This is a genomic window from uncultured Pseudoxanthomonas sp., from assembly GCF_947498795.1.
GTDB lineage: Bacteria > Pseudomonadota > Gammaproteobacteria > Xanthomonadales > Xanthomonadaceae > Pseudoxanthomonas_A.
The window spans coordinates 631072-687218 of the sequence record NZ_CANMLQ010000002.1; the positions used below are offsets into that span (position 1 = coordinate 631072).

Below are 56147 nucleotides of genomic sequence, written 5' to 3' on the forward strand. Positions count from 1 at the left end.
AGGGTGGAAAGCAGGTACTTCATGCGTATACCGTCAGAGTAAGGGCGTGCGTCGGCGAGCACCGTCCGGGTGGGACGGTGCGGACACCCGCGCAACGCGGGAAGAGGAGAATCAGGCGGCCTGCTGCATCCGGCGCGCTCGGACCAGGCCACCGACGTCGACGATGAGGGCTACGCGGCCATCGCCGAGGATGGTGGCGCCGGAAATGCCTTCGATGCGGCGATAGTTGTTTTCGAGGTTCTTCACCACGACCTGCTGCTGGCCGATCAGCTCGTCGACTTCCAGTGCGAGCTTCTGGCCGTCGGCCTCCACCACGACGACCAGCGGGTCGGCGTTGCGGTCGTCGCCGTAGCGGTAGTACGCGTTCAGCGCGACGATCGGCAGGTATTCGCCGCGGACGCGCAGCACGCGGCCGTCGCCGCCGACGGTGCGGATGTCCTCGCTCTGCGGCTGCAGCGCTTCCAGCACGTAGGTCAGCGGCAGGATCAGGGTTTCGTCGCCCACCGACACCGCCATGCCGTCGAGGATGGCCAGCGTCAGCGGCAGGCGGATCACCACGCGGGTGCCTTGGCCGGCCGCGCTTTCCAGCTGCACCTCGCCGCCGAGCGCCTGGATGTTGCGGCGGACCACGTCCATCCCGACGCCGCGTCCCGACAGATCGGTGACGGCCTCGGCAGTGGAGAAGCCGGGCTGGAAGATGAGGTCCCAGACCTGCGAATCGGTCGGGTTTTCCGGCACCGCCAGGCCGCGCTCCGCGGCCTTGGCCAGGATGCGGTCGCGATTGAGGCCGCGGCCATCGTCGCTGACTTCGATGACGATGTGGCCGCCCTGGTGTGAGGCCGCCAGCGTGATGGTGCCGGTCTCGTCCTTGCCGGCCTGCGTGCGCACGTCGGGCATTTCAAGGCCATGGTCGATCGAGTTGCGGACCAGGTGCACGAGCGGATCGGCGATGCGTTCGATCAGGCCCTTGTCCAGTTCGGTGCCTTCGCCGATGGTGCGCAGGCGCACCTGCTTGCCGAGGCGCGCGGACAGGTCGCGGACCAGGCGCGGGAAGCGGCGGAACACGGCGTCCACCGGCAGCATGCGCACGCCGATGACGGCCTCCTGCAGGTCGCGGGTGTTGCGCTCCAGCAGGTCGAGGCCGGCGAACAGGCGTTCGCACTGGGCCTGGTCGAGCAGGCCGGAGACCTGCTTCAGCATGGCCTGGGTGATGACGAGTTCGCCCACCAGGTTGATCAGGCCGTCGATCTTGTCGACGCTGACGCGGATGGAGGTTTCGGCCGCGTCGTTGGCGGCCGGCGTGGCGGTGGCCGGCGGCTGCGCGCCGCTGGCGACGACGGCGGCGACCGGCTGCGCGGCCACGGCAGCGGCCTCGACCGGCACGGCGGTGCGCTGCAGGGGCTGGATGTCGAGTTCGCAGTCGTCGACGACCCACGCGAATACGTCGTCCACCGCGCTGCGCGGCACCTTGCCGATCAGGCCAAGGTCCCAGGCGAGATAGGCTTCCAGCGGATCGATCTGCTCGAAGCCGGGCAGGCGCTCCATGCGGCACGCGATTTCCAGCGGGCCCAGGTGTTCCAGTTCGCGCAGGATGCGCAGCGGATCGTTGCCGCTCATGAACAGCGACGGCGCCGGCGTGAAGCCGATCTTCCAGCCATCCGGTTCGGCGTCCTTCGCCGCGGCGGCGGCCGGCGCCGCGGCCGGGACGGGCGCGTCCTGGCCGGACAGCACCGCGTTGAGGCGATCCTTCATGGCCTGCACGGCGGCGGGATCGGCCGGCGTGCCGTGTTCGGCCTCGGCCAGCAGCGCGCGCAGCACGTCGACGGAGGCGAGCATCGCGTCGACCGCAGGCGGGCTGACGGCGCGCTGTCCGGCGCGCAGTTCGTCCAGCAGCGTTTCCAGCACGTGGGTCATGCCGGCGATGGCGTCGAAGCCGAAGGTCGCCGAGCCGCCCTTGATGGAATGCGCGGCGCGGAAGATGGAGTTGATCAGGTCGCCGTCGCGGCTGCCCTGTTCCAGCGACAGCAGGCCCGCTTCCATGGCTTCCAGCCCTTCGCGGCTTTCCTCGAAGAACGTGGCGTGGAAACGCTGCATGTCCATGTTCATGGCGACGGTGCCCTGGTGCGGTCGGAAGGGAAGCGGAGGAAGGGAGGGATCAGCCCAGGACTTTCTGGACGGTGGCGACCAGCTGTTCCGGGTTGAACGGTTTGACCAGCCAGCCGGTGGCGCCGGCGGCCTTGCCTTCGGCCTTCTTGTCGGCGGCCGATTCGGTGGTCAGCATCAGCATCGGCGTGAACTTGTAGTCCGGCAGGCCGCGCAGCGCGCGGATCAGCGAGATGCCATCCATGTTGGGCATGTTGACGTCGGTGACGACGGCATTGAACTTCTGTCCCTGCGCGCGTCCCAGCGCCACCTGGCCGTCTTCAGCCTCATCGACCGAGAAGCCCGCCGAGCTCAGGGCGAAGGCGACCATCTGTCGCATCGAGGCCGAATCGTCCACTACCAGAATGCGTGCGCTCATGCGGCGTTCTCCACTTGTTGCGTGTTGTGTTCGTTGTCGTCGGCCAGGCCGAACTGCGGGGAGAGGCCGAGCAGGCGCGCGGCATCGCGGAAATTCTGGCTGACCGCACTGAAGTCGGTGGCCAGCCCGGCCTGCTCGCGCTGCCGCACGAAGCTGCAGAGCACCTGCAGGCTGGCGGTATGCACGCGCTGCACGGCGCCGGCGTCGAGCGCCAACGTTCCCGGCTGCGCGACATGCGGGGCCAGGTGCTGCTTGAGGTCGGTGGCGGCCTCGATACCGAGGTCGTCACCCAGGGGCACAGCGCTCATCGTGTCTCCGGAAAGGCGGCTCTGGTGATGTATCGGCGCGGCATGGCGGGTCTTGAGGGGCGCGAGTGAATGTGTGATGGATTTCTGGAAAGCCAGGCGTAACGGCGAGGCGTGCGTGGAGATGCGCGAGGGGTGCGCGAAAGGAGGCCCGCCGCTTGCTCACGCCTCTCCACCAACTCCGCCTTTCACTGCAGGATCCGCGAGGCATCCAGCAGGATGACCGCGCACGCGTTGAGGCGTGCCACGCCGCGGAACAGCGGGTTCGCCATGCGGCCCACGCGGGCGTTGTCGGGCGATTCGATCTGCTGGTCGGCGAGGTTCGCGACATCCTCGACCGCGGTCACGCGCAGCCCCAGCGTTTCGCCGTGCTCCTCGAGCACCACGATGCGGGTGACCGCATCGACCTCGATGCTGCGCCGGCCCAGGTAGAGCCCCAGGTCGATCACGGGCACCACCTGGCCACGCAGGTTCATCACGCCGAGCATGTGCGGCGCGGCGCCCCGTAGCGGCAACAGGGTGGCCGGACGCACCACCTCCTGCACCTTCAGCAGCTCGAGGGCGTAATGCTGCTGGTCGCAGCGCAGCCGCAGCCAGCGGGTCTTGCGTTCGGTGGCGCGACGCCGCTCTCCGGTGTCGGGCTGGGACAGCAGGAAGGGCTTCGCCGGCAACGGCGCGACTGCGCGCGGCGGGGCGGGGGTCGTCGCCGGCGGCAGGGCTGCCGGCGGTGACGGCGCGACGATGCGCGACGTCGGTGCACCGTCACCGTGCAGGGTGTCGAGCAGGGCCTCGAACTCGTCGTCATCGATCATGTCGGCGGCGTGGCCGGGACGCGTCGGTGCGACGGCGAGCGCGGGCATGGCGGACTCCGCTGCGGTGGGGGCGGGGACGACGGCCGTCGGCACGCTGTCGCCATGCAACTGGTCGAGCAGTGCTTCGAATTCGTCATCGCTGATCAGGTCCGCCTCGCTGCCCGGACGCGTCGGCGCCACGGCGAGCGCGCCCGCCGAGGCCGGGACCGCGGCAGGTGCTGTGGCATGGATCGGGTCGGCGGCGGGCGCTGCGGGGTCGCTGGCGTCCGCGAGGGCCGCCTGTGCGGGTACCGGCGTGGCGGCGTCGCCCAGCAGGTCCAGGAGGTAGTCGTCGAGGACGGCGGGGGTCGTCATGCCGCCTGCTCCGTATCGCGCGCTTCGGTGAGCAGCAGCCAGTCGAGCGCGCGGCGGTACGCCGACAGCCCGCGGCCGGGATATTGTGCGACCGGGCTGGAACGCGTCAGCGCATCGACACTGCAGATGCGGGTGTCGTTGGGGATGGCGTCGTTCCAGACGCGTTCGCCGTATTCGTCCTGCATCGCCTTGAGCGTCTCGGCCCCGGTGCGCGTGCGCTTGTCGTGCAGCGTGGGCAGGATCGACACCGGCAGCGGGCGATGGCGCGAGCGCTGGATCATCTCCGCGGTCCGGCACATGCCCTTCAGGCCGTGCAGCGCCAGCGGTTCGGTCTGCGTCGGGATGATGACGTGGTCGGCCGCGGCCAGCGCGTTGACCATCAGCAGGCCGAGCGTCGGGGGACAGTCGAACAGCACGTGGTCCCATGCGTGCCCGCCGCGCGCCAGCGCATTGGACAGCGCAAGGCCCAGGCCGGGCTGGGTGGCGCTGCGGCGCTCCAGCGTGGCCAGCGGCGTCTGCGCGGCGACGAAGGCGAGATTCTCGATTTCGGTCGGGCGCGCCACGCTCGCGAGCGTCGGCGGTTGTTCGTCGAACAGGTCCAGCACCCCGTTCGGCTGAGGGTCGGTTGCGACGCCGAAGGCGCGCGTCAGCGACGCATGCGGGTCCAGGTCGACCAGCAGCACGCGATGGCCGCGCATGGCCAGGCCGCGCCCGAGGGCGAGGGTGGTGGTGGTCTTGCCGACGCCGCCTTTCTGGTTGGCGATTGCCCACACGCGCATCACTGGACTCCTTCATGGACCTGGGGCGCCGGCGGCGCTCCGGGCATGGACGTCGCGGCGTGGGTCGGCACCGGCGGCAGCGAGATCACCGACGGCGGCGCGACGGCCTGGTCCTGTGCCTGCAAGTTCGGTGCCGGTCCGCTGGGACTGGCCAGGATGATCAGCAGCACGCGGCGGTTGCTGTTGCGGCCCTCCAGCGTGGCGTTGTCGCCGATAGGGCGGAATTCGCCATAGCCGATCATCGCCAGCCGTTCCGGCGGAATTCCGTCGCGGACGAACAGGTGGACGACGCTGGCCGCGCGTGCCGACGACAGTTCCCAGTTGGAGGGGAACTGCGAGGTGCGGATCGGGCGGTCGTCGGTGTAGCCCTCCACGCGTACCGAATTGGGCACGTTGCCCAGCACCTCGGCCAGCTTGCCGACCGTTTCCTGGGCCTGCGGGTCCAGGGCCGCCGAACCGGTCGCGAACAGGATGTCGCTGTTGATCTGTACCTCCAGCCACAGCGCCGACCGCTTGATGGTGACCAGCTTCTCGTCGATCAGCGGGGCCAGTGCGCGTTCCAGGTCGTCGGCGATGCGTTTCAGTTCGCCCTGCGCCGCCTGCAGCGCATTCGCGTCGAGCGACATGTTCATCTGCGAGGCCATCGCCGCCAGCAGGGTGACGTTCGGCGAAGGCGAGGGGGCCGAGGGACCTTTCTTGGCGCCGGACTTGATGGGGGACGGGCGGTCGAAGTCCGCGCCCTGCAGCTGGTGGTTGCCCACCTGCACGGGATTGATCGTGCGCGGCGCGCCGCCGAAGGCGGCAGTCAGCGAGTCGGCCACCACCCGGTACTTGCCTTCATTGACGGTCGAGATGGCGTACATCACCACGAAGAAGGCCAGCAGCAGCGTCATCAGGTCGGCATACGGGATCGCCCAGGCCTCGTGGTTGGCGTGCTCTTCATGCTTCTTGCCGCGTGCCATCGGTATCGTCCCGCGCGCTCAGTGCAGGAAGCCGGCCAGCTTGGCCTCGATGTTGCGCGGGTTCTCGCCCTGCGCGATGGCGATCAGGCCTTCGATGATCATTTCCTGTTCGCGGCTGCGCCCGCCGATGACGCTTTTCAGCTTGCTGGCGATGGGCAGGAAGAACAGGTTGGCCGAGGCGATGCCATAGATGGTGGCGGTGAACGCAGCGGCGATGCCGTGGCCGAGCTTGCTGGGGTCGGCCAGGTTCTTCATCACCGCGATCAGGCCGAACACGGCGCCGATGATGCCCAGTGTGGGCGCGTAGATACCCATCGCTTCGAATACCTTGGCGGCGGCGAGGTCCTGGTGCTCCTGGCCGTTGAGGTCGATCTCCATCATGTGGCGGATGGCCTCGGGCTCGACACCGTCGACCAGCATCTGCAGGCCCTTCTTCAGGAAGGGATCGTCCTGCTGGCCGACCACCGGCTCCAGGCCCAGAAGCCCCTGCTTGCGCGCGATGTTGCTCCACTCGACGATCTGCGCGACCAGCGCATCGCCATCGTTGCCCGGCGGCCGGATCACCCAGCGCGCGATCGACAGCGCGCGCTTGAACACCGGGGGAGGCGTATGCACCAGGATCGCGGCGATCGTGCCCAGGATGACGATGACGAACGCCGCCGACGACCACAGCGACGACAGGCCCGCGCCCTTGAGGATGCTGCCGCCCACCAGGGCGACCAGCGCCAGCAGGAGTCCGATGAGGCTGAAGATGTCCATGTGCTGATCTATCGGCCCGAGCGAAGGGGACTTGAGGTGAGCTTCTTGTAGGAGCGACGTGAGTCGCGACCGCGATCACATCGATCCCGTTGTGGGAGCGACGTGAGTCGCGATGGCCGCGAAACGGATGGGGGGAGGGTCTCGATGTTCGAGAGCAAAGCTCGCGACTTACGTCGCTCCCACAACAGCCCGGCCCCTACACCCGCCCACTGCCTCACGCCGTCGCGCGCAGACCATCGACGTCGAGGATCAGCGCCATGCGGCCGTCGCCGATCAGGGTGGCGCCGGCATAGCCGGGCAGGCCGCGCACGGCGCGCGGCAGGGGCTTGATGACGACTTCCTCGCGACCGCGGACCTGGTCGACGATCAGGCCGAAGCGTTGTTCGCCCATCTGCAGCACCACGATGGTGAGCAATGGAGCCATCACCGGGTCCACGCGCAACCACTGTCGCAGATCGACCAGCGGCAAGGTGTGGCTCTGGCGGTCGAGCACGGCCTGTCCGTCGAACCAGCGCAGGCTTTCGGACGGCGCATGCAGCACCTCCATCACGCGCGCCAGGGGCAGGGCGTAGACCGGCTCGCCGGCCTGCACGAGCAAGGTGGGCAGGATCGCCAGGGTCAGGGGCACGCGGATGACGAAGCGGCTGCCGCGCCCGACATCGGAATGGATGGTGATCTGGCCGCTGAGTTCGCGGATGCGCGACTGCACGACGTCCATGCCGACGCCGCGGCCGGAGATGTCGGTGACCTCGGCCTTGGTGGAGAAGCCGGGCAGGAAGATCAACTGCAGGCACTCGTCGTGGCTGAGGCGGGCGGCGGCCTCGGGATCGATCAGGCCCTTCTCCAGCGCCTTCGCGCGCAGGCGTTCCGGATCGATGCCGGCACCGTCGTCGCGGATCTCGATGGTGACGAAGTCGCCTTCCTGCTGCGCCGACAAGCGCACATGGCCGGCGCGCGGCTTGCTGCAGGCCTCGCGCAGCGACGGCACTTCGATGCCATGGTCGATGGCGTTGCGCACCAGGTGCACGAGCGGATCGGCCAGGGCCTCCACCAGGTTGCGGTCGAGCTCGGTGTCGGCGCCGACCAGTTCCAGGTCGACTTCCTTCTGCAGCTGGCGGGCGACGTCGCGCGCCACCTTGGGGAAGCGCGAGAACACCTTGCCGACCGGCTGCATGCGCGTGCGCATGACGGCGGTCTGCAGGCGGGCCGTGGCGATGTCCAGGCTGCTCACGGCGCGGTCCAGTTCCTCGTCGCGGATGCGTGCGCGGAGCGTCTTCAGGCGGTTGCGCGACAGCACCAGCTCGCCGACCAGGTTGACGATGGCGTCCAGCCGCTTGGTGTCCACGCGGATGGTCTGTTCCGCTTCGCCCCCGGCCTTGGCGGCCGGCTTGGGTGCGGCGGATCTCGCCGGGGTGGGCGCGGGCGCAGCAGGCGCCGGCGAGGGCGGCACCACGCTCGTGGGCGCACCGCCGCCATGCAACTGGTCCAGCAGGGCTTCGAACTCGTCGTCGCCGATCAGGTCGCCTGCAGGCGCGGCGGCGGCGGGCACCGCGCTTGCCTTCCGTGCCGGCGCGGGCGTGCCGCCGTGGGCATCGAACTGGTCGATCAGCGCCTGCGGTGCATGGGGCGGATCTTCGCTGGCGCCGATGGCGTCCAGCATCTGCTGCAACCAGTCCAGCGACTGCTGGGCGGCGTCGAAATGCTGGGGTTCCAGCGTGGCCTGTCCTGCGCGTACCAGGCCGAGCGTCTCTTCGGCCGCATGGCACAGGTTGACCATCGGCTGGATGCCGAGGAAGCCGGCGCCGCCCTTCAGCGTGTGGAAGCCGCGGAAGACCGCGTTGAGCTGTTCGCTGTCCGAGGGATCCTGCTCCAGCGTGACCAGCTGTTCGCCGAGCCGGTCGAGGATTTCCTGCGCTTCGATCAGGAAGTCGGCGGCGATTTCGGGGGTGACGGCGGACATGGGCGGGACGGTTACCGGGTCGGGCGATCAGCGGGAGGAGTCGAGCAGGCGCATCGCATGCGCGTGGCGCCGGCGGAGCATGCGACCGACCAGCACGTCGCAGACCAGCAGCAGGCCCACGAGCACGAGGACGACGGGATGGCGGTAGCGGGGGACGGACGCGACGGGCATGGCAGGTCTCCGGTTCCGCAGTGCGCGTCCCCCGGGGCTACAACCCCAGGCCGGACAGCAGGTCGTCGGCGTCGTCCTGCGAAAATGCATTGCGGTCCAGACCAGCAACGGCCGGACCGGCGAGTTCTGAAGGCTTGTCGCGGTTTTTTTCCGGCGGCGGAAGGCCGAGGGCGCCGAAACCTTCGTGCACGCGGCGCACGATGCCTGCCACCCGGCGGATGATCTGGCCCGTCAGGTCCTGGTAGCTCTGTGCCAGCGCCATCTCCGACAGCCCCTTGCCGATGCTGTCCACCAGCGCGGCCTGCTCGGCGGACAGCGGGGTGGTCTTCAGCTGGGTGGCGTAGCCCCGGCACTGCTCGGCCAGGTCCAGGGTCTTGTGGCTGGCCTGTTCGGTCATTTCGACCACGTGGTCCAGCCGCGCGCAGGCATCGTCGAGATCGCCGGCGTCGGTCGGCGGCAGTTCGCCCAGCGTCTGCGCCAGTTCGCGGGCAAGCCGGCCCAGGCCCTGCATCATGGGCTGCGTGCGCCAGGCGGCGATGGCATCCAGTTCGCGCCGCCAGCCGGCTTCGTCGCCCTGTTCGAGGGCGTCGAGTGCGGTCTGCAGTTTCTCCACGAGTGCCGCGCGGGCGCTGGTGGCATCGGCGACGGCGCTCATCAGGCGGCCGCTCCGAGACGTTCGAAAATCTTGCCGAGCTTCTCTTCCAGCGTCTGCGCGGTGAACGGCTTGATGATGTAGCCGTTCACACCGTTCTGCGCCGCTTCGATGATCTGCTCGCGCTTGGCTTCGGCCGTCACCATCAGCACCGGCAGGGTCTTGTAGCGATCGTCGGCGCGGATGGCTTTCAGCAGCTCGATGCCGGTCATGCCGGGCATGTTCCAGTCGGTGACCACGAAGTCGAAACTGCCCTGGCCCAGCGCGGTCAGCGCGCTGTTGCCGTCCTCGGCCTCGGCGGTATTGGTGTAGCCGAGGTCGTTGAGCAGGTTCTTGATGATGCGGCGCATGGTGGAGAAGTCGTCCACGATCAGGATGCGCATGTTCTTGTTGGTCACGGATGCTCCGGTATTGCGTGGACGGTGGGTCTGGTGGGGATATCGGCCGGGGGCGGGAAAGGTTTAGCGGAGGCGACACCGCTCCTGCGGGGTCGCGCGATTGCCAAGGTCACTCGTCGTCTTCCAGCCCCGCGTCCGCCTTCTCGAACACCTGCAGGCGGCCGCGCAGGCGCACCATCGCCTGGCCGTGGATCTGGCAGACGCGGGATTCGCTCACGCCGAGTACGGCGCCGATTTCCTTCAGGTTGAGCTCCTGCTCGTAATACATCGACAGCACCAGCTGCTCGCGCTCGGGCAGGTGGCCGATCGCCTTGACCAGTTGCTGGCGGAACTCGCTGCGCTCCAGGTTCTGCTGCGGCGACGGACCGCCGGTGCGGGAGGTGTTGGGTTCGCCGTGGTCGTCGATGTGCGATTCCAGGCTGAGAACCTGGCCGCGCGCAGCGTCTTCCATCAGGCGCAGGTACTCCGGCAACGGCATCTCCATCGCGGACGCGACTTCCGTGGCGATGGCGGCGCGGCCGGTGCGCTGCTCGATCTCGCGCACGGTCGCCGCGGCCTGGCGGGCACGACGGTGCACCGAGCGCGGGACCCAGTCGCCGCGACGGATCTCGTCGATCATCGAACCGCGGATGCGGATCGAGGCATAGGTTTCGAAGGACGCGCCCTGTTCGGCGTCGTAGCTGCGCGAGGCTTCCAGCAGGCCGATCATGCCGGCCTGCACCAGGTCGTCGATCTCCACGCTGGCCGGCAGTCGCGCCGCAAGGTGGTGCGCGATGCGGCGGACCAGGTCGGCGTGCTGGGTGACGAAGTCGTTGGCGTTGCCGCGCTGCACGGCGCGGTACTGGGCGGCGGCGGTGTTCATGCGGCCACCCCGCGCTGGATCAGGCGTTCGACGAAGAACTCCACGTTGCCGCGGGCGCCGACCGGCGGCTGCCAGCGCGCCGTCGTGCGTGCGATCTCGGCGATGGCACGCGCCGAGGGGCTGCCCGGGTATGCCTTCACGACGGCCTGCTGGCGCTGCACCGCACGGCGCAGCCAGTCGTCCTGAGGCACGGCGCCCAGGTAGTGCAGGGCGACGTCGCCGAGGAAGCGCTCGCACACGCGGGCCAGCTTCTCGTACAGCTTCCGGCCTTCATTGGGGTCGCGGACCATGTTGGCGATGACGTGCACGCGGTCCAGGCCGCGTTCGCGCGCCAGCACCTTGATCAGCGCGTAGGCGTCGGTGATCGAGGCCGGCTCGTCGCAGACCACCACCACGGTGTCCTGCGCGGCCTGGCAGAAGGTCAGCACGCTGTCGGTGATGCCGGCGGCGGTGTCCACCACCATGAAGTCGAGGGCGCGCTGCAGTTCGGAGAACACGTTGACCAGGCCGACGTGTTCGGCCGGCGTCAGTTCGGCCATGTGGCGGAAACCGGACGAGGCGGGCACCACCAGCACGCCTTCGGGCCCTTCCAGCAGCACGTCCTCCAGGCCGCAACGGCCGGCGACGAGATCGGCGAGGGTGAACTTCGGCGACAGGCCGAGCAGCACGTCCACGTTGGCCAGGCCCAGGTCGGCGTCCATCAGCAGCGTGCGCTTGCCCATTTCGGCGAGCGACACGGCCAGGTTGACCGACACGTTGGTCTTGCCCACGCCGCCCTTGCCGCCGGTGATGGCGACGACGCGCACGGGATGGAAGGCGCCGGGCAACGGCGGGGTGCTGCGGGGATTGGTCTGCAGCGGGTGGTCAGGCGACATGGGTGGCCTCGGTCGAGCAGGGTTCGTCGGCTTCGCGGCGCAGCTGGTCAAGCCGCAGCACGAGGTGGGCGCTGTTGGCGCGGTGGAGATCGTCGGGGACGCGCTGGCCGTCGGTCACCCAGGTCATCGGCAGCTGGTGGTCGACGACCACGCTGAGCGCGCTGCCCAGGCGGCCGGTCTCGTCCAGCTTGGTCAGCACCACGCCTTGCGGCTGCACGGTGCTGAAGCGGCGCACGACTTCATCCAGGTCGGAGAAGTGCGAATTCGCAGGCAGGCAGAGCAGGGTCCTGACCTGGCCCGAGGCGCGCAGCCAGTTGAGCTGGCCGACCAGGTTGCGGTCGCGCTGGCCCAGGCCGGCGGTGTCGATCAGTACCAGCTTGTAGTCGCGCAGGCGTTCCAGCACCAGCGCCAGGGTCTGCGCGCTGTCGGCCTCGTGCACGGCGATGCCGAGCTGGCGGCCGTAGCCGTGCAGCTGCTCGCGGCCGCCGACGCGCACGGTGTCGGTGGTCACCAGCGCCACGTCGCGCGGGTTGTGGCGCTGTGCGAAGCAGGCGGCCAGCTTGGCGATGGTGGTGGTCTTGCCGGCACCGGTGGGGCCGACCAGGGCGATCACGCCGCCGGTCTCCAGCAGGTCGGCGTCGAGCACCGGCAACTTCTTCGACAGCAGGCCCAGCATCAGGCCGCGGCCGCGGTGGGCTTCGGTGTCGGCGGGGATCTGCAGCGCGATGTCGCGGGTGATGCCGGCATCGAAGCCGTAGTCTTCCATCAGCTCCATCGCCTGCATGCGCACCGGCGAACCGCGCAGGCGTTCGTCGGTGAGGCGGTGCATTTCGCGTTCGATCATCTCGCGCATGGCGGCCAGTTCGCCGCGCATGTGCACCAGTTGCTCATCGCTTTCGCGCGCCTCGGCGGCGTTGTCGCTGACGACCGTCAGGGTCGGCACGGTGATGGCGGCGGGGGGCGGCGTGGGCCCGGTGGCGGTGATGCGGCTGGCGTGCAGCACGGCGACGGGAGCCGGCTCGGGTTCGGGCAACGACACCGGCGGCGCGATCGACGGCAGCAGCGCATCGAGGTCCAGCGCGTCGTCGATGTCGGCGCGCGGCGCGGCCGGGCGGCGCGCGGCCCTGGCGGGTTCGGGGGCGGCGACGGGTTCGTTGGCCGGTGCGGCGGGCAGGCAGGCGGCGAGCTTGGCGGCGAAGGATTCGGGTTCGATCAGTAACGGCGCGATGTCGCGCACGACCGGTGCCGGCATCTCGGCGGCCGGTGCCGGCGTGGCGGCCTCAGGCGCGCGCGGCGGAACGATCGGGGCGGGCGCCGCCGCGACGGTCGCGACGTGCGCGGGCTTCGCCGGTTCGGCGCGCGGTGCGGCGGGCGTCGCGGGCTGGCGGCGGGCGAAATAGCTGGCGGCGGCTTCGGCCGGCGACAGCGTCGGCGCGTTCGCGGCCGGTGCCTGCGGTGCAGGGTCGAGCAGCGGATGCAGGGGTGCGGCCGGCGTGGCCGGGCGCATCGCCTCCAGGGTGTGCTTGACCAGCGCTTCGTCGTAATTGCTGGCGGCGACGATCTCGACGCCGTCTTCGGTGACGCGGTTGGACAGGATCACCGCGTCCGGGCCGTGTTCCTGGCGGACCATGGCGAAGGCGGTGCGCATGTCGGGAGCGACGAAGCGTTTGATTTTCATGGCGTGCTATCCGGTTCGGTATCGCGTCGGGTTCTGCTGATCCCGGTCTCAGCTGATCGTGCCCACCAGCTTCAACCGCTTGTCTTCGGGAACCTCGCTGTAGGCCAGCACCGACAGCGAGGGGACGCTGTGGCGGACCAGGCGGGCAAGGGCGGCGCGGACCGTTCCCGGTACCAGCACCACCGCAGGCTCGCTGCGGGCTTCCTGCTTGGTCACCACGTCGGCGAGGCTCTGGTGCAGGCGTTCCGCCAGTCCCGGTTCCAGCGCCGCGCCGGTTCCCTGGGTGCTGTCCTGCAAGACGCGTTCCAGATTCGGCGCCAAGGTATAGACGGGCAGTTCCGGTGCCATGCCGGAGATCTCCTGCACGATGAAACGGCCCAGCGAGGTGCGCACGGCGGCGGTGAGCGCGGCCGGGTCGGCGTTCTGCGGGGCGAATTCGACCAGTGCCTCGACGATGCGGCGCAGCTGGCGGATGGGCACGCGCTCGATCAACAGGTTCTGCAGCACGCGCACCACGGTGGCCAGCGGCAGCGCCTTCGGCGTGAGGTCCTCGACCAGCTTCGGCGCGTTGCGGCCCAGCTGCGCGAGCAACTGCTGCACTTCCTCGTGGCCGAGCAGCTCCGGGGCGTGTTCGCGCACCAGGTGCGAGAGGTGCGTGGCCATGACGGTGGCCGGATCGACCACGGTGTAGCCCAGCGATTCGGCGGTCGCCTTCTGGTGCGACTGGATCCACACCGCGTCCAGCCCGAAGGCCGGGTCCTTGCCGGGGATGCCGTCGATGGTGCCGAACGCGCCGCCCGGATCCAGGGCCAGTTCGCGGTCGGGATGGATCTCGGCCGAGGCGACCGGCACGCCGTGCACCAGCAGTCGGTACCCGTTGGAGGGGAGTTCGAGGTTGTCGCGGATGTGTACCGGCGGCACCAGGAAGCCCAGGTCCTGCGTGAGCTTGCGGCGCACGGCCTTGATGCGCGACATCAGTTCGCCGCCCTGGTTCTTGTCGACCAGCGGGATCAGCCGGTAGCCCACTTCCAGGCCCAGCGGGTCGACCGGGCGCAGTTCGTCCCAGGTCAGTTCGGCGTTGCGGTCGGGCGCGCCGGGGCCGGTCAGGGCAGGCATGTCGCCGGCGGCGGCTTCGGGGCTCTCCTGGGTCCGCTTCCACATCTTCCAGGCCAGGTAACCGATGCCGGCGGCCAGCGTCAAAAAGGCGACGTTGGGCATGCCGGGCACCAGGCCGACCAGGCCCAGCACGCCGGCCGCCACGGCCAGCGCCTTGTGCTGGCCGAACGCCTGGCCCATCACGGCCTGGCCCATGTCCTCCGAGCGCGAGGCGCGGGTCACCAGCATGGCCACCGCCGAGGACACCAGCAGGGCAGGCAGCTGGGCGACCAGCCCGTCGCCGATCGACAGCAGGGTGTAGGTGGACGCCGCTTCGGCGGCCGGCATGCCGTGCTGGAACATGCCCACGGCGAAACCGCCGATGAGGTTGATGAACAGGATCAGGATGCCGGCGATGGCGTCGCCGCGGATGAACTTGTTGGCACCGTCCATCGAGCCGTAGAAGTCGGCTTCCGCGCGGACTTCCTCGCGGCGGGCCTTGGCTTCCTCGCGGGTCAGGATGCCGGCGTTGAGGTCGGCGTCGATGGCCATCTGCTTGCCGGGCATCGCATCGAGGATGAAGCGCGCGGAGACCTCGGCGATGCGGCCGGCGCCCTTGGTGATGACCACGAAGTTGATGATGGTCAGGATCGCGAACACCACGATGCCGACCGCATAGTTGCCGCCGACCACGAACTCGCCGAAGGCGGCGATGACCTTGCCGGCGGCCTCGTGGCCGTCCTGGCCGTTGAGCAGGATCACGCGGGTGGACGCCACGTTCAGCGCCAGGCGCAGCATCGTGGTCATCAGCAGGATGATCGGGAAGATGGTGAAGTCGAGCGGCCGCTTGACGTAGATCACGGCCAGCAACACCACCAGCGAGATGGCGATGTTGAAGCTGAAGAGCGCATCCAGCACCGGCGGCGCCAGCGGCACCACGATCATGGCCAGCAGCGCCAGCACGACCAGCGGCGCTCCCAGGCCGTTCTTCAGCATGTCCATCCAGCGCATGCCGCCGGTGGCCGGCTGGGCGCTCATGCCCGGCCTCCGTGTTCGTCGATATCGACGCTGGGCAGGTCGGGCAGCGCGGCTTCGCCGACGCGCCAGGCGCGCAGCTGATAGACGTAGGAGAGGATCTGGGCGACGGCGGCGTACATTCTCACGGGGATTTCCCGGCCAAGCTGCCCTTCGCGATACAAGGCGCGTGCCAAAGGCGGCGCCGAGACGATGGCGATGCGGTGGGCGTCGGCCACTTCGCGGATGCGCATGGCCAGCTCGTCCACGCCCTTGGCGACCACGGTGGGTGCGCCCATCTGCCCGGCCTGGTACTTCAGCGCGACGGCGTAGTGGGTGGGGTTGACCACGATCACGTCGGCGGTCGACACGTCCTCCATCATCCGGCGCTGCGACATCTGGTGCTGCATCTGGCGGATGCGGCCTTTCACTTCCGGGCTGCCTTCGCTTTCCTTCATCTCCTTGCGCAGTTCTTCGCGGGTCATCTTCAGCTTCCGCAGCCAGTTCCACTTCTGGTACGGCGCATCGATGGCGGCGAGCAGGATCAGGCCACCGGTGGTCGCCAGCAGCAGGGTGCTGGTGAAGGACAGGCCGCTGCGGACGGCCTGTTCCAGTGGCATGGTCAGCAGCTCGCGCAGCGGATTCAGTCCCAGCTTCAGGCAGACCGCCGCCGCGCCGCCGATCAGGGCCACGCGCAGCAGGGATTTCAGCAGCTCGGCCACGCTCTCCGGGCCATAGAGGCGCTTGAGGCCGGACGCCGGGTTCAGTCGCTTGAAATCGGGCATCAGCGACTTCTGCGAGAACTGCAGGCCGCTCATCAGGGCCGGCGCCGCGACACCTGCCGCGACGCAGATGGCCGCCACCGGCGCGATCGCGACCAGCAGCTTCAGCATCAACAAACCGACGTAGCCGAACAGCTGGTCCGGCTGGCGCATCAACATGGGGTCGGGCGTCAGGGCCATCTTCATCCAGCCCAGCGCGTCGCGCGCCAGGCCGGGGCCCATGCCGATGATGGCCAGCACGCCCGCGCCGAACACCGCCGCCGTCGCCAGCTCGCGCGATCGCGGGATGTTCCCTTGTTCACGGGCCTCGCGAAGTCGTTTTTCGGTGGGTAACTCAGTGCGTTCGCCGCTTTCGTCCTGCTCAGACATGGCGCATTTCCGACGGGGTCGGGGCGGTCGCTGCAAGACCCGTTCCAGACCGGGCCGGAATCCCGGCGTGAAATTGCCTAACGTCACATGCGCCGGCTAGGATGCCCGCCGATGCTCCGCTTCCTCCGCCATCGCCGTGTTGCCTTGCTGCGCCTGCCTGCGCTGGCAATGCTGTTGCTGGCGGTACTGGCCAACCCCGTGTTCGCCTCACTGGGCGACCTGCACGAGTTGGGCAACGGCAACGAGCACCTGCACGCCGTCAACGAGCACGCCGACGTCGCCACCGGGCACGACCATGCCGATGGAGAAGCGGGCGAGGGTGATCTGCTGCATGCGCTGATGCATGCGAGCCACTGCTGCGGCCACCTGACTGCGATCGTGCCGGCGCCGATGCGCGTGCCGGCGATGATCCTGCCTGACGTCACTCCCATCATGGCGACGGTCCCCATGGCGCACGCGCCAAGGGCTTCGTTGCTGCGGCCTCCGATCGCCGCGTGATGCCCGCAGCGGGCTGACGTCCTGTCGCCCGCGCCCCATCACCGACGTTCCGGAGACTTCCCATGTGGTTGCGACTGGCGGCATTGGCCGCCTTCGCGATCGCGCCGTGCGTGCACGCACAGGCGCCATCGCCTGCTGTTCCCCCTGACACCCTGACGCTGGAAGACGCCATCGCGCGCGTCGCCCGCGTACACCCTGACCTGCGCCTGTTCGGCGCGCGTACCGAAACCCTGCTGGCCGAACGCGAGGTCGCCCTGCAGCGGCCTGCATGGCGGGCCGGGCTGGACGTGGAAAACGTCCTCGGCAGCGGCAATGCGCGTGGCTTCGATCAGGCGGAGGTCACCCTCACCCTGGCCGGCGTGCTGGAACGCGGCGGCAAGCTGGATGCCCGCCGCACGCTTGCGCAGGCCCGTATCGATGCGTTGTCCGTACAGCGCGAGGCGCAGCGCCTCGACCTGCTCGCCGACGTCGCACGGCGTTATCTCGCTGTCACCGGCGCACGCGCCGCGGCTGTCGTGGCGCGCCGGGACATCGCCCAGCGCACGCGTACCGTGGCGGCCGCACGCCAGCGCCTGCAGGCGGGTGCATCGCCCGAATCGGTCGTGCTGACCGCGCAGGCGGCGCTGGCACGTGCGGAACTCGCGCTCGCCCGCGCCGAACAGCAATCCGTGGCCGCGCGGCAGCACCTGGCCGCGTTGTGGGGCGAGCGTGATCCGCGGTTCATCCTCGCCGACGGTGATCCGCTGGCGTTGCCGCCGGTGGCGGACATGGCCGAGCTGGCCACGTTCCTGCAGGGCACGCCCGAACTGGCACAGATTGCCGACGAGCGCCGCATCCGCGAGGCACGCGTGCGCCTGGCGCGTACGGCCGCCACCCCGGATCTCGACTGGCAGGTGGGCGTGCGCCGTTTGCAGGATGGCGACGACACGGCACTGGTCGGTGGCGTGTCGCTGGCGCTGGGCGGTGCACGCCGGGCGCAACCCGGGATCCGCGCGGCCGAAGCCGATCTTGCATCGCTGGAGATCGAACGCGAGTCGCGTGATGTTGCGCTGTATTCCACCCTCACCGATGCGCATGGCCGCTACCGGGTGGCGCAGCTCGATGTGCAGCGCACGCGCGACGACGTACTGCCACGCCTGGTGCGCGCCGAACAGGCGGCCGAACGCGCGTACCGCGCCGGTGCCATCAGCTATCTCGAATGGGCGCAACTGCAGTCCGAGACCACCGCGACGCGCCGTCAGCAACTGGACGCGGCGCTGGAGGCGCATCTCGCGCTGATCGAACTGCAGCGCCTCACCGGCCAAGCCCTCGTGGCCGCACCGACGACCCCCGAACAAGGAATCTCGCCATGACGTTGCGTCCCCTGATGAGCGCGCTTGCGCTGTCCCTGCTGCTGTCCGCGTGCGGTGGCAAGAACGACGATCACGCCGACGACCACGGCAGCGAAGCCGGGCATGGCCACGACGAAGGCGCTGGCCACGGTGAAGAAGAAGCGGGACGCGGAGAACATGGCGGTCGCGTGTTGGAACAGGGCGGCTACCGCGTGGAACTCGCCATCGCCGAGTCCGGCACGCCGCCGACCTACCAGGCGTGGCTGTACCGCGACGGCAAACCGTTGCCGGCCACTGCCGGCAGCGTCGAGGTCCGCCTGGTCCGCCTTGGCAACGTGCGCGAAAACCACGTGTTGGCGCCGCAGGCGGATGGCCGCCTGCTGGCGAAGACCGTGGTCGGCGAACCGCATTCCTTTGATGTCGAAGTACTGGCCAAGCTCGAAGGCAAATCGCTGCGCTGGACCTACGACAGCTACGAAGGCCGCACCACCATCGGCGCGAGGATCGCCGGGGAATCCGGCATCCGCGTCGCCCCTGTGCAGGCCGGCACCATCGCCGACGAACACGAGGTGCAGGGCCTGCTGACGCCGGTGGAAGCGCGCGTCGCCAACGTCGCCGCGCGCTTCCCGGGTCCGATCCGCCGCCTCGCCGTCAATGCCGGTGACCGTGTTCGGGCCGGGCAGACACTGGCGACGGTGGAAAGCAATCTCAGCCTGACCACGTACTCGGTCACGTCGCCGATCAACGGCGTGGTGCTGGCGCGCAACGCCAGCATCGGTAGCGTGGCGGGCGAGGGCGCCACGCTGTTCGAAGTCGCCGACCTGTCATCGTTGTGGGTGGACCTGCATATCTTCGGGTCCGACGCCCAGCACATCGTGCCCGGGGTACCGGTGACGGTGACGCGCCTGAGTGATGGCGTCACCGCGCAGACCACGCTGGAGCGCGTGCTGCCCGGCACCGCGACCGCCAGCCAGAGCACGGTTGCACGCGCGACGCTGGAGAACAGCGATGGCCTGTGGCGTCCCGGTTCGGCGGTGAAGGCGCGCATTACCGTAGAGCAGCAGCCTGCTGCGATGGTGGTGCCGCTCGCTGCACTGCAGACCTTCCGCGACTGGGATGTGGTGTTCGTTCGCGTCGGCGATACCTACGAGATCCGTCCGGTCGAACTGGGCAAGCGCGATGCGCAGCAGGTCGAAGTCCTGACCGGGCTGAAGGCCGGCGACCAGGTCGTCGTCGAACAGAGTTATCTGGTGAAGGCCGACATCGAGAAATCGGGGGCCTCGCATGACCATTGAGTACGACACCCGGGAACGGCGCGGACTGCTGGAGCGCATCCTGCGCTTCGCCATCGCGCACCGCTGGCTGATGATGGCGTTGACGCTGGCGCTGGTGGCGGTGGGCGTGTGGAGCTTCGGCAAGCTGCCGATCGACGTAACCCCCGACATCACCAACGTGCAGGTGCAGGTCAACACGGAGGCGCCAGGCTATTCGCCTCTGGAATCGGAACAGCGCGTGACCTTCACGCTGGAAACCGCGCTCGCCGGATTGCCCGGCCTCGACTACACGCGTTCGATCTCGCGCTACGGGCTGTCACAGGTGACGGTGGTGTTCAAGGACGGCACCGACGTGTACTTCGCCCGCCAGCAGGTCGGCGAGCGCATCCAGCAGGTGAAGTCGCAGCTGCCAGCCGGTCTGGAACCGGAGATGGGTCCCATCGCCACCGGGATGGGCGAGATCTTCATGTACACGGTGGAAGCGGAGGAGAAGGCGCGCAAGCCCGATGGCACGCCCTACACCGCCACCGACCTGCGCACGCTCCAGGACTGGGTAGTGCGACCGCAGCTGCGCAACGTGCCCGGCGTGACCGAGGTCAACACCATCGGCGGCTTCGCGCGGCAGATCCACATCACCCCGGATCCCGCGCGCTTGGTCGCACTCGGCTTCACCCTGTACGACGTGGTGCAGGCGGTGTCGCGCAACAACCAGAACGTCGGCGCCGGCTACATCGAGCGCAACGGCCAGCAGTTCCTCGTGCGTGCGCCGGGGCAGGTCGCCGACCTCGACGGCATCCGCGACATCGTGCTGGACCGCCGCGATGGCGTGCCGATCCGGGTGCGTGATGTGGCGCAGGTGGGCGAGGGACCGGAACTGCGTACCGGCGCGGCGACGCTGGACGGCAAGGAGGTCGTGCTGGGCACGACCTTCATGCTGATCGGGGCCAACAGCCGCGAGGTCTCGCAAGCCGTCGCCGCACGATTGGCCGAGGCGAACCGCAGCCTGCCGGCTGGCGTGCGCGCCGAACCGATGTACGACCGCACCTCGCTGGTCGACCGCACCATCCGCACCGTGGCCCGGAACCTGGTCGAGGGCGCGATCCTCGTCGTCGTGGTGCTGTTCCTGCTGCTCGGCAACGTGCGCGCGGCGCTGATCACGGCCGCGGTGATTCCGCTGTCGATGCTGTTCACGCTCACCGGCATGGTGCGCGGCGGCGTGTCGGGGAACCTGATGAGCCTGGGCGCGCTGGACTTCGGCCTGATCGTCGATGGCGCCGTCATCATCATCGAGAACTGCCTGCGCCGCTTCGGCGAACTGCAGCATCGGCTGGGACGCCTGCTGACGGAGGAGGAACACCTGGACGCCACCGCGTCCGCCACGGCCGAGGTCATCCGGCCCAGCCTGTTCGGCCTCGGCATCATCACCGCCGTCTACCTGCCGATCTTCGCGCTCACCGGGGTGGAGGGAAAGATGTTCCACCCAATGGCCATCACCGTGGTGCTCGCGCTGAGCGGCGCGATGGTGCTGTCGCTGACGTTCGTGCCGGCCGCCATCGCGCTGTTCCTGCGCGGTCGCGTGCAGGAGAAGGAAACGCGCGTGATGGGCTGGGCCCGCCGCGCCTACGCGCCGGTGCTGGCGCGGGCACTGCGTGCGCGCCTCGTCGTGGCGGGCGGTGCGTTCTCGCTGGTCGTGCTCTGCGGCCTGCTGGCCACGCGCCTGGGCACCGAATTCGTGCCCAGCCTGGACGAAGGCGACATCGCCATGCACGCCATGCGCATCCCAGGCACCAGCCTGGACCAGGCGGTGCGCATGCAGTCCACGCTGGAGGCGCGGATCAAGCAGTTCCCGGAAGTGCACCGCGTGTTCGGCAAGCTGGGCACGGCGGAAGTGGCGACCGATCCGATGCCGCCGTCGGTGGCGGACACCTTTGTCATGCTGAAGCCGCGCAACCAGTGGCCCGACCCGCGCAAGCCGAAGGCGACGCTGGTGGCGGAGATCGAAAAGGCGGTGGCCGGGATTCCCGGCAACAACTACGAGTTCACCCAGCCCATCCAGATGCGCATGAACGAGCTGATCTCGGGCGTGCGTGCGGACGTCGCGATCAAGCTCTATGGCGATGATCTCGATACGCTGGTGGAAGTGGGCGAGCGTATCGAGGCTGTCGCGAAGACGATCGAAGGTGCAGCCGACGTGCGCATGGAACAGGCCACCGGCCTGCCGCTGCTCACCATCACGCCGGACCGGCAGGCATTGATCCGTTACGGCCTGAATCCCGGCGACGTGCAGGACACTGTGGCGACGGCGGTCGGTGGCGAGGTGGCGGGGCAACTGTTCGAGGGCGACCGTCGTTTCGAAATCGTGGTGCGCCTGCCGGAAACGATGCGGCAGGATCCGGCCGCCCTGCACGACCTGCCGATTCCGCTGGGAGGTGCCGGCAACGAGGACGAATCGACGCGCGCGGCAAGCTGGGTCTCGGGAACGCCGGGCACGGTGCCGTTGCGCGAGGTGGCGAAGATCGAGACCACGCTGGGGCCGAACCAGGTCAACCGCGAGAACGGCAAGCGCCGCGTGGTGGTGACGGCCAACGTGCGCGGTCGCGATCTCGGCGGTTTCGTCGATGACCTGCGCACGCGCGTGGGCGCCGAGGTGCAGCTGCCCGCAGGCTACTGGATCGACTACGGCGGCACGTTCGAACAGCTGATCTCGGCCAGCCAGCGCCTGGCGATCGTCGTACCGGCGACGCTGGTGGTGATCTTCGCGCTCTTGTTCTGGGCGTTCGGCTCGGCGAAGGACGCCGCGATCGTCTTCACCGGCGTCCCGCTGGCATTGACCGGTGGCGTCATCGCGCTGGCCGTGCGCGGGATTCCCCTGTCGATCTCGGCCGGGGTGGGGTTCATCGCGCTGTCGGGCGTGGCCGTGCTCAACGGGCTGGTGATGATCGCCTTCATCCGCAAGCTGCGCGCGCAGCGCATGCCTCTGGACGAGGCGGTGGTGGAGGGCGCGCTCGGTCGCCTGCGGCCGGTGCTGATGACGGCGCTGGTCGCCTCGCTCGGCTTCCTGCCGATGGCGTTCAATGTCGGTGCGGGTTCGGAGGTGCAGCGTCCGCTGGCGACGGTGGTGATCGGCGGCATCGTGTCGTCGACGTTGCTGACGCTGGTGGTGCTGCCGGTGCTGTACCGGTGGTGGTGGGCTGGAAGCGAGAAGTGAGTGATGGAGCGAGGTGTGAGGGGTGAGAGGAATGGGGTTTCCTCACTCCCCACTTTCTCCGCGCCCTCCTAGAACAGCTCGTCCGCGATCACGTAGCTGTCGCGCCCGGCCGACTTGGCACGGTAGAGCGCGGCATCCGCGCGCGAGAACCAGTCGTGCCAGGTCTTTTCCTGTTCCCTCAACAGGGCGGCGCCCAGCGAGATGGTGATGCGGCCCCCGGGTCCACGCAACGCGCCACGGACGGCCTTGCGCAGCCGCTCGGTGGCGCGCTCCAGGTCCTCGGTGTTGTCGAGCTGCAGCAGCGCCACGAATTCCTCGCCACCGAAACGGAACACCTGGTCGTTGCGACGCATCTCGAAGCGGAGAATGGAGGCCAGGTCGGCGATGGCGGCATCGCCCGCCGCGTGTCCGTACTGGTCGTTGACGTCCTTGAAGTGGTCCAGGTCCAGGACCACCAGGCCGAAGCAGCATTCGCCGCGCTGGAAGCGGTCGACCGCGTCGCCCAGCGCACGCTCCATGCTGCGCCGGTTCGGGACGCCGGTCAGTGCGTCGATGGCGGCCAGGCGCTCGAGTTGCACGCGGTCGTCCTGCGTGCGGGAGGCGAAGATCAGCGAGAACGCGGTGATAAGCGCGGCACTGACGAACACGGAGATCGCATGCACGCCGTCGTGGAAGAAGCCGGGCATCAGCTGGATGCCGACGATCAGCGCGACGTTGCAACCTACCGCCACCCAGCGATGCGCGATGAAGAAGTTGGTCAGCAGCACCAGGTAGGTCCAGGTGAGCGCCGTATGGCCGAGCATCAGGCACGCACCGAACGTGGCGCACGAATTGAACGCCGCCAGCACGTTGCCGGCACGCAGGCTGTCGCCCGTGCGCCACGCATAGACGACAGGCGCCACCACGACGAGGACGACGGCGAGGTCGAAGGCGGCCATGCTGGCATGCCCCTGCCAGGCCCTGTACACGCCGAACGATGCGATGGTCACTGCCGTGATGGAGCCCAGCAGGACGATGATGTCCAGGCGGAAATCTCGACGTTTGGGCTTCATGGCGAGGGCCGGGTGACGGCGAGGGGAGTCGGTGGATTCGTCGCTCAACGGGAACGGGACAGGTCGGCTGCGCCACCCCGGCGCCCGCGCAGTGTAGGCGTTGGCTTGAAGGCGCGAGTGATCACCGTCACGCTTGCGGCTGCCGTTCCTTCTCACAGAAGGCCCGCAGCGTCATTGCGTATTCAGCCGGTCGTGCGAAGACTCTCGCCACCGCACTGGAGGAGAACGGACATGAAGGCACTGAGAGCAACGGTACTCGCGGCATCGCTGGGCTGGGCGATGGCCTGCAGCTTGCCGGCCCACGCACAGACGGTGGGCTACAACATCCGCACCGGCGATGTCTGGGTGGATACCCGGCTCGGCGAGATCAACGATTACGGGCGCCGTTACCGCGATCCGTTCGTGTCGGAGATGACGGGTTACTACGGCGCGCCGCGCTCGCTCGTGCTGGATCTGCTCGACCGCCGCGGTTGGGCACCCGGCGACGTGTATTTCGCGTGCTCCATCGCGCGCGCCCTGGGGATTCCCTGCGTGGACGTGGTGCAGCGGTACGAGCGCAATCCCGGCCAGGGCTGGGGCAATCTCGCCAAGCAGATGGGCATCAAGCCCGGCTCCCCTGCCTTCCATGCCCTGAAGAAGGGTGCGGCAGGCACGTACGACCGCTGGGGTTACCCCATCCGCGTCGACCAGCGCATCAGTGTGGACTGGTCCAAGCACGGGCCGGGCCAGGGCAAGGGCGCTGCCGGCGGCAAGCCGCAGGCGGGTCCGGCCAGGAATGACCCTGCGGGACACGGGCCGGGCAATGCCGGCAAGGGACTTGGCAACAGCGGCAAGGGCAACCCTGGCAAGGGGAACGGCAAAGGTAATGGACGCGACTGAGCCAGCGTCCCGCTGACAGGGAAACGGCCTCCCGCGGAGGCCGTTTTTCTTTACGCGCGTCGCGCCCGGATCAGGCCGACAGCGCTTCCAGCGTCTTGAATACCTGGGGCACCGCCATGGCAGGGGTGCCGCCGTTGACGGACACCGCACGCAGGCCGTGCTGGTAGCTCTGCCAGATCATCTCGTCGGCATGCTGGATGTCGACGCCGCGGAACTCGCCCGCGCCCATGCCACGACTGAGTTCCAACCGTACCGGTTCGCGCATTCGGCGGAGCGCCGTGTTCATTTCAGCCTCCACGGCCGGCGACCAGCGTGCCGACACGCTCCACAAGGCAGGGAAGGCGATGAAGTTGGCCGCGTCCTCGCGCGCCATCCAGAAATAGAAATCGAGAATACGTTGTGCGTGCGTCGATCCCTGCGGACGTTCCACCATCGGTGCCCGCCGCGCGGTGTAGTCGCGGATCAACAGGGTGGCGATGATGTCGGCCTTGGTTTCGAAGTGCAGGATGACGCCGCGCGCGCTGAGTCCGGTTTCTTCGCCCAGGTCCATCAACGTGGTCTGGTCGAAGCCCTTGGTGAAGAACAGCCGGCGCGCGGCAGCGAGTACGGCTTCCCGCGTTTCCTGACTGGTACGTCGCTTCTGGGTAGGGCTGTGGTTCACGGCAATCTCCGGTTCGCGGGGGGAGCGCTCCGGCGTCGGGCGGGTCGGCTCCGTCCGTGCGTAGGCGTATGTCGCAACTCCCTCGTCCCCATTCTGCACAACTTCATGCATTTAGTGGAACCGGTGACGCACTCTGATGTGAGAAGAACGCGCTGCGCCCCTCATGGAAGCGCTTACCGCGCTTTCACAAACATGACTTTCACGTCTTCACGCGGTGAGCTGTCGCGCTGCATCAAACGACACGTCGAAGATCCGCTGCACGGGAGGTCCCAGTTCCCCGGCGAGCAGCGCCAGCAGGAACAGGCCCAGCAACAGTGCCGTGGGCAGGCCGAGCTGGATGGGATTCAGCGCCGGCGCAGCGCGACCCAGCACGCCGAAGGCGAGGTTCACGGCCAGCATCGCCACCATGACCGGCAATGCCAGGCCGACGGCGGCCCTGAGCACGACGGTGAACAGCATGGGAGCGACTTCCAGCATCTGCTGCACATCCGGCAGCGCCGTGCCGATCGGCAGCGAGCGGTAACTGTCCACCAGCAGCGAGACCAGCGCGAGATGACCGTTGGCGGTGAAGAACAGCAGGCCGAAGGCCAGGTAGAACCACTGGCCGACCACGCCGGAATTCACGCCACGCAGCGGATCCGACATCTGCGCGAACGCGAGGCCCGTTCCCTGCGAGATCAGTTCGCCCGCCATCGCGCCGGCCTCGAAGGCAAGCCTCAGCATGAACCCCATGCTCGCGCCGACGGCGAGTTCGCGCGCCACGTTGAGCACGGTGCTGGCGTCGAATGCGATGTGGTCCGGCGTGCCGGGCAGCAAGGGTGCCAGGGCCATCGCCAGCGCACCGGCGATGATGACGCGCACGCGCACCGAGACCGCGCGCGTACCGATCAGTGGCGCCGCCATCAGCAACGCCCCCGTGCGCAGCATCGTCCACAGGATGGCGTTGATCATCCCGAAGGCCTGCTGGCCGTCGATCACCATCTGGGTGGCGGGATCCATCGCGTCGCGTCCGCGGCGTCAGCCGATCAGGTGGGGCAATCGCTGGAACAACGTCGTCGTGTATTCCACGAGTACGCCGAGCAGATAGCTGCCGGTGGCGAACAGCGCGGCTGTCAGCGCGATGGCCTTGGCGACGAAGGCGATGGTGGGTTCATTGAGCTGCGTGGCGGCCTGGATCACGCCGACGACCACGCCGACGACCAGCACGACCAGCAGCAGTGGACCCCCGACCCAGAGCGCGATCTCGAGGCCGCCGCGCAGTTCGGTAAGAGCGGTTTCGGGACTCATGCCAGTCTCCTCAGACGCCGTTGAAGCTGGCGGCAAGCGAACCGACGATCAGCACCCAGCCGTCGACCAGCACGAACAGCAGGATCTTGAACGGTGCGGACACCAGCATCGGCGAGAGCATCATCATGCCCATCGACATCAGCACGCTGGCCACGACCAGGTCGATGATGACGAACGGGATGAAGATCAGGAAGCCGATCTCGAAGGCGGTCTTCAGTTCGCTGGTGATGAAGGAGGCGACCACGATCGGGAACGGGACGGCATCCGGTCCCGTGTAGCTGCCGTGCCCGGCCAGGCCGGCGAACGTCATCAGGTCGGTCTCGCGCACCTGCGCCAGCATGAAGTCGCGCAGCGGGCCGGTGGTCAGCGTCCACGCGGTGGAGAAATCGATCTGGCCGTTGAGATAGGGCGCCATGCCCTGGGCCCAGGCTTTCTCGCCCACCGGCATCATCACCAGCATGGTGAGGAACAGCGCCAGACCCACCAGTACCTGGTTGGACGGCGTCTGGCCGGTGCCAAGTGCCTGCCGCAACAGGCCGAGCACGATGATGATGCGGGTGAAGGCGGTCATCGCCAGCAACGCGGACGGGATCAGCGTGATCGCCGTCATCAGCAGCAGCGTCTGCAGCGGCAGGCTGACGGTGTTGTCGCCCACTTGGCCCACGTTGACCTTGGGCAACGTCGGCAAGGCGGGCGCGGTCGGTGCGGCCGGGGCCGTCGGCGCGGCGACGGGTGCCGGGGCCGGTGTCGTGGCCTGCGCGAAGGCAAGCGTCGGCGCGGCCAACCAAAGCAGGCAGATCAGGGAAAGGACGAAACGACGCATCTCAGGACTCTTTGCGCAGGCGCTTGGCCAGCAGTTCGGCGAAGTTGGGCATCGTCGGCGCGGGCGCGACGACCAGGGGTTCGGGCAGCGCATGCAGGGCGGTGATGCCTCCGGCGGTCACGCCGATCAGCAACTGCTCCTTGCCGACTTCGATCACCATCACGCGTTCCTTGGCGCCGACCGACAGCATCGACACCACGCGCAGCTGTTCGCTGGGGCGGATGCCCAGGCCGGCACCGGGCAGGCGCTTCAGCAGCCAGGCCAGGCCCAGGATCAGGCCCAGCACCAGGATCAGGCCGACCAGTGCACCGCCGATGCCCGGCGTGGAGGGCGCGTGCTGGCCGATCTTCTGGGCGGGTGCCGCGGCCGCGGCAAGGAGGGCGAAGGCGTGCATGGTCGGGCTCAGCGCAGACGACGGATGCGTTCGCTGGGGCTGACCACGTCGGTCAGGCGCACGCCGAAGCGGTCGTTGACCACGACGACTTCGCCGTGCGCGATCAGCGTCCCGTTGACGTACACGTCCAGCGGTTCGCCCGCGCCGCGCTCCAGTTCCACCACCGAGCCCTGGTTGAGCTGCAGCAGGTTGCGGATGGGCATGCGCGTGCGGCCGACTTCCAGCGACAGGGTCACCGGCACGTCGAGGATGACGTCCAGGCTCATGTCCGCGTCGTGGCCGGCGTGGCCGTCGTGGCCGTTGTGGGACAGCTCCGTATCGCCGGGGGCGGTGGCAAGGGCTTCTTCGTTCTCGGGAATCATGGCGTAGCGTCCTGGAAGGCGACGGGTGCAAGGGCGTGGCGGGTGGCGGCGGATTGCTGGTGGCGGTTGCCGGGCGGGTGGTGCGCGGTGATCTTCACCGCGTTGAGGCCGTTGGAAATGCCGAACTCCCCGGTGAACACCGGCACCTGCTCGACGCAGACCGGCACGGACTTCGGCAGGTCGATGGGCAGGATGTCGCCCACCTTGAGGCGGGTCAGCTCGCGCAGGTTGATGCGCTTCTCCGCGAGCACGCTGGAGACGGTGACTTCGGCCGAGCGCAGCTGTTCGTGCATGGTCACGCGGAAGCTGTCGTCGTCGTGCACGCGGTCGGACTGGATGCCGGCATCGAGCAGTTCGCGGATCGGCTCCAGCATGGAATAGGGCAGCGTGACGTGCAGGTCGCCGCCGCCGCCGTCCAGTTCCACATGGAAGCGGCTGACCACCACGTACTCGCGCGGACTGACGATGTTGGCGAAATGCGGGTTGACCTCACTGGTGATGTATTCGAAGTCCACCGGCATCACCGGGGCCCAGGCATCGATCAGGTCGGCGAAGGTCTGCTTCAGCAGCAGCTGGATCACGCGCATCTCGGTGGCGGTGAACTCGCGGCCTTCGATCTTGGCCGGGTAGCGGCCATCGCCGCCGAAGAAGTTGTCCACCATCGTGAACACCAGCTTCGGTTCGAACACGATCAGGCCCACGCCACGCAGCGGCTTGAACTTGACCAGGTTGAGGTTGGTCGGCACGTATAGCGAATGCAGGTAGTCGCCGAACTTGATGGTCTCGATGCCGCGCACCGACAGCTCGGCGGAGCGCCGCAACAGGTTGAACAGGCCGATGCGCCACGTGCGCACGAAGCGCTCGTTGATCATTTCCAGCGTCGGCAGGCGGCCGCGCACGATGCGGTCCTGGCTGGCGAAGTCGTAGGTGCGCGCCACGGTGGGATCGTGCGGCGGCTCCTCGGTCTCGATCGCGCCGGTATCGACGCCGTTGAGGAGGGCGTCGATCTCGTCTTGCGACAGCAGGTCACTGGTCATCATGGCGGCGCGGTTCCGTCACTGCATCACGAAGCTGGTGAACAGCAGGGACTCGGCGCACGGCTTGCCGGTCTCGGCGACCAGCAGGGCCTTCACTTCACCGAGGGCGGCGTTCTGCAGGCGCTCCTTGCCTTCGCGCGACATCAGGCCGGCGGCATCCTGCTGCGCGAACAGCATCAGCAGGCGGGCGCGGATGGCGGGCGCATGCAGCTGGATGGCGGTCAGCGCCTCGGGGTCGCGCGTCATCAGCTGCACTTCCACCTGCAGGTAGCGCGCGCCGCCGGTTTCGCCGACCAGGTTCACCACGAAGGGCGGCTCCAGCGCGAAGTACTGCGCAGGCGCGGGCACTTCGCCAGGGCTCTTGGCCTTGGGGGCGTCGGCCTTCTCGTCCTTGCTGCCGTGGCTGGCGAAGTACCAGGCGCCGCCGCCTGCAGCGCCGGCCGCGATGACCGCCACCAGCCCGATGGTCAGCAACGACTTGCCGCCCTTGGGCTTGTCGGCCTTGTCGGCCTTGGATTTGCTTGCGTTCTTGTCGGCGGCTGCCACGGCGATGGATCTCCTGAGGGGTCAGTCCAGGGGATGCAAGGGGCGTGCCGGGGCCGGAGGGAAAGGTCGACGGGGTTTTGACGCGCGGTGCCCAGGATGTGCTGACGTGGGAGCGACGTAAGTCGCGATATCGAAGCCGAAGCGCCTGGCGGCGGAGGGCGTACCGACGCCGATATCCGGCTCTCGCGACTTACGTCGCTCCCACAGGAGCGGGATCGGCCCGTCAGGCGTAAGCGTCCACCAGTCCGCGCGCGGTCATGCGGACGGTGCGGGGCGTGTCGGCGACGGGCTCGCCCGCATCGCCACGGGCGTCACCGGGCTGCGGCGCGCTGCCCTGCGACGGCGGCGCGTGCTGCTGGCCGACATCGGCGTGGGCGAGCTGGAAGCCGTGCTGGCCGAGCATGTCGCGCAGGCGTGGCAGGCTGCTCTCCAGGGCCTGGCGGACCTCGGCCTGCGCGCTGCTGAAGTCGGCATGCACGCGGTCGCCCTCCAGGCGCAGGCGTATCTCGACCGTGCCCAGGTCGTTGGGGGTGACCTTGATGTGGGCATGTCCGATCTTCTGGTCCGCCATCCAGCGGACGGCGTCGCCGATGTCGTCGTCGAAGTGGCCGCCGTGCAGGTCGGCGCTGGGCGCTTCCATCGGGTTGACAGTCTCGGTGCGGGACAGGCCGAGCGGTGCGTTCGAGGCGCCGACGCCGGCCAGCAGGTTGTTCACCGGCGCGGGAGCGTCGCCGTCGTCGGAGCGCAGGGCATCGACGATGTCGCGACCCAGCTGGACCGCGTCGGGCACGGCCGCCGCGACCTGGCCTGCCGCCAGATGGGTCGCGAACGACAGCAGGTTCTGCAGCGGGGCCTTGGCCGACGTCTCGGGCGCGGCCGGTGCCGCGGGCAACGCCGTGGCGGTCGACCCATCGGCGGAGTTCGTCGGCGCGGGATCGGCGCTGGCGGCGTCGATGCCGGCCGCTGCCAGGACCGGCATGCCGCCGGGCAACGACGCAGGCATCGGTGCGCGGGTACCGGCCAGCAACGCATCGGGCTCCAGCGGGGCAGTGGGCGAGGCCGTGTCCGGCAGGAGGGTGCCGGACGGATGGCCCGCCAGGTCGATCATCGTCGGTGCGGCCGCATTCGCCGGGACCATGACCGGTGCCGGCACAGGTGCTTCCAGCAACGTGAGCACGACCCGCGACGCCGCGTCCTGCGCAGCGGCCGTGTCTTCATCGGTGCTGGCGCGGGCGTGGTCGGTCTTGCGGGCAGTCGCGCCGGTCGGTGGCGCAGACGGGTCTTTTGCTTCGCCGGCCCGCGCACTGGTCGCACGTGCGGTGTCGTCGCGCTTCACGGGACGACGGACCATCTCGTCGAACGCGGGCTTCTTCACGGTGCCCGGGTCATCGCTTGCAGGCACCGTGCCGACCGATGCCGATGCCGATGCCGGCGCAGGCGGCGGCGCCTTGGCCGCGAAAGGCAGCGCGGACGTCGATGACGGCATCAGGCGTCCTCGTTCTCGCGGGCGGTGGCGGCCAGGCGGGCGCGGCGCGCGCCCACGTCGTCCATTTCGCGCTGGTCGCGACGGTCCACGATCAGCTTTTCCTGCACGCGATAGCTCGCGGCGAGCTGTTCCAGCACCTGCTTGTCGCGGCTGGCCAGCAGCAGGCGGTCGCGTTCGATGTCCACGCTGGCGCGGCTGCGGTCGACGTTCTGCAACTGCTGCTTGAGCGCCTGGTCGATGCGCTCGAGGAAGGCGCGCCGGTTGGCCAGTTGCGCGGGGCTGGTCGCGGCCATCTGGCTGTTGGCGTAGTCCTCGGCGTACTGGCGGAGCTCCTCCAGCCGGGATTCGTGCTGCGCCAGCGTGTTCTGGCGCTCGGCCAGCTCGCGGGCGACGGAATCCTCGTGCTCCTGCGCGCGGCGCAGCAGGGGATCGATTCGGCGGGACTGCATCATGACGGGGGTTCCTTGGCGTTACTGCAGGCCGGGCGGCAGCGGAATGCCGGCGGCGGCGTTGCGTTGGATCAGGGATTCCAGGGCGGCGCGGCTGCTCGGCAGGTCGGCGGCGCGCGCCACGTCCTGGCCGAGGAATTCGACGATCTCCGGCCAGCGTTCGAGCGCTTCGTCCACGGTCGGATCGTTGCCGCGCTGGTAAGCGCCGATGGCGATCAGGTCGCGGTTGCTGTTGTAGGCCGACAGCAGGCGCTTGAGCTTGCGGATGCGGTCGCGCCAGGTCTCGTCGGCGATTTCGGTGACCACGCGGCTGACCGAGGATTCGACATCGATAGCGGGGTAGAGCCCGGCGTCGGCCACGCGGCGCGACAGCAGGATGTGGCCGTCGAGGATGGCGCGCGCGGCGTCGGCGATCGGGTCCTGCGGATCGTCGCCTTCGGTGAGCACCGTGTAGAACGCGGTGATGGAACCGCGCCCCTTGGCGCCGTTGCCCGCGCGTTCGACCAGCGCCGGCAGGCGTGCGAACACGGACGGCGGATAACCGCGCGTGGTCGGCGGCTCGCCGACCGACAGGCCGATCTCGCGTTGCGCCTGGGCAAAACGGGTCAGCGAATCCATCAGCAGCAGGACATTCAGGCCCTGGTCGCGGAACCATTCGGCGATCGCCGTGGCGCGGTACGCGCCCTGCAGGCGCGCCAGCGGCGGACGGTCGGCGGGGCTGGCAACGACGACCGCGCGTGCCAGGCCGGACGGGCCGAGTGTGGTCTCGACGAAATCACGAACTTCGCGGCCGCGTTCGCCGATCAGGCCGACGACGATCACGTCGGCGGCGGTGTAGCGGGTCATCATGCCCAGCAACGTCGACTTGCCGACACCGGAGCCGGCGAACAGGCCGACGCGCTGGCCACGGCCGATCGGCAGCAGGGCGTTGATCGCGCGCACGCCGACGTCGAGCGGCTGGGTGATGGGTTCGCGCGAAAGCGGATTGATCGCCATGCCGGCGAGGCTGACGCTGCCCTCGGCGCGGATCGGGCCGCGTCCGTCGAGCGGCACGCCATCGCTGTCGATGACGCGGCCCAGCAGGCCTTCGCCGACTTCCACGCCGCCACGACGGCGCGAGGGCACCACGCGCGCATTGGGCAGCAGTCCGTGCAGTTCGGCGCTGGGCATCAGGTAGGTGCGTTCGCCGGAGAAACCGACGACTTCCGCATCCACCCAGCCGCCGTCGACGACTTCCACCTTGCAGGTGGCGCCCATCGGCGCTTCGCAGCCGATGGCTTCCAGGGTCAGGCCGACGGCGCGGCGCAGGATGCCTTCGCGGATCAGGCCGCGGCCACCGAGCTCGGGGTTGATCTGCGACAGCCGCGCGGACAGGCGCAGGTCGCGGGCGGTCAGCCATTCCAGCGGCTGGGCACTCATGCCCGCGCTCCCCGGTTGAGCACGGTGTCCAGCGCGCCGCGCAGGCGGGCTTCCAGCGTGCCGTCGATGCGCACACTTTCCGCATGCACGCGCAGGTCGCCCCGGCTCAGCGAAGTGTCGGCGGTCAGGCGCGTATGCGCCGTCATTGCCAGCACCGGCGTCAGTGCGGCGATGTCGTCCGGATGCAGGCGCAGTTCGACTTCGCGCTGCGAACCGCCCACGGCATCCAGCGCGGAGGTCGCCAGTTCCTGCAGCAACACCGGATCGGTCTGGTACGCGCGCCCGACCAGGGCACCGGCGATGCGCACGGCGAGTTCGGAGAGCGCGGCGACGACCTCATTCTCCAGACGGTCGAGCGGACGCGAGAAATTGTCGAGGATGCCCTCCATCTGCGCGGCGAGGCGGCGCACCTCGGACTGGCCCTGTGCGAATCCGTCGGCATGGCCTTCGGCGAGGCCGCGTTCCAGGCCCTCGCGATGGGCAGCGTCCTGGATGGCCTGGATCTCGTCCAGCGTCGGCGGCACCAGCGGCGGTGCCTCCTGTTCGGCGGCGGCATCGGACACGACCACGTCGAGCGGTGCCGGCATCCAGCGCAGGGGCGAGGGCGCGCTCATACCATTTCCTCGGCGCTGGCGGTCAGGGCGATGACGCCCTGGTCAGCCAGGCGGCGCACGATGGCGAGGATTTCCTTCTGCGCGCCTTCCACGTCGGACAGGCGCACCGGCCCGCGCGCTTCCATGTCCTCGAGCAGGATCTGTGCGGCACGCTGCGACATGTTGCGGGTGATCTTTTCCTTGACCTTGGCGTCGGCCCCACGCAGCGCCAGGCCCAGGCGGTCGTTCGGAACTTCGCGCAGCAGCGCCTGCAGCTCGCGGTCTCCGAGTTCGGCCAGGTTGTCGAAGACGAACATCAGGTCCTGGATGCGCGCGCCCAGGTCGGCGTCGACCTGGGTGATGCTGCCCAGGATCACCTGGTCCTGGCCCGAATCCATGAAGTTCAGGATGTTCGCCGCCACCTTCACGCCCCCGATGCTGGAGGCCTTGAGGTTCTGGTTGCCGGCGAACTGGCGCTCCATGATTTCGTTGAGCTCGTTCAGCGCGTTCGGCGGGATGCCGTCCAGCGTGGCGATGCGCAGCAGCACGTCGGTGCGGGTGCGCTCGGGCAGCAGCTTGAGCGTATCGGCGGCCTGGTCGCTGTCCAGGTGGGCCAGCACGATGGCGATGATCTGCGGGTGCTCGTTGCGCACCAGGTCGGCGATGGCACGCGGGTCCATCCACTTCAGCGTGTCCAGCCCGGTGGTGTTGCGGCCCAGCAGGATGCGGTCGATCAGGCTGCCGGCCTTGTCCTCGCCCAGCGCCTGCACCAGCACCTTGCGCACGTAGTCGTCGGCACCCATGCCCAGCGATGTCTGCTTGTCGAGCGCTTCGCCGAAGTTCGAGATCACCTGCATGACCTGCTCGCGGCTGATGCCGGAGATGGTGGCCATGGCGATGCCGAGCTTCTGCACCTCCTTGGCGTTCATGTGCTTGAGCACCTCGGCGGCGTCCTCCTCGCCCAGCGAGAGCAGCAGCACGGCGGCGCGCTGCACACCGGTCAGTGTGTTGTCCTGCGCGTTACTCATCGCTGGCCACCCAGTCCTTGACCACCTGTGCGACCTGCTTGGAGTCGGTCTTCACCGCTTCCCGCGCCTGGCGCAGGCGGTCTTCGTAAGCATCGGAGGGCAGGGCGCGCAACGGTGGCGCGTGCTCGTGCGAGAGCGTGGCGACCACGCCGTCTTCGTCTTCCGCGTGCACCACGTTGACGTCGATCCCGTCGTCCTCGTGCTTCAGCTTGGCGGTCGGGCTGATGATCTGGCGCATGGCCGGGCGCAGCACGCCGAACAGCAGTGCGACGACCACCAGCGCGCCCAGCCCGTAGCGCGCGATGTCGCGCACCATCGGGTTGTGCAGCCACGGGCTTTCCCAGAATGGAACGTCCGAGGGCGCTTCGGTCTCGCGCACGAAAGGTGCGTTCATCACCGACACCGAGTCGCCGCGCGCCGCGTCGAAGCCCACGGCCTCCTTCACCAGCGCTTCGATGCGGGCCAGCGTCGCGGCGTCCAGCGCCGTCATCACCACCTTGCCGTTCTCGCCGGTGCGCGGCACGTGGTCGACCAGCACCGCGGCGGTGACGCGGCGCACGCGGCCCGCGGGCTGGCGCGTGTGCTGCAGGGTGCGGTCCATCTCGAAGTTGCGGGTGGCGCTGCTGCTGGTTTCCACCGGGGCGGCGGGGTTCGGCGCGGCGGCGGCATTCGGGCCCGGCGGCGTGTTGCTGGTGGCGCCGGGTACGCCTTCCGGGCCGGTGGCGGCGACGCTGTTCTGGCTGACCTGCTCGCTGCGGATCTTGGCCGGGTCGTTGGCGAAGGTTTCGCGCGCTTCTTCGGTGACGGAGAAGTCCATGTCCACGGCGACCTCCGCATTGACGCGGCCGGGGCCGGTCAGCGGTTCCAGCAGTTCGCGGATGCGGTCGTTGAAGGACGTTTCCAGTTTGCGCACGCGCTCGAACTGGGCGGCGTTGAGCGCGGCCTCGCTGTTCGGGTCGCTGATGGTCAGCATGCGGCCGCTCTGGTCGACCACGGTGACGCGCTCCGGGGCCAGGTCGGGGATCGAGGACGAGACCAGGTGGACGATGGCATCGACCTGGTTGCGCTCCAGCATCGTGCCCGAGCGCAGGTCAAGCACCACGGACGCGCTGGCCACTTCGCGCTGCCGGGTGAACGCGCTGGGCTTGGGGATGGCCAGGTGCACGCGGGCGTCGCGCACCGGACGCAGCGTGGTGATGGTGCGGACCAGTTCGGTTTCCAGCGCGTGCTGGTAGCGCGCGTTCTCGACGAACTGGCTGACGCCGAAGCCGGGATCGCGCTCCATCATCTCGAAGCCGAGGCGGCCGCTTTCGGCCAGGCCGGCGCCGGCCAGCTTCAGGCGGGCATCGTGCAGGTTTTCCTCGGGCACGGAGATCGCGCCGCTGGCCTGGTCCAGCTGGAAGGGGATCTGCGCCGCGCGCAGCATGTCGGTGGCTTCGGCGGTGGCCTTGGCGTCCAGGCCGGTGTACAGCGGGGTGTAGGCCGGCTTCTGCGACCAGAAGAACACCATCATGCCCACCGCCACCGCACCGGCGATCAGCAGCAGCGTGCCCATCTGCTTGAACACGCGGGCGTCCTGCATCTTGGTCAGCGCCGCGCCGGCCTTGTCGGCGGTCAGCGATTCCTTCAGGGCTTCCTTGGACAGCGTGAGGGCCATGGCGACGGGTCGGTTCTAGGAGAAGGAAAGGGAAGGTGGGTGCCGCATCACAGCGGCATGTTCATCACGTCCTGGTAGGCCTGCACCAGGCGATTGCGGACCTCGACGGTGGCGCGGAAAGCGACCTGCGATTGCTGGGCGGCCACCATCACCCGCGCCAGGTCGGCGCGCGGGTCGCCGAGTTCGAAGGCCTGGGCCAGCGCGCCGGACGTCTTCTGCGCGTTGTTCACGCCCTCGAGCGCGTTCTGCAGGGTGTCGCCGAAGCTGGGCGCCTTGACGCCCGGCTGCTCCAGTCCCACCCGCCCCGGGCCGATCGCGCCCGGATTCGGCATCGGCTCCAGTGCGCGGGTACCGACTTGGTGCTGGTAGCTGCGGATCTGCGAGAGGATGGAAGTGACGTCGGACATGGGCGGGTGCTTCGGTCGTCGGGTGTCTTGCGTAGTCGGTTGCAAGACCCGTGCCGGAAACCGCGCCCGGGGCCAGTCAGTTTTCCGTCGCCAGCGCCACGTCTTCGCGCTCGATGCCGTACTTGCGCAGCTTTTCCACCAGCGTGGTGCGGCGCAGGCCCAGCAACTGGGCCGCATGCGCGACCACGCCGCCGGCGCGGTCCAGCGCGTCGCGGATCAGGTTCAGTTCGATCTGCGCGATGTGCTCGCGCAGGTCGATGCCGGCTTCGGGCAGGCGATCGGCGGGCGTCACGGCCGCCGCCACGATGGCCGACGGGGCGGGTGCGGTGGCGGCCGGCGCAGGCGCTGCAACGATGGTCGGCGCGGCCGGCAGCTCGACGCCTTCCGGCTGGTAGCGCTTCGGCAGGTCGGCCACGCGCACCAGGCCGCCGGGATGCAGCACGGCGAGACGCTCGACCAGGTTGGTGAGCTCGCGCACGTTGCCAGGCCAGGCGTACAGGCGCAGCGCCTGCAGCGTCTCGCTGGCGAAGCGCACTTCGCCGCGGCCGGTGCGCGAGAGCTGCGCGGCGATGGTCATCACCAGGTCGGGCAGGTCGTCGGCGCGCTCGCGCAGCGCGGGCATCTCGATGGGGAACACGTTGAGCCGGTAGAACAGGTCTTCGCGGAAGTGGCCGTCGGCGATGCGCGCTTCCAGGTTGCGGTGGGTGGCGGCGATCACGCGCACGTTGCAGCGGATGGTCTGGTTGCCGCCGACGCGCTCGAAGCTGCGTTCCTGCAGCACGCGCAGCAGCTTGACCTGCATCGGCAGGCTCATGTCGCCGATCTCGTCCAGCAGCAGCGTGCCGCCTTCGGCCATTTCGAAGCGGCCCTTGCGGGCGGTCAGCGCGCCGGTGAAGGCGCCTTTCTCGTGGCCGAACAGTTCGCTCTCCAGCAGGTCCGGCGGGATGGCGCCGCAATTGATGGCCACGAACGGGCCGTCGCGACGCGGCGACTGGTCGTGGATGGCGCGGGCCACCACTTCCTTGCCGGTACCGGACTCGCCGAGCACCAGCACGGTGGTGTCGAAGGTGGCGACCTGCTCGATCATGCGGCGCAGCCGGGTGACCGCGGGACTGTTGCCGGTCGGGCCGCTGGTGCTGACCTGCTGGGCCTGGTGTTCGGTATCCAGCCGCTTCAGGCTGGCGCGGCGCAGGCAGGCTTCCAGCTGGGCGTGGCGGATGGGGCTTTCCAGCGCCCAGACCCCGGCCTCGTGCAGGCCGTGGGCGGCCGCGAAGCCCGCGGTGTCGCCTTCCAGCAGCAGCACCGGCGGGGGCAGCGGCGCCTTGCCCAGCCAGGCGAAGAAGCCGTCGGCGGCCTTCTGGTCGTCGAGCGAACCGACCACCACCGCCAGCCAGTCGTGCTGCCGGGCGCGGCGGACATCCACGTCACCGGCGCTGGAGACCCAGCGGGGCGTCAGGTCCATGAATTCGAGCAGTCCGGCCAGGCGTTCGGCACGCGTGGCGTCGGCGTCGATGACGAGGATGCGGGATTCACTCATGGCGGCGGTCTTTGAATTTTTCGAGGATGGGCAAGACTTCCTGGATGTAGGAAAGCTTGCTGACGAAGTCGTCGGCGCCGGCGCGCATCGCGTGTTCGCGGTGTTCCGCGTCGTCGAAGTGGCTGGCGATGACGATGAAGGGCGGGGCGTCCTGCGTCTTGATCAGGCGGGTGGCCTGCAGGCCGCCCATTTCCGGCATGGCCAAGTCCATCAGCACCACGTCCGGACGCAGCGTCTCGGAGCGTTCGATGGCTTCCAGGCCATTGCTGGCACGGCCCACGATGTCCAGCCATTCCACCTTGCGCAGGTGGCGCAGGGCGGCATTGATGAAACCTTCGTGGTCGTCCACCAGCAGTACGGTGATCTTGCTCATTGCGGTCGTGCTCCGTTATCCAGCCTTGGCCAAGACGGATACGGTAGCGCGTCGGCGTTCCCGGGCGGGAGCGATATCGAGTTGTTCACGGTACTTGGCGACGGTCCGGCGGGCGATATGGATGCCCTGGCGCGCCAGCAGGCCGGCGATGGCCTCGTCGGCCAGCGGCTTGCCCGCCGGTTCGGAATCGATCAGGCGGCGGACCATCGCGCGGACGGCCGGGCCGGACACGTTGGCGCCTTCCAGCCGTACCGCGAAGAAGTGCTTCAGCTCGAACGTGCCGCGCGGGGTCTGCATGTACTTGCCGGTGGTGATGCGCGAGACGGTGGACTCGTGCATGCCGATGGCATCGGCGATCTCCTTCAGCGTCAGCGGGGCCATCGCTTCGTCGCCCTGGGTCAGGAAGCCCGCTTGGCGTTCGACGATGGCGCGCGCGGTGCGCAGCAGGGTGTCGTAGCGGATGGAGAGGCCACGGGTCAGCCAGCGCGCCTCCTGCAGCAGTTCGCGCAACTTGCCGGCGCCTTCGGACGGCTCGGCCTGGTCCAGGGCGCGTTCCTGCATGGCGTTGACGCGCACGCGCGGGGTGGTGGCCGGGTTCAGTGCCACGCGCCACGCGCAGTCGGCGTGCCAGGCCACCACGTCCGGCACGATGTAACCGGTCGGGGCAGGCGCCAGCGACGCGCCCGGGCGCGCATCCAGCGACAGCACCAGCCGCACGCCTTCCATGACCTGGTCCAGGTCGAGCTCCAGCAGGCGCGCGAGGGCGTCGTACTCGTGCGCGGCCAGCAGGGCCATGCCGTCGGTGACGATGCGGCGCGCGACGTGGCGGGCGGGCACGCGTCCCTGCAGGCAGTCCAGCTGCACCAGCAGGCATTCGCGCACGTCGGCCGCGGTCAGGCCGGGGAACTCGCCGCGCAGCAGGCGCTCGCGCAGGGCGAGTGCGGCGCCGGTGGTGAGGTCGAAGCGCGCCGACGCCAGCAGCGCCAGCGTATCGGGTGCCTGCTCCAGGTAGCCGGCGTCGTTGGTGTGCTCCAGCCAGAACGCGACCACGTCGAGCGCACGATCATCCAGTTCCAGCGCCAGGCGATCCAGCACGCGGACGTGCGGGTCGCTGGATTCACCGGCCTCGACGCGCTGCATGCGGTCGTCGTCGCCGTCCTGCCAGCCGGCACCGGCCACGTCCCACAGGTTCGATTCGGGAAGTTCGTCGAACGCGGCCGTTTCCAGCGTCGCCACGTCCTGCGCGGGGAGCACCTCGATGTCACCGGCCGGGTCGGCGTCCTGTACTTCCTCCACTTCGAGCAGCGGATTGAGGTCCAGTGCCCGGCGCACCTCCATCTCCAGCTGCAGGCCGTCCAGCTGCAGCAGCCGGATCGACTGCAGCAGTTGCGGCGTCAGGTGGAGTTGCTGCCCGAGCTGGGTGGAAAGTCCCGTTTTCATTCCCGTGATCCCCGATTCGATGGCATGCCGAGCTGGCTTCACATCGTGTTGACACTGTGCGGGGCGGGTGACGGAAAAAAAATCAGGGCGTTTCTGGTCGTGCTGCGGGCACGCCCCACCTGCCGTCAGGGTTTCCCCTACGACGTCGGTTCAATGGCGGAGGCAGGCGCCCGGAAGGGCGTGGCGATAACGGGATTCCGTCACGGATGCGGTGTCGCCCCGGGATACTGCAAGGCTCAGGCCAGTTCGTTCTGGTGGCGCGCGGCCAGCAGCAGCAGATCGTTGGCGCGGCGGCAGCCCAGCGATTCCATCATCCGCGCGCGGTGCGTTTCGACGGTCTTGACGCTGATGCCGAGCTGGGCGGCGATTTCCTTGCTGCTCATGCCGCTGCCGAGCTGGCGCAGGATTTCGCGCTGGCGCGGCGAGAGTGCGGCGATGCCGGTCGGTCGCTGCGGGTTGAGCATCGGCGCCAGCATCTTCGACGACACCTGCGGGCTCAGGAATACCTGGCCGTCGGCGGCCGCGCGCAACGCGAGTTCCAGTTCCATCGGTGCGGCTTCCTTCACCACGAAGCCGGCGCAACCGCGATCGAGCGCCACGCGTACCTGGGTGGGATCGTTGTGCATCGACATCATCACCACGCGCGTCTGCGGCAGCGATTCGCGCAACAGGGGCAGCAGGTCCAGGCCACTGCGGTCGGGCAGGGACAGGTCCAGCAGGATAAGGTCGGGGCGGTGGATCGCCGCCATGTCGAGCGCCTGTTGGGCATTGCAGGCCTCGGCCACGACATCGACGTCGGGCAGGGCCTGCAGCAGCCGGCCGATGCCGGCGCGGACCAGGGTGTGGTCGTCGACGATGAGTACACGCACGGGAGAAATCAGTCGTTGTCGCGTTGCAGGATCAAGTCACCATAACGGTGCACGTGCGCGGCGCCAATTCATAATCGCGATGGAGCGGTGAAAGCACGACGCACGTCACGCTTGCGGCGTCCGTGTCCCGCCGAAAACAGCGAATACCGCAGATTGTGGACGTGACGCGCGCACGGCCGCTGGTGCGCTCCCGGACGATCTGCGCGAAACGCGTTTACGTCCGGCTGGCCAGCTGCCGTGCTTCGGCGACCTGGCGGCGATGCAGGCGGAACAGGTGACGGTCCAGCGCTTCCGCCAGGCCGGCATTCAGGGCATCGAACTGCAGCCACAGGTGGAACAGTCCCTGCGATCCCTCGACATGGTCCAGCACGGTCGCCGGCAACTCGATCTGGTCGCTCAGCCACGTCGCCGGTTGTACCGTGACGATGCCGGGCGTACCGCTTGCGCAGGCGGGCAGCGAGGCCGCGTCCAGGCGGATGCCCCGATGCGACCAGCGCAGGCCGGTCACGGGAAGCGCGGCTTCGTGGCGGCGTGAGAGCCGGCCCAGCAGCGAGAGCACCAGGTCCAGCTTGGCTTCGATGCGCTGCTGCGTGGGCGTGGATTCCTTGCGTTCTTCCGGATCGTCGCCGCGGACGTCTTCGGCGACGGCCAATCCCTTCAGCAGCGCTTCCGAGGGTGCCTGCATCAACGCGCGCTGGCCGGCGTCGAAGCGCGCCGGCAGCACGACGTCACAGGTGAGCGCGCCATCGAAGAGCGCGTGCTCGGCGGGGTGCTCGACCAGCACGATCGGGCTAGTCATGGCTCATCCCTCGACAACGGACAGGTACGCGCGCGCGGCACGATCCGCGCGTTGCGTGGCGTGCATGCGTACGCGCGCCTGCTCGCGGGCGTCCTGCATGCTCTTCTGCAGTTCCAGCTGCGCGCGCAGCAGGACGGCCAGCGCGTCGTAGCCTGCGCTCCGGCCGCCGTCGGCATGGAGGAAGGCGCGCACGTCGTGGTCGTGGCGATTGAGCAGGCGCTCCACGTCTTCCAGTTCACCGGCGTGCAGGGCGCGACGCATGGCGTCCAGTTGGGCGAACAGCTCGTCGAGGGCCGGCGCGGTGCTCATCCTGCCGCGGCCATCGCCGGGACCTGGCGCTGCTCGTTGGGAATGGCGTTCCATGCGGACTCGATTTCGCCCAGCAGGTCCAGCGATTCGCGCAGGGCGGCGGGATCGTTGTGGAGGTTGGCTTCGATCAGGCGCGTCTGCACGTAGTCGTACAGCGCGGACAGGCTGCCGGCGATCTCGCCGCCCGCCTCGTGGTCGAGCGAGCCGTTGAGGTGGCCGATGATGGCGCTGACTTCGCCGATGGCCTTGCCCTTGCGGGCCAGGTCGCCGCGCATCACGCAGGCTTCCGCCAGGCGCAGGCGCTCGCAGGCGCCCGCCAGCAGCAGGGCGACCAGACGGTGCGGATCCGCTTCCATCACGGCGCTGCTGAGGCCGGTGTTGCGGTACTGCGCGGCGTAGGACTGAAGTGACATTCCATTTCTCCTGGGGATCCGGTCGGGGAGGCGGTCCGGACCCGCGGTGATTAACTGCTCGTCTGAGCGGTGAGCGACGCCAGTTGCTGGGCGAGGGCGGAACTGGTGGTGTTCATCTGCGAAATCATGCTGTCCAGCGCCACGAACTGCGCCTTGTAGCGGTTGCCGACGGCCTCCATGCGCGCATCCAGTGCGGTGCGCTGCGTGGCGACATCCTTGATCTGCGCGTTCAGCCCGTTGGTGCGCAGGGTGAACGCGCCATCGGTGCCCACATAGCTGCTGACCGCGGTCTGCAGCCGGCCGGCGAACGCGGTGTCGCCGGTGAAGGCGGTGCGGATCTTCTCCGGGTCAGCCGTCAGGGCCGCGGTGAACTTGCTGCTGTCGAACACAAGCGTGCCGTCGGAGGTCGGATAACCCTTGGTCTGCAGGCCGATCGTCTTCGCATCCAGTCCCTGCGCCGCCAGGCCGCCGAGCAGGTCGCCCATCAGGTTGCGCAACTGGCCGGCCGCGCTGCGCATCTGCGCGTCGCCGGTCAGCGCGGAAGGCTCGTTGCTTTCGGCGTTGTACTTGGTGCTGGCGTTGATCGCGCCGATGGCGGTGTTGTACGCGGTCACGACATCCTGCATCAGCTTGCTGGCGGCCGCGGTGTCGGTCGATACGGTGACCGTGCTGGTGCCCTTGGTCTTCAGGTCGAGGGTCAGGCCGGGCACCGCTTCGGTGATCTTGTTGGTGCTGGCGGTGACGGTCAGGCCATCGATGAGCACTTCGGCATCCGCGGCCGGCACGCGTTCCTGCAGGCTGGTGGCGAGCGACTGCAGGTCGCTGCCGCCCGAGGCGAAGGCCAGGGTGATGCCGTTCGCGGCGCCGGTCTTGTCCGAGGACACCGACAGGTACTGGCCGTCATTGGAGGTCAGCACGCTCGCCTGCACGCCCTTGCTGCGGGCGACGTCGTTGATGGCGCTGCGCACGTCCTGGAGGGTTGCGCCCTCGGCGATGTCGATGGCCAGCGACTCGCCGCCGACGGTCAGCGTCAATTGCCCGGCGCCGAAGGTCTGGGTGGCGCCGACCGGGGTGTTGGTGATCCATTTGTTGGCGGTGGCCAGCTCGACCACCTCAACGTTGTAGATGCCGTTGGGCGTGCCGCTGGCGACGCTGGCCCCGGCGACCGTGTCGGTGCCGGACTTGACCGAGCGCACGTCGAACGCGGTGGCGGACTTCAGGGCCTTGAGCGCGGTATCAAGCGTGCTGAAGGCGGAACTGACGGTGCCGATGGCCGAGAGCTTGAACTTTGCCTGGCTCTCGATGCGGTTCAGGCGATTGTCGGCGGGCTTGCGATCGGCCGCGACCAGCTGTTCGACCATGCCGGTGATGTCCAGCCCCGAACCGATGCCGCCGTAACCCAGCGAATAATCTGCCATTGCCCTGTCTCCTGTCTGACCCTTTCCGCAAAAAGGGGAGGCCGGGCGGGCCGCCATCCGATCACGAATGGGACCCGCCCGTGCAGTACCAATAACGGCCCGGCTGAGCCGTTCTTTAGCCGCATTTCTCCGTCTCCCACCGCCGCCGTGGGTCCGGCGTGCTGGTAAGAAATGCGGTCGACGGCGGTGATGCAGGGTTTGTGCCAGTGGGGTGGCGAGTGAGCGGAGAGGCGCGGGGACCGAATGGAGGCGAATGCTGCCGAGCCGGCTGGACGCGTTTGCTCACGCCTCACGCGTCACACTCACTCCTGCAAAAAAAAGACCCCCGCCGTTGCCGGCAGGGGTTGGGGTACTGCCAAACGGAGGGAGACGAATCCGTCCGTGACGACAGGGAACTACTAAGGAGCAGACGGGCGGCCGCGTATCAGCGCAGCAGGGACATCACGTTCTGGGGCACCTGGTTGGCCTGGGCGAGCATGGCCGTACCGGCCTGCTGCAGGATCTGGGTGCGGGTCAGTTCGGCGGTTTCCTTGGCGAAGTCGGTGTCGCGGATGCGGCTGCGCGAGGCGGCCAGGTTTTCCGAGCTGGTCTGCAGGTTGGCGACCACCGAGGTGAAGCGGTTCTGCACCGCACCCAGGTCGGCGCGGGCCGAGTTCACCACGGTCAGCGCCTTGTCGACGATGGTCACGGCGCGTGAGGCATTGAGGTACGACGTGACGTCAAGGTCGGACAGGCCCTTGATCTCGCCGGCGCCGGGCGTACCGCCATTCACGCCGGTGCCGGAGGTGATGCCGGCGACGCCGCTGGTGCCGTAGACGATGTTGATCGCAGCGGGCGCGCCGCTTGCGTTCACGGCTTCACCTACCGTGTAGAACGCGCCGGTCGTACCCGTGGATTCGGCGTAGATGCCATGCTCGCCGACCTTGGCGTTGATCGCGCCCATCACCTTGGCGGTGACCTGTGCCCCGGTCTCGCCAGCTTTCACGTCGACATCGTCGATGGCGATCGTCTTGCCGGCGGAATTGGTCACCGAGATCGCCGTGATCTTGCCGTCGGCGGTCGCCGTACCGGTCATGACGTTGACACCGCCGGTGGAGCCGAATTGCGCCTTGCCGAGCGAGGCGGCCTTGGCGTCGACGGTCTTGTCGATGGCGATGGCCTGGCCGGCATTGGCGCCCACCTGGAACAGCTGGCTGGAGAACGAACCGTCCAGCAGCTTGGTGCCGTTGAACTCCGACTGCTTGGCCACGCGATCGATCTCGGCGGTCAGCTGCTTGACCTCGGCGTTCAGCGCGGCGCGGTCGGAGGAGGAATTGGTCGCGTTGGAGGACTGCACGGCCAGTTCGCGAATGCGTTGCAGGTTGTTGCCGATCTCGGTCAGCGAGCCTTCGGCGACCTGCGCCAGCGAGATGCCATCGTTGGCATTGCGCACGGCGACATCGAGGCCCCGGATCTGGGTGCTGAAGCGTTCGGAGATCGCCAGGCCGGCGGCATCGTCCTTCGCACTGTTGATGCGCAGGCCGGACGAGAGACGCTGGATGGTGGTGGCGAGCGAGGCGCCGCTGGTGCTCAGGTTGCGCTGGGCGTTCAACGACATCGTGTTGGTGTTGATGACCTGTGCCATGGCGCGGACCTGTGGAAAAGAAGAAAGGGGTTACAACAGAGAAGGAATGCCCGGCGCCCGCCACCAGACCGGTGTGGGGCGGAGAGGTGGCGGGGCCACCTCTCCCGGCGCGAAACGGAGGGAGACGAATCCTTCCGGGGTGCCTGCGCCAGGCAACGATTCCCGTGAAGCGGTTTAGCGGAGCAGGGACATCACGTTCTGGGGCACCTGGTTGGCCTGGGCCAGCATGGCCGTACCGGCCTGCTGCAGGATCTGGGTGCGGGTCAGTTCGGCGGTTTCCTTGGCGAAGTCGGTATCGCGGATGCGGCTGCGCGAAGCGGCCAGGTTTTCCGAGCTGGTCTGCAGGTTGGCGACGACCGAGGTGAAGCGGTTCTGCACCGCACCCAGGTCGGCGCGGGCGCCGTTGACCGAGGTCAGCGCGGAATCGACGATTTCCAGGGCCTTCTGTGCGCCTTCCACCGAGGTGATGTCGAGATCCTTGACGAACGAGGCCGTGGCGGTCGCTGCGGCAGTGGTCGTAGCGGCCGTCAGGCCCGACCCGGTCACCGTGCCACCCACCACCAGGTCCTTGCCGGCCTTCACCGAGTTCAGGGTCACCTGATCGGCGGTCACCGACGCGTACACGCCGGTCTCACCCATTTTCGCGTTGATCGCGGTCGCCAGCGTCTTGGCGATGTCGTCGCCGCTGGTGCCGTTGGTGTAAGCGACGGTGTCGATCGCGATCGCGTTGATCGTCAGGCCGGCAATGCTGCCGTCCGCGCCTGCGTCGGCGATCGCCGTGCCGGTGACGTCGGCGGCGAACTTGATGTTGCCCAGCGACTGCGAGCGCGCGTCGACCACCTTGTCGATGGCGATGGCCTGGCCGGCGTTGGCACCGACCTGGAACAGCTGGCTGGAGAACGAACCATCCAGCAGCTTGGTGCCGTTGAACTCGGACTGCTTGGCGACGCGGTCGATTTCCGACGCCAGCTGCTTCACTTCGGCGTTCAGCGCGGCGCGGTCGGACGAGGAGTTCGTCGCGTTGGCCGACTGCACCGACAGCTCACGGATGCGCTGCAGGTTGTTGCCGATCTCGGTCAGCGAGCCTTCGGCGACCTGGGCCAGCGAGATGCCGTCGTTGGCATTGCGCACGGCGACATCGAGGCCGCGGATCTGCGTGCTGAAACGCTCGGAGATGGCCAGGCCGGCCGCGTCGTCCTTCGCGCTGTTGATGCGCAGGCCGGAAGACAGGCGCTGGATGGTGGTGGCGAGCGAAGCGCCGCTGGTGCTCAGGTTGCGCTGAGCATTCAACGACATCGTGTTGGTGTTGATGACCTGTGCCATGACGGAGTCCTGGAAAAAGGGAGAGTGAAGCGGGGTACGCGGAGCAAAAGCGGGGAGGAATGCCCGGCGCCCGCCACCAAGCCGGTGGAGGGCGGACGGATGGCGGGGCCATCCATCCCGGCGCGAAACGGAGGGAGACGAATCCTTCCGGGGCGCCTGCGCCAGGCGACGATTCCTGTGAAGCGGTTAGCGGAGCAGGGACATCACGTTCTGGGGCACCTGGTTGGCCTGGGCCAGCATGGCCGTACCGGCCTGCTGCAGGATCTGGGTGCGGGTCAGTTCGGCGGTTTCCTTGGCGAAGTCGGTGTCGCGGATGCGGCTGCGCGAAGCGGCCAGGTTTTCCGAGCTGGTCTGCAGGTTGGCGACCACCGAGGTGAAGCGGTTCTGCACTGCACCCAGGTCGGCACGCGCGCCGTTGACGGCGGTCAGGGCCTTGTCGACGATTTCCAGCGCCTGCTGCGCGCCCTTGACCGAGCTGATGTCCAGGTTGGCGGCGTACTGCTTGGTGGTGGCGACCGTGCTGGCGGCGACGTCGGCCGGGGCGGTACCGCCGGTCCAGGTGCCGGTCTCGATCGCGATGCCCTTGAACGCACCGTTGGTGCCGACGCTGTCCTTGACCGAGGTCAGGTTGATCGCACCCGCGGCGCCGAGTTCGGCGTACACGCCGCTCTCGCCGATCTTGGCGTTGATCGCGGTGACCATCGCCTTCGCGGCCGCGTCCCGGGTACCTGCGGCGGTGCCCTGGGCGGCTACGTCGACGGTGTCGATGGTGACCGTGGCGCCATCGGCGTTGGTCAGCTGCAGGCCTTCGATCTTGAGGGCGGTGACGCCGTCGGCGGGAGTCGCCGTCGTGAAGGTGGCCGTGGCGAACATCGCGCCGCCTAGCGCATTGGCCTTGGCATCGACGGTCTTGTCGATGGCGATGGCCTGGCCGGCGTTGGCGCCGACCTGGAACAGCTGGCTGGAGAACGAACCGTCCAGCAGCTTGGTGCCGTTGAACTCGGACTGCTTGGCGACGCGGTCGATCTCGGCGGTCAGCTGCTTGACTTCCGCATTCAGCGCAGCACGGTCGGACGAGGAGTTCGTCGCATTGGCTGACTGCACCGACAGCTCACGGATGCGCTGAAGGTTGTTGCCGATCTCGGTCAGCGAGCCTTCCGCCACCTGGGCCAGCGAGATGCCGTCGTTGGCGTTGCGGACCGCGACGTCGAGGCCACGGATCTGCGTGCTGAAGCGTTCGGAGATGGCCAGACCGGCCGCGTCGTCCTTCGCACTGTTGATGCGCAGGCCCGACGACAGGCGCTGGATGGTGGTGGCCAGAGAAGCGCCGCTGGTGCTCAGGTTGCGCTGAGCGTTGAGCGACATCGTGTTGGTGTTGATTACCTGTGCCATGGAGGGTTCCTCAAGGCGGTGGAGAGGTGGGCATCAGGCGTGCGGGGAGAGTGCCGCCCGCCCGATGCCGTTCAGCGGTTTAGCGGAGCAGGGACATCACGTTCTGGGGCACCTGGTTGGCCTGAGCCAGCATGGCCGTACCGGCCTGCTGCAGGATCTGGGTGCGGGTCAGTTCGGCGGTTTCCTTGGCGAAGTCGGTATCGCGGATGCGGCTGCGCGAGGCGGCCAGGTTTTCCGAGCTGGTCTGCAGGTTGGCGACCACCGAGGTGAAGCGGTTCTGCACCGCACCCAGGTCGGCGCGGGCACCGTTGACCGAGGTCAAGGCCTTGTCGACGATTTCCAGCGCCTGCTGTGCGCCCTTGACCGAGCTGATGTCCAGGTTGCTGGCGTACTGCTTGGTCGGTGCCGCGCCGGCGGTGTAGCCGGCCGCCGTGGTGGCGAATGCGGTGAACGCGCCGCTGCTGTTGACGCTGTCCTTGACCGAGGTCAGGGTGACCGCGCCCGCCGCGTTGGCTTCGGCATACACGCCGGTTTCGCCGACCTTGCTGTTGATGTGCGCGGCCAGCTGCTTGCCGGTTTCGCTGGCGTTGGCGGCGGCCAGGCCGACGCTCTTGACGGTCAGGGCGTCGAAGCTGACCGCCGTGCCCTTGCTGTCGGTGATGGTGAACGCCGCGACCACCTGGTCGGTATTGTCCGTGCCCGTCACCGCCGCGATCGTGCCGGTGGCGAACTGGGCGCCGCCCAGCGCATTGGCCTTGGCATCGACGGTCTTGTCGATGGCGATGGCCTGGCCGGCGTTGGCGCCGACCTGGAACAGCTGGCTGGAGAACGAACCGTCCAGCAGCTTGGTGCCGTTGAACTCGGACTGCTTGGCGACGCGGTCGATTTCGGCGGTCAGCTGCTTGACTTCCGCATTCAGCGCAGCACGGTCGGACGAGGAGTTCGTCGCGTTGGCCGACTGCACCGACAGCTCACGGATGCGCTGCAGGTTGTTGCCGATCTCGGTCAGCGAGCCTTCCGCCACCTGGGCCAGCGAGATGCCGTCGTTGGCGTTGCGGACCGCGACGTCGAGGCCGCGGATCTGCGTGCTGAAGCGTTCGGAAATCGCCAGGCCGGCGGCGTCGTCCTTGGCGCTGTTGATGCGGAGACCCGACGACAGACGCTGGATGGTCGTGGCGAGCGAGGCGCCGCTGGTGCTCAGGTTGCGCTGAGCATTCAACGACATCGTGTTGGTGTTGATTACCTGTGCCATGAGAAGGTTTCCTTAGGCGTTTGTCGCACGGGGGGTGGAGGTTCCAACGCTTCCCGGCCGTGCAACCCGGGACGCAAAGGCTTAGTTCCGCAGCAGGGACATCACGTTCTGGGGCACCTGGTTGGCCTGGGCGAGCATGGCCGTGCCGGCCTGCTGCAGGATCTGGGTGCGGGTCAGTTCGGCGGTTTCCTTGGCGAAGTCGGTATCGCGGATGCGGCTGCGCGAGGCGGCCAGGTTTTCCGAACTGGTCTGCAGGTTGGCGACCACCGAGGTGAAGCGGTTCTGGATGGCGCCCAGGTCGGCGCGGGCGCCATTGACCGAGGTCAGGGCCTTGTCGACCACTTCCAGCGCGCGCTGCGAACCGGCGAACGTGGTGATGTCCAGGCCCTGGACGAAGCTGCCCGCCGCGGCCAGGTCGCCGCCGTTGGTGCTGGTTTCGGTCAGGCCGAGGTTGGCGGCGGTCGACGCGGTGGCGCCGGCGACCACGGGGCCGCCGAAGGCAAGTGCGAATTCCTGTCCGCCCTTGATGCCGCTCAGGTTGATGACGCCGGCCTTGACCTCGGCATAGACGCCGGTTTCGCCCAGCCGGGCGTTCAGCGCGGCCGCGGCGCCCTGGGTGATCGACTGGCCGGCCTTCACTTCGAAGGCGCCGATGTCGTACGTGGTCGCCGTGCCGCCGGTCGGCGTGACGGTGACCTGCAACTGCGAGAAGGTGGTGTCTGCGGCCGCCGCATCAGCGCCCAATGCGGTGCCGGTGTACAGGTTGGCGAAGGTCACGCCGCCCAGTGTCTGCGCGCGGGCGTCCACGACCTTGTCGATGGCGATGGCCTGGCCGGCGTTGGCGCCGACCTGGAACAGCTGGCTGGTGAAGGAGCCGTCCAGCAGCTTGGTGCCGTTGAAGTCGGCCTGCTTGGCGACGCGGTCGATTTCGGCGGTCAGCTGCTTGACTTCGGCATTCAGGGCGGCGCGGTCGGACGCGGAGTTGCTGGCGTTGGAGGACTGCACGGCCAGTTCGCGGATGCGCTGCAGGTTGTTGCCGATTTCGGTCAGCGAACCCTCGGCGACCTGGGCCAGCGAAATGCCGTCGTTGGCATTGCGCACGGCGACGTCGAGGCCGCGGATCTGCGTGCTGAAGCGTTCGGAGATGGCCAGACCGGCCGCGTCGTCCTTCGCACTGTTGATGCGCAGGCCCGACGACAGGCGCTGGATGGTGGTGGCCAGAGAAGCGCCGCTGGTGCTCAGGTTGCGCTGAGCGTTGAGCGACATCGTGTTGGTGTTGATTACCTGTGCCATGTTCGTCTCCTCTTATTTGGATTCACGGCGTTGAAGGGAAAAGACGCTGCCGGTTTGTTTTGTTGGGCTAGTCGTCTTCGTGTTGCGAAATGAATAACGGCGCTGCCGAAAAAACCTTTAGGGGGTCGTCGAAAAAAAGTGCTAGGTCGCCGAAACCCCTGTGGCGCAGGCGTTTCGGTGGATGCGTGAAAGCGTGGAAAAGGGCTAAAGAAGGAACGCAGGCTGCCGTTAAGGCGCGCTCGCGGGCGCGAGTAAACCCCAGGGCGCGTCGCAGGCGCGCACGAACGTGCGCGCATGGCGCGGTCGCAGGGCGCAGGTGCAAGGCAGGATGAAGGCGTGCGCGCGACGCGCACGTGGCGCATCAGGGCGTGGGTGTCCGCCAGGCGTCGTCGGGATCGGCGAGCAGCGAGAGCGAAGGCATGCGGTATTCGCAGCCGACCAGCGTGCGCCCCTGCAGGCCTGGCTGTTCGCCGGGATAGACCACCAGCGCGTGCCCGTCGTCCAGCGCGGCGGACAGCGGTGCGTCCTTGCTGTCCTCCAGCGCGCGCTCGAGCTGGGCAGTGGCCTGCTCGATCGGGCTGTCCACCAGCAGCAGCACGCGACTGTCGGTGATGACTACCGCATCGCTGCGATGGCCCCATGCCTGCACCGGCGCTTCCAGCCGGTAGAGGTCCATCATCGGCGCGCCGTACTGGCGTTCGGTCTGCACGAACTCCGTGGGACGTTCACGCCGGAGGCGTTGCAGCAATGCCGGCAGGTCGGCAATCGCGGTGCGGCACGTGAGGGCGTCCAGCAGCGTGTCCGTGGGTCCGGCCGCCGGTACCGGCGCCGGTGCGACGGCCGCTTGCGCGGACGCCGGGCTGCGAGCGCCGGCCAGCGACAGCGCCGCCAGCACGAGTGGCCAGGCCTTACTCGATCTGCGCATTCGCGTGGGCAGCGTCCAGTGCTTCCATGGCATCGCGCGGTTTCAGCTTGCCCGCCTTCTCGAACGATGCGGCGGCCGCATCTTCCTTCTTGTCGCCATGCAGGAGCAGCAGCACGTTGGCGTACTCGACGTGGGCGATGGGCGAATCGGGTGTGAGCTTCAGCGCGGTCTTGATGTGCGACTCGGCTTCACCCGCCTTGGCACCGTACGTCAGCCCGCCGATCATGGCGCCGATCTTGTCGATGATCTCGGCGTGGTACAGCGCCAGCGCCGTGTGCGCTTCGGCATGCTTGGGCTCGCGCTCCAGGGTGGCGTCGAGCGCGGCCCGCACCTTGCCGGCGATCCCCTGCTTGAGTGCCTTGGCGATGCTCAGCCCCTGGCTGTAGCGGCCCAGCGCAAAGGCGTGGCGATAGTGACTGTTCGCTTCGCCGGGCAAGGCCTTGACGGCAGCCTCGGCCAGCGTCGCCGCCTGCTCGAAGCGCCTCAGTTGTTCGGCTTCGTCGTCCACCAGATACGTGGCATGGATTCCCATGGCCTTGACCGCGACCGAGGCGCCCAGCGGGCCCAGGGCTTCGCCAGCCTCGAACGCCGTCTGGAAGTCGCCGCGATGGAAGGCGCGCCATGCCTCCTGCAGGCTCTGCGCCAGTTCGGCGGGCTCGATCCCCTTGGCGGCCTTGCCTGCCGCGGCGATCAGCGCCTTGGCGCGTTTTTCGTCGGGGTAGGGCTCCTGGTCGCCGGCATGCAGGGCAGGCCAGGCTTTCTTGAGTGCATCGCCGGCATAGGCGTAGGCCTTGGCGTCGTGCGGAAACGGAGCCCACTTGGATGATTTCGCTGCCATCGATCGTCCCTCCCAGGATGCCGCGAGCATCGCCGCGAACCGCGTCCGCAGGCAACCCCTACGCATTCCATCGCGACAACGGCCAATAGTGTGATTGCTCGACGCAGGCCGGACAGCATCCCGTCATGGAAGCCGGCCGTCGCGGCCGGCATGTGGATCGCCCCATGGCCGCCAAGAAGAACACCCGCAAGACCCCCGAACCCACCCTGCGCCACGTCTGGCTCGCTGGCCTGGGCCTGATCGCCGTCGCTCGCCGCGAAGCACTCACCACCTTCGCCGATGCTGCAGGAAAACTGCAGGCCGCGCGCCAGCAGGCGGAAGCGCTTGCCGGGCAAGCCCAGCGCGATGTACGGGATCGCCTGGCGGAGGCCCGCGAGCAGGGCGAGGCGAGCGTGGAGCGCTTCAGCGCCGATGTCGAAGCCCGCCTGCAGCCAGTGCTGGTCAAGCTGGGCCTGAAGGCGTCGCCGCGCAGGAAGCCCGCGTCCCGCACCCGCAAGAAGCCGGCGGCCAAGCGCACGCGCGCCGCTGCGCCCCGCAAGGCCGCCGCGAAGCGTCCGGCCCGCCGCAGCCGCGCCTGAGGCCGATGATCTCGGACTGGACGCCCCGGCATGCCGGGGCGTCCTGCGTTTCGGGGGGCGATCAGAGGTGCGCGGTAATCGCAGGCTCCGAGAACCAGTCGTTGTCGCGGCCGTTGGCGTAGCGGATCGGGATCTCCGCCAGCAGGGCGGGTTCCACATCGTCCAGGCAGGCGACGTTCACCGAGTAATAGCGCCCGCCCAACACCTCCAGCTCGCCGCGTCCGAACGACTTGACGCCGCAGTGACGGCAAAACAGGTGTTCCACCATGCCCGTGCCGAACGGATAGCGCGTCAGCGCTTCTTCACCCTGCAGCAGGCGGAAGGCATCCGGCTTCACCACCACGCCCCAGTACCGCGTCTTGGCGCAGACCGAGCAGTTGCAGCGGCCGCTTCCGGCGGACAGGTCGAGGTCGGCTTCGTAACGCACGGCGCCGCAATGGCAGCTGCCGGTGTACGTCTGGACGGTCATGGGGACGCGCTCGCTGCAGGAGGGAGGCTCCAGTGTTCCCTCTATCGAGGACAGAATCAGTCCTCAATGCCGGGGCATACTGGCTCCATGCTCAGTACGTCCAACCGCCTTCTCCGCCTGCTGTCGCTGATGCAGTCCCGTCGCCATTGGACCGGTGCCGAGCTGAGCCAGCGGCTGGAAATCGACCGCCGCACCCTCCGCCGCGATGTCGAGCGGTTGCGCGAACTGGGTTACCCCATCGATGCCTCGCCCGGGCTGGGCGGCGGCTACCGGCTCGGCGCCGGATCCGCGATGCCGCCGGTACTGCTGGAGGATGACGAAGCCGTTGCGGTGGCCGTGGCGCTTCGCACGGCCGCCGCCAGCGTGGGGCGGATGGAAGACACGGCGCTGCGGCTGCTGTCGAAACTCGACCAGTGGCTGCCGGCGCGCCTGCGCAAGCGCGCCAGCGCGCTGTATTCGGTCACCCTGTCGCTGGCCGGCGGCCTGCCGACCTCCGATGTGGACCTCCTGCTGCGTATCGCCGGCGCCTGTCGCGACGGGTTCCGCCTGCGCATGCACTACCGCGACCGCAGCCAGCGTGCCACCGAACGCCTGATCGAACCGCTGCGCCTGGTGCACACGGGCAGCCGCTGGTATCTGGTGGCCTGGGACCTGAAGCGGGAAGACTGGCGTACGTTCCGCGTCGATCGCGTGGAGGCGCTGCACGACACCGGCACGCAGTTCCCGCCCCGCGCGTTCCCGGGCGACGTCGCCGACTACGTGGCCAAGTCCATCACGCAGCCGTTCACCCGCTTCCAGGTCAGGCTGCGGTTGCCGCGTTCCATCGAAGAACAGGCCGCGCGCGTGCCGCCCTGGTGCGGGATCCTCGAGGCCGGCGATGCGGACCATTGCATGCTCGAGCTCGGGGCGGAATCCGTCGATGCGCTGCTCGCGCTGATGGCGCTGATCGGCCCGGACTTCGAGATCGTCGATGATCGTGGACTGCTGCCCGACCTGCGGGCGGCATCGGCCCGCCTGGGCGCGACGCTGGCGGCGGCCTGAAGGGGAAGGTTCGGCACGCCGCGCGTCCGGCGCGCACGATGCCGGGGCCGCTCAGGCGGTGTAAGCCTGCGTCAGCGTATTCAGATGGACGCGCTCGGCATCGCGCAGGAACGGCGCCACCAGCATCATCACCTGCACGATGCCCTGCCGGATGGCGGCCTGCTCATCCTTTTCGCCACGCGCGGAGGCATAGTTGAGCCAGAACGTCGAGACCACCAGCACGTTGGTGGCGGTGGCGGCGAGTTCCGCCGCCGAGGCCCGCATCACGCCCGCGTGTCCCATTCCCCGCATCACCGCATGCGCGCTGTCGTCGGCGCGCTTGAGGATGCGCGCGAAGCGCATGCGCAGCCGCCGGTTGCGGCTGAGTATCTCGACCAGATCGCGGTAGAGGAACCGGTAGTCCCAGATGCACTCGAACACCAGGTGCAGCTGCAGCCAGATGTCTTCGAGGCCCGGCAGGCGCTCGGTGGGCGGGGTCAGTGCGGCGTCCATGCGCTCTTCGTACCGGGCGAAGAGCTGCTCGATGATGTCGTCCTTGTTGCGGAAGTGGTAGTACAGGTTGCCCGGGCTGATCTCCAGCTCGTCGGCGATGTGGTTCGTCGTGACGTGAGGCTCGCCCTGTGTGTTGAACATCGCCAGGGCGGCGTCGAGGATGCGCTGGCGCGTGTCGCGTGCCACTACGCGATGAGCTTCTTCACCAGGTCCACGTACTTCTTCTGCGCGTCTTCCTGCGGAGTACCCTTCAGCTTGGCCCAGGCTTCGTACTTGGCCGTGCCGACGAAATCGAAGAAGCCCGGCTTGTCGCCCTTCACGTCGCCCTCGGCGCCCTGCTTGTACAGGCCGTACAGGCGCAGCAGCGTGTCGTTGTCCGGACGCTCCGACAGCGTCTGGATGTCCTTGGATGCCTGTTCGAATGCGCTCTTCAGATCTGCCATGGATGATCCCTCCCAGTGATCGGGGCCATCTGACCACGGGTGGTGGGGGCGGTCAATCCGTGACGGGATTGTCGAACGTGGGCCGCTCTGGCAAGTTAGCCCGCAGGGCGGTCGGAGGGGCTGGCCCACACAACTCGAGGGATGGGTCGTCATGAGCTATTTCGTCACGGGCGCCACGGGATTCATTGGCCGCTATCTGGTCGGCAACCTCCTCAAGCGCAGCGGGACGGTCCACGTGCTGGTCCGCAAGGACTCGCAGAAGAAGTTCGACGCCATAGCGAAGAAAGCGGGCTGGGACATGAAGCGCGTGGCGGTGGTGCACGGTGACATGACCAAGCCGAAGTGCGGCCTGACCCCCGCCCAGTTGCGTGCCCTCACCGGCAAGGTGAAGCATTTCTTCCACCTGGCCGCGGTCTACGACCTGACCGCCAGCCGCGAAGCCCAGCAGGCAGCCAACATCGACGGCACGCAGCACGCACTCGACCTGGCGGCGGCGCTCAAGGCCGGCTGCTTCCACCACACCAGTTCCATCGCCGCCGCCGGCCTGTACCCGGGCATCTTCCGCGAGGACATGTTCGAG

General features: G+C 68.5%; 58 protein-coding genes and 1 pseudogene (2 of these 59 only partly in view). 8 read left to right on the forward strand and 51 right to left on the reverse strand.

Annotated features, from left to right (window positions below; all coding sequences use genetic code 11):
* From Q0907_RS09065 to flhB, 17 genes and pseudogenes are all read right to left on the reverse strand, one after another.
* Positions 1–23, reverse strand: the beginning of a protein-coding gene (locus tag Q0907_RS09065) for a porin (protein WP_299343704.1). Its footprint begins 1177 nt before the window's first position; the window shows 23 of its 1200 coding nt (coding positions 1–23); it begins with the start codon at positions 21–23; its stop codon lies beyond the left edge, outside the window.
* Between the two features lie 88 nt (positions 24–111).
* Positions 112–2106 (reverse strand): chemotaxis protein CheA, encoded by a 1995-nt coding sequence (locus Q0907_RS09070; protein ID WP_299343706.1) that lies wholly within the window; start codon positions 2104–2106, stop codon positions 112–114.
* Between the two features lie 49 nt (positions 2107–2155).
* Complete coding sequence (locus Q0907_RS09075; protein WP_055944462.1) at positions 2156–2521, reverse strand: response regulator; 366 nt, start codon at positions 2519–2521, stop codon at positions 2156–2158.
* A complete protein-coding gene (locus Q0907_RS09080) occupies positions 2518–2829 on the reverse strand; it encodes an STAS domain-containing protein (protein ID WP_296281155.1) in 312 nt (103 codons plus the stop codon). The genes Q0907_RS09075 and Q0907_RS09080 overlap by 4 nt, the downstream gene beginning before the upstream one ends.
* Positions 2830–3014: 185 nt before the next feature.
* Entirely contained in the window at positions 3015–3992 is a 978-nt protein-coding gene (locus Q0907_RS09085; protein ID WP_299343710.1) for a chemotaxis protein CheW, read from the reverse strand.
* Positions 3989–4771, reverse strand: a complete 783-nt coding sequence (locus tag Q0907_RS09090; RefSeq protein ID WP_296281151.1) for a ParA family protein — start codon at positions 4769–4771, stop codon at positions 3989–3991. Before Q0907_RS09090 ends, Q0907_RS09085 begins: the two co-directional genes overlap by 4 nt.
* Positions 4771–5733 (reverse strand): flagellar motor protein MotD, encoded by a 963-nt coding sequence (motD, locus tag Q0907_RS09095; protein WP_343125255.1) that lies wholly within the window; start codon positions 5731–5733, stop codon positions 4771–4773. Before motD ends, Q0907_RS09090 begins: the two co-directional genes overlap by 1 nt.
* Positions 5734–5751: 18 nt before the next feature.
* On the reverse strand, positions 5752–6492 hold the full coding sequence (locus tag Q0907_RS09100; protein WP_299343714.1) for a flagellar motor protein: 741 nt from the start codon (positions 6490–6492) through the stop codon (positions 5752–5754).
* Between the two features lie 214 nt (positions 6493–6706).
* Positions 6707–8452 carry a chemotaxis protein CheA gene (locus tag Q0907_RS09105; RefSeq protein WP_299343716.1) on the reverse strand — a complete coding sequence of 582 codons (1746 nt, stop codon included), beginning with the start codon at positions 8450–8452 and terminating at the stop codon, positions 6707–6709.
* 27 nt (positions 8453–8479) lie between these two features.
* Entirely contained in the window at positions 8480–8623 is a 144-nt protein-coding gene (locus Q0907_RS09110) for a hypothetical protein (protein ID WP_299343718.1), read from the reverse strand.
* Positions 8624–8660: 37 nt separating this feature from the next.
* Entirely contained in the window at positions 8661–9278 is a 618-nt protein-coding gene (locus Q0907_RS09115; protein ID WP_299343720.1) for a protein phosphatase CheZ, read from the reverse strand.
* Positions 9278–9658: a chemotaxis response regulator CheY gene (locus Q0907_RS09120; RefSeq protein WP_296281172.1), complete on the reverse strand. Its 381-nt coding sequence runs from the start codon at positions 9656–9658 to the stop codon at positions 9278–9280. Before Q0907_RS09120 ends, Q0907_RS09115 begins: the two co-directional genes overlap by 1 nt.
* Before the next feature lie 124 nt (positions 9659–9782).
* A complete protein-coding gene (locus Q0907_RS09125) occupies positions 9783–10535 on the reverse strand; it encodes an RNA polymerase sigma factor FliA (RefSeq protein ID WP_296281142.1) in 753 nt (250 codons plus the stop codon).
* Positions 10532–11344 (reverse strand): annotated as a pseudogene (locus Q0907_RS09130) (MinD/ParA family protein); the annotation flags it as partial. The gene Q0907_RS09125 and the pseudogene Q0907_RS09130, both read right to left, overlap by 4 nt.
* Positions 11345–11399: 55 nt before the next feature.
* Positions 11400–13088, reverse strand: coding sequence for a flagellar biosynthesis protein FlhF (gene flhF, locus Q0907_RS09135; RefSeq protein ID WP_299343721.1), 1689 nt, complete (start codon positions 13086–13088; stop codon positions 11400–11402).
* 48 nt (positions 13089–13136) lie between these two features.
* The gene (flhA, locus tag Q0907_RS09140) at positions 13137–15221 is read right to left on the reverse strand and encodes a flagellar biosynthesis protein FlhA (protein ID WP_299343722.1); all 2085 of its coding nucleotides are present in this window, start codon (positions 15219–15221) and stop codon (positions 13137–13139) included.
* Positions 15218–16348: a flagellar biosynthesis protein FlhB gene (gene flhB / locus Q0907_RS09145; protein WP_299343723.1), complete on the reverse strand. Its 1131-nt coding sequence runs from the start codon at positions 16346–16348 to the stop codon at positions 15218–15220. The genes flhA and flhB overlap by 4 nt, the downstream gene beginning before the upstream one ends.
* Before the next feature lie 111 nt (positions 16349–16459).
* Between flhB and Q0907_RS09150 the strand changes: the two genes are divergently transcribed.
* From Q0907_RS09150 to Q0907_RS09165, 4 genes are all read left to right on the forward strand, one after another.
* Positions 16460–16846, forward strand: coding sequence for a hypothetical protein (locus tag Q0907_RS09150; protein WP_299343724.1), 387 nt, complete (start codon positions 16460–16462; stop codon positions 16844–16846).
* A 62-nt stretch (positions 16847–16908) separates the two neighbouring features.
* Positions 16909–18198, forward strand: coding sequence for a TolC family protein (locus tag Q0907_RS09155; RefSeq protein WP_299343725.1), 1290 nt, complete (start codon positions 16909–16911; stop codon positions 18196–18198).
* Positions 18195–19472: an efflux RND transporter periplasmic adaptor subunit gene (locus Q0907_RS09160; RefSeq protein WP_299343726.1), complete on the forward strand. Its 1278-nt coding sequence runs from the start codon at positions 18195–18197 to the stop codon at positions 19470–19472. Before Q0907_RS09155 ends, Q0907_RS09160 begins: the two co-directional genes overlap by 4 nt.
* A gap of 25 nt (positions 19473–19497) precedes the next feature.
* The gene (locus Q0907_RS09165) at positions 19498–22659 is read left to right on the forward strand and encodes a CusA/CzcA family heavy metal efflux RND transporter (protein ID WP_299343870.1); all 3162 of its coding nucleotides are present in this window, start codon (positions 19498–19500) and stop codon (positions 22657–22659) included.
* Positions 22660–22727: 68 nt separating this feature from the next.
* Here the strand turns inward: Q0907_RS09165 and Q0907_RS09170 are convergent, their stop codons facing one another.
* Positions 22728–23711, reverse strand: a complete 984-nt coding sequence (locus tag Q0907_RS09170) for a GGDEF domain-containing protein (protein WP_299343727.1) — start codon at positions 23709–23711, stop codon at positions 22728–22730.
* 231 nt (positions 23712–23942) lie between these two features.
* Here Q0907_RS09170 and Q0907_RS09175 point away from each other — a divergent pair, with 231 nt between their 5' ends.
* On the forward strand, positions 23943–24590 hold the full coding sequence (locus Q0907_RS09175; RefSeq protein WP_299343728.1) for a hypothetical protein: 648 nt from the start codon (positions 23943–23945) through the stop codon (positions 24588–24590).
* A gap of 70 nt (positions 24591–24660) precedes the next feature.
* Here Q0907_RS09175 and Q0907_RS09180 read toward each other — a convergent pair whose 3' ends face one another.
* The 30 genes from Q0907_RS09180 to Q0907_RS09325 form a co-directional block, all read right to left on the reverse strand.
* On the reverse strand, positions 24661–25251 hold the full coding sequence (locus Q0907_RS09180; RefSeq protein WP_296281125.1) for a TetR/AcrR family transcriptional regulator: 591 nt from the start codon (positions 25249–25251) through the stop codon (positions 24661–24663).
* Positions 25252–25458: 207 nt separating this feature from the next.
* Positions 25459–26250, reverse strand: coding sequence for a flagellar biosynthetic protein FliR (gene fliR / locus Q0907_RS09185; RefSeq protein ID WP_299343729.1), 792 nt, complete (start codon positions 26248–26250; stop codon positions 25459–25461).
* Positions 26251–26268: 18 nt separating this feature from the next.
* Positions 26269–26538, reverse strand: a complete 270-nt coding sequence (locus Q0907_RS09190) for a flagellar biosynthetic protein FliQ (RefSeq protein WP_296281121.1) — start codon at positions 26536–26538, stop codon at positions 26269–26271.
* 10 nt (positions 26539–26548) lie between these two features.
* Positions 26549–27361 carry a flagellar type III secretion system pore protein FliP gene (gene fliP / locus Q0907_RS09195; RefSeq protein WP_296281119.1) on the reverse strand — a complete coding sequence of 271 codons (813 nt, stop codon included), beginning with the start codon at positions 27359–27361 and terminating at the stop codon, positions 26549–26551.
* A gap of 1 nt (position 27362) precedes the next feature.
* Positions 27363–27755: a flagellar biosynthetic protein FliO gene (gene fliO, locus Q0907_RS09200; RefSeq protein ID WP_296281117.1), complete on the reverse strand. Its 393-nt coding sequence runs from the start codon at positions 27753–27755 to the stop codon at positions 27363–27365.
* An 8-nt stretch (positions 27756–27763) separates the two neighbouring features.
* Positions 27764–28117, reverse strand: coding sequence for a flagellar motor switch protein FliN (fliN, locus tag Q0907_RS09205; protein WP_343125254.1), 354 nt, complete (start codon positions 28115–28117; stop codon positions 27764–27766).
* A complete protein-coding gene (gene fliM / locus Q0907_RS09210) occupies positions 28114–29157 on the reverse strand; it encodes a flagellar motor switch protein FliM (RefSeq protein WP_296281115.1) in 1044 nt (347 codons plus the stop codon). The genes fliN and fliM overlap by 4 nt, the downstream gene beginning before the upstream one ends.
* 15 nt (positions 29158–29172) lie before the next feature.
* A complete protein-coding gene (locus Q0907_RS09215; RefSeq protein WP_296281114.1) occupies positions 29173–29700 on the reverse strand; it encodes a flagellar basal body-associated FliL family protein in 528 nt (175 codons plus the stop codon).
* A gap of 223 nt (positions 29701–29923) precedes the next feature.
* On the reverse strand, positions 29924–31186 hold the full coding sequence (locus Q0907_RS09220) for a flagellar hook-length control protein FliK (protein ID WP_299343730.1): 1263 nt from the start codon (positions 31184–31186) through the stop codon (positions 29924–29926).
* On the reverse strand, positions 31186–31638 hold the full coding sequence (gene fliJ, locus Q0907_RS09225; RefSeq protein WP_296281110.1) for a flagellar export protein FliJ: 453 nt from the start codon (positions 31636–31638) through the stop codon (positions 31186–31188). The genes Q0907_RS09220 and fliJ overlap by 1 nt, the downstream gene beginning before the upstream one ends.
* Before the next feature lie 18 nt (positions 31639–31656).
* Positions 31657–33054, reverse strand: coding sequence for a flagellar protein export ATPase FliI (fliI, locus tag Q0907_RS09230; RefSeq protein WP_296281109.1), 1398 nt, complete (start codon positions 33052–33054; stop codon positions 31657–31659).
* On the reverse strand, positions 33051–33641 hold the full coding sequence (locus Q0907_RS09235) for a FliH/SctL family protein (RefSeq protein WP_299343873.1): 591 nt from the start codon (positions 33639–33641) through the stop codon (positions 33051–33053). Before Q0907_RS09235 ends, fliI begins: the two co-directional genes overlap by 4 nt.
* 23 nt (positions 33642–33664) lie before the next feature.
* Entirely contained in the window at positions 33665–34651 is a 987-nt protein-coding gene (fliG, locus tag Q0907_RS09240) for a flagellar motor switch protein FliG (RefSeq protein WP_296281165.1), read from the reverse strand.
* 16 nt (positions 34652–34667) lie between these two features.
* On the reverse strand, positions 34668–36332 hold the full coding sequence (gene fliF, locus Q0907_RS09245; RefSeq protein WP_299343731.1) for a flagellar basal-body MS-ring/collar protein FliF: 1665 nt from the start codon (positions 36330–36332) through the stop codon (positions 34668–34670).
* A gap of 47 nt (positions 36333–36379) precedes the next feature.
* Positions 36380–36739 carry a flagellar hook-basal body complex protein FliE gene (fliE, locus tag Q0907_RS09250; RefSeq protein WP_296281105.1) on the reverse strand — a complete coding sequence of 120 codons (360 nt, stop codon included), beginning with the start codon at positions 36737–36739 and terminating at the stop codon, positions 36380–36382.
* 76 nt (positions 36740–36815) lie between these two features.
* Complete coding sequence (locus Q0907_RS09255) at positions 36816–38276, reverse strand: sigma-54 dependent transcriptional regulator (protein WP_299343738.1); 1461 nt, start codon at positions 38274–38276, stop codon at positions 36816–36818.
* A complete protein-coding gene (locus tag Q0907_RS09260; protein WP_055944547.1) occupies positions 38269–38649 on the reverse strand; it encodes a response regulator transcription factor in 381 nt (126 codons plus the stop codon). The genes Q0907_RS09255 and Q0907_RS09260 overlap by 8 nt, the downstream gene beginning before the upstream one ends.
* A gap of 15 nt (positions 38650–38664) precedes the next feature.
* Entirely contained in the window at positions 38665–40089 is a 1425-nt protein-coding gene (gene rpoN / locus Q0907_RS09265; protein WP_299343740.1) for an RNA polymerase factor sigma-54, read from the reverse strand.
* A gap of 236 nt (positions 40090–40325) precedes the next feature.
* Positions 40326–40958 carry a response regulator transcription factor gene (locus Q0907_RS09270; RefSeq protein WP_296281099.1) on the reverse strand — a complete coding sequence of 211 codons (633 nt, stop codon included), beginning with the start codon at positions 40956–40958 and terminating at the stop codon, positions 40326–40328.
* Positions 40959–41172: 214 nt separating this feature from the next.
* Positions 41173–41757 (reverse strand): PilZ domain-containing protein, encoded by a 585-nt coding sequence (locus tag Q0907_RS09275; protein ID WP_299343743.1) that lies wholly within the window; start codon positions 41755–41757, stop codon positions 41173–41175.
* A 3-nt stretch (positions 41758–41760) separates the two neighbouring features.
* Entirely contained in the window at positions 41761–42066 is a 306-nt protein-coding gene (locus Q0907_RS09280; protein WP_299343745.1) for a hypothetical protein, read from the reverse strand.
* Positions 42063–42479 (reverse strand): flagellar export chaperone FliS, encoded by a 417-nt coding sequence (gene fliS / locus Q0907_RS09285; RefSeq protein ID WP_296281094.1) that lies wholly within the window; start codon positions 42477–42479, stop codon positions 42063–42065. The genes Q0907_RS09280 and fliS overlap by 4 nt, the downstream gene beginning before the upstream one ends.
* Before the next feature lie 50 nt (positions 42480–42529).
* Positions 42530–43897 (reverse strand): flagellar filament capping protein FliD, encoded by a 1368-nt coding sequence (gene fliD / locus Q0907_RS09290; RefSeq protein ID WP_299343748.1) that lies wholly within the window; start codon positions 43895–43897, stop codon positions 42530–42532.
* A gap of 424 nt (positions 43898–44321) precedes the next feature.
* Complete coding sequence (locus tag Q0907_RS09295; protein ID WP_299343751.1) at positions 44322–45521, reverse strand: flagellin; 1200 nt, start codon at positions 45519–45521, stop codon at positions 44322–44324.
* 174 nt (positions 45522–45695) lie between these two features.
* Entirely contained in the window at positions 45696–46844 is a 1149-nt protein-coding gene (locus Q0907_RS09300; RefSeq protein WP_299343753.1) for a flagellin, read from the reverse strand.
* Positions 46845–47030: 186 nt separating this feature from the next.
* Positions 47031–48236, reverse strand: a complete 1206-nt coding sequence (locus tag Q0907_RS09305; protein ID WP_299343755.1) for a flagellin — start codon at positions 48234–48236, stop codon at positions 47031–47033.
* A gap of 79 nt (positions 48237–48315) precedes the next feature.
* Positions 48316–49488: a flagellin gene (locus Q0907_RS09310; protein WP_299343756.1), complete on the reverse strand. Its 1173-nt coding sequence runs from the start codon at positions 49486–49488 to the stop codon at positions 48316–48318.
* 81 nt (positions 49489–49569) lie between these two features.
* Positions 49570–50781: a flagellin gene (locus Q0907_RS09315; protein ID WP_299343757.1), complete on the reverse strand. Its 1212-nt coding sequence runs from the start codon at positions 50779–50781 to the stop codon at positions 49570–49572.
* A gap of 361 nt (positions 50782–51142) precedes the next feature.
* On the reverse strand, positions 51143–51706 hold the full coding sequence (locus Q0907_RS09320; protein ID WP_296282963.1) for a hypothetical protein: 564 nt from the start codon (positions 51704–51706) through the stop codon (positions 51143–51145).
* Positions 51690–52544 carry a hypothetical protein gene (locus Q0907_RS09325; protein ID WP_299343759.1) on the reverse strand — a complete coding sequence of 285 codons (855 nt, stop codon included), beginning with the start codon at positions 52542–52544 and terminating at the stop codon, positions 51690–51692. The genes Q0907_RS09320 and Q0907_RS09325 overlap by 17 nt, the downstream gene beginning before the upstream one ends.
* Before the next feature lie 164 nt (positions 52545–52708).
* On the opposite strand from Q0907_RS09325, the gene Q0907_RS09330 reads away from it, so the two are divergent.
* Positions 52709–53122, forward strand: a complete 414-nt coding sequence (locus tag Q0907_RS09330; RefSeq protein WP_299343761.1) for a hypothetical protein — start codon at positions 52709–52711, stop codon at positions 53120–53122.
* A 61-nt stretch (positions 53123–53183) separates the two neighbouring features.
* Here Q0907_RS09330 and Q0907_RS09335 read toward each other — a convergent pair whose 3' ends face one another.
* Complete coding sequence (locus Q0907_RS09335) at positions 53184–53591, reverse strand: GFA family protein (RefSeq protein ID WP_299343764.1); 408 nt, start codon at positions 53589–53591, stop codon at positions 53184–53186.
* Positions 53592–53678: 87 nt separating this feature from the next.
* Here Q0907_RS09335 and Q0907_RS09340 point away from each other — a divergent pair, with 87 nt between their 5' ends.
* Positions 53679–54632: a YafY family protein gene (locus tag Q0907_RS09340; RefSeq protein ID WP_296282970.1), complete on the forward strand. Its 954-nt coding sequence runs from the start codon at positions 53679–53681 to the stop codon at positions 54630–54632.
* A gap of 51 nt (positions 54633–54683) precedes the next feature.
* Here the strand turns inward: Q0907_RS09340 and Q0907_RS09345 are convergent, their stop codons facing one another.
* Together Q0907_RS09345 and Q0907_RS09350 are read right to left on the reverse strand one after the other, a co-directional pair.
* Positions 54684–55310: a TetR/AcrR family transcriptional regulator gene (locus Q0907_RS09345; RefSeq protein WP_296282972.1), complete on the reverse strand. Its 627-nt coding sequence runs from the start codon at positions 55308–55310 to the stop codon at positions 54684–54686.
* On the reverse strand, positions 55310–55567 hold the full coding sequence (locus tag Q0907_RS09350; protein WP_296282974.1) for an acyl-CoA-binding protein: 258 nt from the start codon (positions 55565–55567) through the stop codon (positions 55310–55312). Before Q0907_RS09350 ends, Q0907_RS09345 begins: the two co-directional genes overlap by 1 nt.
* 151 nt (positions 55568–55718) lie before the next feature.
* Here Q0907_RS09350 and Q0907_RS09355 point away from each other — a divergent pair, with 151 nt between their 5' ends.
* On the forward strand, positions 55719–56147 hold the beginning of the coding sequence (locus Q0907_RS09355; RefSeq protein ID WP_296282975.1) for an SDR family oxidoreductase. The gene runs 1560 nt beyond the window's last position; 429 of the gene's 1989 nt are visible here — the first part of the coding sequence; the start codon lies at positions 55719–55721; its stop codon lies beyond the right edge, outside the window.

Coding starts and splice junctions, on each gene's coding strand:
- Q0907_RS09300 (WP_299343753.1), bottom strand. CDS start 46,844: ATGGCACAGGTCATCAACACCAACACGATGTCGTTGAATGCTCAGCGC.
- Q0907_RS09125 (WP_296281142.1), bottom strand. CDS start 10,535: ATGAACACCGCCGCCGCCCAGTACCGCGCCGTGCAGCGCGGCAACGCC.
- fliF (WP_299343731.1), bottom strand. CDS start 36,332: ATGGCCCTCACGCTGTCCAAGGAAGCCCTGAAGGAATCGCTGACCGCC.
- fliO (WP_296281117.1), bottom strand. CDS start 27,755: ATGCACGCCTTCGCCCTCCTTGCCGCGGCCGCGGCACCCGCCCAGAAG.
- Q0907_RS09170 (WP_299343727.1), bottom strand. CDS start 23,711: ATGAAGCCCAAACGTCGAGATTTCCGCCTGGACATCATCGTCCTGCTG.
- fliE (WP_296281105.1), bottom strand. CDS start 36,739: ATGTCCGACGTCACTTCCATCCTCTCGCAGATCCGCAGCTACCAGCAC.
- motD (WP_343125255.1), bottom strand. CDS start 5,733: ATGGCACGCGGCAAGAAGCATGAAGAGCACGCCAACCACGAGGCCTGG.
- fliR (WP_299343729.1), bottom strand. CDS start 26,250: ATGGATCCCGCCACCCAGATGGTGATCGACGGCCAGCAGGCCTTCGGG.
- fliJ (WP_296281110.1), bottom strand. CDS start 31,638: ATGATGCAGTCCCGCCGAATCGATCCCCTGCTGCGCCGCGCGCAGGAG.
- Q0907_RS09295 (WP_299343751.1), bottom strand. CDS start 45,521: ATGGCACAGGTCATCAACACCAACACGATGTCGTTGAACGCCCAGCGC.
- Q0907_RS09310 (WP_299343756.1), bottom strand. CDS start 49,488: ATGGCACAGGTAATCAACACCAACACGATGTCGTTGAATGCTCAGCGC.
- Q0907_RS09315 (WP_299343757.1), bottom strand. CDS start 50,781: ATGGCACAGGTAATCAACACCAACACGATGTCGCTCAACGCTCAGCGC.
- Q0907_RS09090 (WP_296281151.1), bottom strand. CDS start 4,771: ATGCGCGTGTGGGCAATCGCCAACCAGAAAGGCGGCGTCGGCAAGACC.
- flhF (WP_299343721.1), bottom strand. CDS start 13,088: ATGAAAATCAAACGCTTCGTCGCTCCCGACATGCGCACCGCCTTCGCC.
- fliN (WP_343125254.1), bottom strand. CDS start 28,117: ATGATTCCCGAGAACGAAGAAGCCCTTGCCACCGCCCCCGGCGATACG.
- Q0907_RS09150 (WP_299343724.1), top strand. CDS start 16,460: ATGCTCCGCTTCCTCCGCCATCGCCGTGTTGCCTTGCTGCGCCTGCCT.
- Q0907_RS09120 (WP_296281172.1), bottom strand. CDS start 9,658: ATGCGCATCCTGATCGTGGACGACTTCTCCACCATGCGCCGCATCATC.
- fliP (WP_296281119.1), bottom strand. CDS start 27,361: ATGCGTCGTTTCGTCCTTTCCCTGATCTGCCTGCTTTGGTTGGCCGCG.
- Q0907_RS09235 (WP_299343873.1), bottom strand. CDS start 33,641: ATGCCGGCACCGCTCGACGTGGTCGTGTCCGATGCCGCCGCCGAACAG.
- fliM (WP_296281115.1), bottom strand. CDS start 29,157: ATGATGACCAGTGACCTGCTGTCGCAAGACGAGATCGACGCCCTCCTC.
- fliS (WP_296281094.1), bottom strand. CDS start 42,479: ATGTCACTTCAGTCCTACGCCGCGCAGTACCGCAACACCGGCCTCAGC.
- Q0907_RS09115 (WP_299343720.1), bottom strand. CDS start 9,278: ATGAGCGCCGTCGCCGATGCCACCAGCGCCCGCGCGGCACTCGTGGAG.
- Q0907_RS09320 (WP_296282963.1), bottom strand. CDS start 51,706: ATGCGCAGATCGAGTAAGGCCTGGCCACTCGTGCTGGCGGCGCTGTCG.
- Q0907_RS09340 (WP_296282970.1), top strand. CDS start 53,679: ATGCTCAGTACGTCCAACCGCCTTCTCCGCCTGCTGTCGCTGATGCAG.
- Q0907_RS09080 (WP_296281155.1), bottom strand. CDS start 2,829: ATGAGCGCTGTGCCCCTGGGTGACGACCTCGGTATCGAGGCCGCCACC.
- Q0907_RS09325 (WP_299343759.1), bottom strand. CDS start 52,544: ATGGCAGCGAAATCATCCAAGTGGGCTCCGTTTCCGCACGACGCCAAG.
- Q0907_RS09155 (WP_299343725.1), top strand. CDS start 16,909: ATGTGGTTGCGACTGGCGGCATTGGCCGCCTTCGCGATCGCGCCGTGC.
- Q0907_RS09105 (WP_299343716.1), bottom strand. CDS start 8,452: ATGTCCGCCGTCACCCCCGAAATCGCCGCCGACTTCCTGATCGAAGCG.
- Q0907_RS09260 (WP_055944547.1), bottom strand. CDS start 38,649: ATGAGCAAGATCACCGTACTGCTGGTGGACGACCACGAAGGTTTCATC.
- Q0907_RS09175 (WP_299343728.1), top strand. CDS start 23,943: ATGAAGGCACTGAGAGCAACGGTACTCGCGGCATCGCTGGGCTGGGCG.
- Q0907_RS09280 (WP_299343745.1), bottom strand. CDS start 42,066: ATGAGCACCGCGCCGGCCCTCGACGAGCTGTTCGCCCAACTGGACGCC.
- Q0907_RS09075 (WP_055944462.1), bottom strand. CDS start 2,521: ATGAGCGCACGCATTCTGGTAGTGGACGATTCGGCCTCGATGCGACAG.
- Q0907_RS09330 (WP_299343761.1), top strand. CDS start 52,709: ATGGCCGCCAAGAAGAACACCCGCAAGACCCCCGAACCCACCCTGCGC.
- Q0907_RS09255 (WP_299343738.1), bottom strand. CDS start 38,276: ATGAGTGAATCCCGCATCCTCGTCATCGACGCCGACGCCACGCGTGCC.
- flhB (WP_299343723.1), bottom strand. CDS start 16,348: ATGTCTGAGCAGGACGAAAGCGGCGAACGCACTGAGTTACCCACCGAA.
- Q0907_RS09305 (WP_299343755.1), bottom strand. CDS start 48,236: ATGGCACAGGTAATCAACACCAACACGATGTCGCTCAACGCTCAGCGC.
- Q0907_RS09160 (WP_299343726.1), top strand. CDS start 18,195: ATGACGTTGCGTCCCCTGATGAGCGCGCTTGCGCTGTCCCTGCTGCTG.
- Q0907_RS09350 (WP_296282974.1), bottom strand. CDS start 55,567: ATGGCAGATCTGAAGAGCGCATTCGAACAGGCATCCAAGGACATCCAG.
- fliI (WP_296281109.1), bottom strand. CDS start 33,054: ATGAGTGCCCAGCCGCTGGAATGGCTGACCGCCCGCGACCTGCGCCTG.
- Q0907_RS09070 (WP_299343706.1), bottom strand. CDS start 2,106: ATGAACATGGACATGCAGCGTTTCCACGCCACGTTCTTCGAGGAAAGC.
- fliD (WP_299343748.1), bottom strand. CDS start 43,897: ATGGCAGATTATTCGCTGGGTTACGGCGGCATCGGTTCGGGGCTGGAC.
- Q0907_RS09220 (WP_299343730.1), bottom strand. CDS start 31,186: ATGCCGTCATCGACGTCCGCGCTGCCTTTCGCGGCCAAGGCGCCGCCG.
- Q0907_RS09085 (WP_299343710.1), bottom strand. CDS start 3,992: ATGACGACCCCCGCCGTCCTCGACGACTACCTCCTGGACCTGCTGGGC.
- Q0907_RS09100 (WP_299343714.1), bottom strand. CDS start 6,492: ATGGACATCTTCAGCCTCATCGGACTCCTGCTGGCGCTGGTCGCCCTG.
- rpoN (WP_299343740.1), bottom strand. CDS start 40,089: ATGAAAACGGGACTTTCCACCCAGCTCGGGCAGCAACTCCACCTGACG.
- Q0907_RS09110 (WP_299343718.1), bottom strand. CDS start 8,623: ATGCCCGTCGCGTCCGTCCCCCGCTACCGCCATCCCGTCGTCCTCGTG.
- flhA (WP_299343722.1), bottom strand. CDS start 15,221: ATGAGCGCCCAGCCGGCCACCGGCGGCATGCGCTGGATGGACATGCTG.
- Q0907_RS09190 (WP_296281121.1), bottom strand. CDS start 26,538: ATGAGTCCCGAAACCGCTCTTACCGAACTGCGCGGCGGCCTCGAGATC.
- Q0907_RS09275 (WP_299343743.1), bottom strand. CDS start 41,757: ATGACTAGCCCGATCGTGCTGGTCGAGCACCCCGCCGAGCACGCGCTC.
- Q0907_RS09335 (WP_299343764.1), bottom strand. CDS start 53,591: ATGACCGTCCAGACGTACACCGGCAGCTGCCATTGCGGCGCCGTGCGT.